The sequence below is a fragment of the Streptosporangium sp. NPDC050148 genome (assembly GCF_055586505.1).
The window spans coordinates 100,468-155,753 of record NZ_JBVJIA010000011.1 but is presented as its reverse complement, the minus strand read 5'-3'; the positions used below and the strand labels follow the sequence as shown (position 1 = coordinate 155,753).

The 55,286-nt window shown below is 73.1% G+C and carries 51 protein-coding genes (1 of these 51 running past the window's edge); 23 read left to right on the top strand and 28 right to left on the bottom strand.

Annotated elements, in window-relative coordinates; all coding sequences use genetic code 11:
- Positions 1-238 carry the 5' portion of a MerR family transcriptional regulator gene (locus ACZ6RT_RS15090; RefSeq protein ID WP_399189112.1) on the bottom strand. Its footprint begins 155 nt before the window's first position, so the window shows 238 of its 393 coding nt (coding positions 1-238); the start codon lies at positions 236-238; the stop codon falls past the left edge of the window.
- A 57-nt stretch (positions 239-295) separates the two neighbouring features.
- Between ACZ6RT_RS15090 and ACZ6RT_RS15085 the strand changes: the two genes are divergently transcribed.
- On the top strand, positions 296-1,678 hold the full coding sequence (locus ACZ6RT_RS15085; protein WP_470153968.1) for an MFS transporter: 1,383 nt from the start codon (positions 296-298) through the stop codon (positions 1,676-1,678).
- Positions 1,679-1,732: 54 nt separating this feature from the next.
- Here ACZ6RT_RS15085 and ACZ6RT_RS15080 read toward each other — a convergent pair whose 3' ends face one another.
- Positions 1,733-2,731 carry a zinc-dependent alcohol dehydrogenase family protein gene (locus ACZ6RT_RS15080; RefSeq protein ID WP_470153966.1) on the bottom strand — a complete coding sequence of 333 codons (999 nt, stop codon included), beginning with the start codon at positions 2,729-2,731 and terminating at the stop codon, positions 1,733-1,735.
- 101 nt (positions 2,732-2,832) lie between these two features.
- On the opposite strand from ACZ6RT_RS15080, the gene ACZ6RT_RS15075 reads away from it, so the two are divergent.
- Positions 2,833-3,753, top strand: a complete 921-nt coding sequence (locus tag ACZ6RT_RS15075) for an AraC family transcriptional regulator (RefSeq protein WP_399189118.1) — start codon at positions 2,833-2,835, stop codon at positions 3,751-3,753.
- A 130-nt stretch (positions 3,754-3,883) separates the two neighbouring features.
- Here ACZ6RT_RS15075 and ptsP read toward each other — a convergent pair whose 3' ends face one another.
- From ptsP to ACZ6RT_RS15025, 10 genes are all read right to left on the bottom strand, one after another.
- Positions 3,884-5,569 carry a phosphoenolpyruvate--protein phosphotransferase gene (gene ptsP / locus ACZ6RT_RS15070; RefSeq protein WP_470153964.1) on the bottom strand — a complete coding sequence of 562 codons (1,686 nt, stop codon included), beginning with the start codon at positions 5,567-5,569 and terminating at the stop codon, positions 3,884-3,886.
- Positions 5,562-5,882, bottom strand: a complete 321-nt coding sequence (locus tag ACZ6RT_RS15065; protein WP_470153962.1) for an HPr family phosphocarrier protein — start codon at positions 5,880-5,882, stop codon at positions 5,562-5,564. Before ACZ6RT_RS15065 ends, ptsP begins: the two co-directional genes overlap by 8 nt.
- Positions 5,883-5,961: 79 nt before the next feature.
- Positions 5,962-6,987: a zinc-dependent dehydrogenase gene (locus tag ACZ6RT_RS15060; RefSeq protein WP_399189125.1), complete on the bottom strand. Its 1,026-nt coding sequence runs from the start codon at positions 6,985-6,987 to the stop codon at positions 5,962-5,964.
- Positions 6,984-7,442, bottom strand: a complete 459-nt coding sequence (locus ACZ6RT_RS15055; RefSeq protein ID WP_399189127.1) for a PTS sugar transporter subunit IIA — start codon at positions 7,440-7,442, stop codon at positions 6,984-6,986. The genes ACZ6RT_RS15060 and ACZ6RT_RS15055 overlap by 4 nt, the downstream gene beginning before the upstream one ends.
- Positions 7,435-7,743 (bottom strand): PTS lactose transporter subunit IIB, encoded by a 309-nt coding sequence (locus tag ACZ6RT_RS15050; protein ID WP_399189129.1) that lies wholly within the window; start codon positions 7,741-7,743, stop codon positions 7,435-7,437. The genes ACZ6RT_RS15055 and ACZ6RT_RS15050 overlap by 8 nt, the downstream gene beginning before the upstream one ends.
- A 3-nt stretch (positions 7,744-7,746) precedes the next feature.
- Positions 7,747-8,880 carry a mannitol-specific PTS transporter subunit IIC gene (gene mtlA, locus ACZ6RT_RS15045; RefSeq protein ID WP_470153960.1) on the bottom strand — a complete coding sequence of 378 codons (1,134 nt, stop codon included), beginning with the start codon at positions 8,878-8,880 and terminating at the stop codon, positions 7,747-7,749.
- A gap of 62 nt (positions 8,881-8,942) precedes the next feature.
- Positions 8,943-9,884 carry a 1-phosphofructokinase gene (gene pfkB, locus ACZ6RT_RS15040; protein WP_399189134.1) on the bottom strand — a complete coding sequence of 314 codons (942 nt, stop codon included), beginning with the start codon at positions 9,882-9,884 and terminating at the stop codon, positions 8,943-8,945.
- Complete coding sequence (locus ACZ6RT_RS15035) at positions 9,881-10,642, bottom strand: DeoR/GlpR family DNA-binding transcription regulator (RefSeq protein WP_399189136.1); 762 nt, start codon at positions 10,640-10,642, stop codon at positions 9,881-9,883. Before ACZ6RT_RS15035 ends, pfkB begins: the two co-directional genes overlap by 4 nt.
- A gap of 259 nt (positions 10,643-10,901) precedes the next feature.
- Positions 10,902-11,954: a hypothetical protein gene (locus ACZ6RT_RS15030; RefSeq protein ID WP_470153957.1), complete on the bottom strand. Its 1,053-nt coding sequence runs from the start codon at positions 11,952-11,954 to the stop codon at positions 10,902-10,904.
- Positions 11,955-12,113: 159 nt separating this feature from the next.
- Positions 12,114-12,977, bottom strand: coding sequence for a DUF72 domain-containing protein (locus tag ACZ6RT_RS15025; RefSeq protein WP_470153955.1), 864 nt, complete (start codon positions 12,975-12,977; stop codon positions 12,114-12,116).
- 226 nt (positions 12,978-13,203) lie between these two features.
- On the opposite strand from ACZ6RT_RS15025, the gene ACZ6RT_RS15020 reads away from it, so the two are divergent.
- On the top strand, positions 13,204-13,983 hold the full coding sequence (locus ACZ6RT_RS15020) for an arylamine N-acetyltransferase family protein (RefSeq protein ID WP_470153954.1): 780 nt from the start codon (positions 13,204-13,206) through the stop codon (positions 13,981-13,983).
- Between the two features lie 147 nt (positions 13,984-14,130).
- Here the strand turns inward: ACZ6RT_RS15020 and ACZ6RT_RS15015 are convergent, their stop codons facing one another.
- Positions 14,131-15,480, bottom strand: a complete 1,350-nt coding sequence (locus tag ACZ6RT_RS15015) for a DUF6891 domain-containing protein (RefSeq protein ID WP_470153952.1) — start codon at positions 15,478-15,480, stop codon at positions 14,131-14,133.
- A 157-nt stretch (positions 15,481-15,637) separates the two neighbouring features.
- Here ACZ6RT_RS15015 and ACZ6RT_RS15010 point away from each other — a divergent pair, with 157 nt between their 5' ends.
- From ACZ6RT_RS15010 to ACZ6RT_RS14985, 6 genes are all read left to right on the top strand, one after another.
- Positions 15,638-16,357 carry an HAD-IA family hydrolase gene (locus ACZ6RT_RS15010; protein WP_470153951.1) on the top strand — a complete coding sequence of 240 codons (720 nt, stop codon included), beginning with the start codon at positions 15,638-15,640 and terminating at the stop codon, positions 16,355-16,357.
- 120 nt (positions 16,358-16,477) lie between these two features.
- The gene (locus ACZ6RT_RS15005; RefSeq protein ID WP_399189149.1) at positions 16,478-17,506 is read left to right on the top strand and encodes an alpha/beta fold hydrolase; all 1,029 of its coding nucleotides are present in this window, start codon (positions 16,478-16,480) and stop codon (positions 17,504-17,506) included.
- Positions 17,507-17,509: 3 nt separating this feature from the next.
- Complete coding sequence (locus tag ACZ6RT_RS15000) at positions 17,510-18,439, top strand: alpha/beta fold hydrolase (RefSeq protein WP_470153949.1); 930 nt, start codon at positions 17,510-17,512, stop codon at positions 18,437-18,439.
- A gap of 48 nt (positions 18,440-18,487) precedes the next feature.
- Positions 18,488-18,982 (top strand): hypothetical protein, encoded by a 495-nt coding sequence (locus ACZ6RT_RS14995; RefSeq protein ID WP_470153947.1) that lies wholly within the window; start codon positions 18,488-18,490, stop codon positions 18,980-18,982.
- Positions 18,982-20,940, top strand: a complete 1,959-nt coding sequence (locus ACZ6RT_RS14990) for a HEAT repeat domain-containing protein (protein ID WP_470153946.1) — start codon at positions 18,982-18,984, stop codon at positions 20,938-20,940. The genes ACZ6RT_RS14995 and ACZ6RT_RS14990 overlap by 1 nt, the downstream gene beginning before the upstream one ends.
- A gap of 386 nt (positions 20,941-21,326) precedes the next feature.
- On the top strand, positions 21,327-21,599 hold the full coding sequence (locus ACZ6RT_RS14985; protein ID WP_470153944.1) for a hypothetical protein: 273 nt from the start codon (positions 21,327-21,329) through the stop codon (positions 21,597-21,599).
- Between the two features lie 608 nt (positions 21,600-22,207).
- On the opposite strand, the gene ACZ6RT_RS14980 is transcribed toward ACZ6RT_RS14985, so the two are convergent.
- Together ACZ6RT_RS14980 and ACZ6RT_RS14975 are read right to left on the bottom strand one after the other, a co-directional pair.
- A complete protein-coding gene (locus ACZ6RT_RS14980; RefSeq protein ID WP_470153943.1) occupies positions 22,208-23,422 on the bottom strand; it encodes an acyl-CoA dehydrogenase family protein in 1,215 nt (404 codons plus the stop codon).
- A gap of 290 nt (positions 23,423-23,712) precedes the next feature.
- A complete protein-coding gene (locus ACZ6RT_RS14975) occupies positions 23,713-24,663 on the bottom strand; it encodes a glucosyl-3-phosphoglycerate synthase (protein ID WP_399189163.1) in 951 nt (316 codons plus the stop codon).
- Between the two features lie 131 nt (positions 24,664-24,794).
- On the opposite strand from ACZ6RT_RS14975, the gene ACZ6RT_RS14970 reads away from it, so the two are divergent.
- Positions 24,795-27,413 carry a hypothetical protein gene (locus ACZ6RT_RS14970; RefSeq protein WP_470153940.1) on the top strand — a complete coding sequence of 873 codons (2,619 nt, stop codon included), beginning with the start codon at positions 24,795-24,797 and terminating at the stop codon, positions 27,411-27,413.
- A 25-nt stretch (positions 27,414-27,438) separates the two neighbouring features.
- Here the strand turns inward: ACZ6RT_RS14970 and ACZ6RT_RS14965 are convergent, their stop codons facing one another.
- Positions 27,439-28,908, bottom strand: coding sequence for a helix-turn-helix domain-containing protein (locus tag ACZ6RT_RS14965; RefSeq protein WP_399189167.1), 1,470 nt, complete (start codon positions 28,906-28,908; stop codon positions 27,439-27,441).
- Between the two features lie 240 nt (positions 28,909-29,148).
- Between ACZ6RT_RS14965 and aceA the strand changes: the two genes are divergently transcribed.
- A complete protein-coding gene (gene aceA, locus ACZ6RT_RS14960) occupies positions 29,149-30,441 on the top strand; it encodes an isocitrate lyase (protein ID WP_399189169.1) in 1,293 nt (430 codons plus the stop codon).
- Between the two features lie 334 nt (positions 30,442-30,775).
- Here aceA and mihF read toward each other — a convergent pair whose 3' ends face one another.
- Positions 30,776-31,084 carry an integration host factor, actinobacterial type gene (mihF, locus tag ACZ6RT_RS14955; protein WP_344905794.1) on the bottom strand — a complete coding sequence of 103 codons (309 nt, stop codon included), beginning with the start codon at positions 31,082-31,084 and terminating at the stop codon, positions 30,776-30,778.
- Positions 31,085-31,247: 163 nt separating this feature from the next.
- On the opposite strand from mihF, the gene ACZ6RT_RS14950 reads away from it, so the two are divergent.
- Positions 31,248-31,421 carry a hypothetical protein gene (locus ACZ6RT_RS14950; protein WP_344905798.1) on the top strand — a complete coding sequence of 58 codons (174 nt, stop codon included), beginning with the start codon at positions 31,248-31,250 and terminating at the stop codon, positions 31,419-31,421.
- Between the two features lie 320 nt (positions 31,422-31,741).
- Positions 31,742-32,029 carry an HU family DNA-binding protein gene (locus tag ACZ6RT_RS14945; RefSeq protein ID WP_344905801.1) on the top strand — a complete coding sequence of 96 codons (288 nt, stop codon included), beginning with the start codon at positions 31,742-31,744 and terminating at the stop codon, positions 32,027-32,029.
- Positions 32,030-32,482: 453 nt separating this feature from the next.
- Here ACZ6RT_RS14945 and ACZ6RT_RS14940 read toward each other — a convergent pair whose 3' ends face one another.
- The 4 genes from ACZ6RT_RS14940 to ACZ6RT_RS14925 form a co-directional block, all read right to left on the bottom strand.
- Entirely contained in the window at positions 32,483-33,217 is a 735-nt protein-coding gene (locus tag ACZ6RT_RS14940; RefSeq protein WP_399189173.1) for a DUF7873 family protein, read from the bottom strand.
- A gap of 155 nt (positions 33,218-33,372) precedes the next feature.
- Positions 33,373-34,206 carry an ABC transporter ATP-binding protein gene (locus ACZ6RT_RS14935; RefSeq protein ID WP_470153935.1) on the bottom strand — a complete coding sequence of 278 codons (834 nt, stop codon included), beginning with the start codon at positions 34,204-34,206 and terminating at the stop codon, positions 33,373-33,375.
- Positions 34,207-34,286: 80 nt separating this feature from the next.
- The gene (locus tag ACZ6RT_RS14930; RefSeq protein ID WP_470153934.1) at positions 34,287-35,966 is read right to left on the bottom strand and encodes a protein kinase domain-containing protein; all 1,680 of its coding nucleotides are present in this window, start codon (positions 35,964-35,966) and stop codon (positions 34,287-34,289) included.
- 323 nt (positions 35,967-36,289) lie between these two features.
- Positions 36,290-37,405 (bottom strand): alpha/beta hydrolase, encoded by a 1,116-nt coding sequence (locus ACZ6RT_RS14925; RefSeq protein ID WP_470153933.1) that lies wholly within the window; start codon positions 37,403-37,405, stop codon positions 36,290-36,292.
- 193 nt (positions 37,406-37,598) lie between these two features.
- Here ACZ6RT_RS14925 and ACZ6RT_RS14920 point away from each other — a divergent pair, with 193 nt between their 5' ends.
- The 3 genes from ACZ6RT_RS14920 to ACZ6RT_RS14910 all read left to right on the top strand — a co-directional run bounded on the left by ACZ6RT_RS14920 (position 37,599) and on the right by ACZ6RT_RS14910 (position 40,079).
- A complete protein-coding gene (locus ACZ6RT_RS14920) occupies positions 37,599-38,372 on the top strand; it encodes an ABC transporter permease (RefSeq protein WP_399189178.1) in 774 nt (257 codons plus the stop codon).
- Between the two features lie 135 nt (positions 38,373-38,507).
- Entirely contained in the window at positions 38,508-39,296 is a 789-nt protein-coding gene (locus ACZ6RT_RS14915) for an ABC transporter permease (RefSeq protein WP_413224393.1), read from the top strand.
- Positions 39,297-39,299: 3 nt separating this feature from the next.
- Positions 39,300-40,079: an ABC transporter ATP-binding protein gene (locus tag ACZ6RT_RS14910; protein ID WP_470153929.1), complete on the top strand. Its 780-nt coding sequence runs from the start codon at positions 39,300-39,302 to the stop codon at positions 40,077-40,079.
- 118 nt (positions 40,080-40,197) lie between these two features.
- On the opposite strand, the gene ACZ6RT_RS14905 is transcribed toward ACZ6RT_RS14910, so the two are convergent.
- The gene (locus tag ACZ6RT_RS14905; protein WP_470153927.1) at positions 40,198-40,689 is read right to left on the bottom strand and encodes a hypothetical protein; all 492 of its coding nucleotides are present in this window, start codon (positions 40,687-40,689) and stop codon (positions 40,198-40,200) included.
- A 103-nt stretch (positions 40,690-40,792) separates the two neighbouring features.
- Here ACZ6RT_RS14905 and ACZ6RT_RS14900 point away from each other — a divergent pair, with 103 nt between their 5' ends.
- Positions 40,793-41,359, top strand: coding sequence for an MFS transporter (locus ACZ6RT_RS14900; protein WP_470153926.1), 567 nt, complete (start codon positions 40,793-40,795; stop codon positions 41,357-41,359).
- A gap of 70 nt (positions 41,360-41,429) precedes the next feature.
- A complete protein-coding gene (locus ACZ6RT_RS14895) occupies positions 41,430-42,188 on the top strand; it encodes a YcnI family protein (RefSeq protein WP_399189189.1) in 759 nt (252 codons plus the stop codon).
- Positions 42,189-42,209: 21 nt separating this feature from the next.
- Here the strand turns inward: ACZ6RT_RS14895 and ACZ6RT_RS14890 are convergent, their stop codons facing one another.
- From ACZ6RT_RS14890 to ACZ6RT_RS14880, 3 genes are read right to left on the bottom strand one after another with little or no spacing between them, the layout of a single operon-like run.
- Entirely contained in the window at positions 42,210-43,016 is an 807-nt protein-coding gene (locus ACZ6RT_RS14890) for an ABC transporter ATP-binding protein (RefSeq protein WP_470153924.1), read from the bottom strand.
- Positions 43,013-44,113 carry a FecCD family ABC transporter permease gene (locus ACZ6RT_RS14885; RefSeq protein WP_399189193.1) on the bottom strand — a complete coding sequence of 367 codons (1,101 nt, stop codon included), beginning with the start codon at positions 44,111-44,113 and terminating at the stop codon, positions 43,013-43,015. Before ACZ6RT_RS14885 ends, ACZ6RT_RS14890 begins: the two co-directional genes overlap by 4 nt.
- Positions 44,110-45,162: a FecCD family ABC transporter permease gene (locus ACZ6RT_RS14880; RefSeq protein WP_470153922.1), complete on the bottom strand. Its 1,053-nt coding sequence runs from the start codon at positions 45,160-45,162 to the stop codon at positions 44,110-44,112. The genes ACZ6RT_RS14885 and ACZ6RT_RS14880 overlap by 4 nt, the downstream gene beginning before the upstream one ends.
- A gap of 99 nt (positions 45,163-45,261) precedes the next feature.
- Here ACZ6RT_RS14880 and ACZ6RT_RS14875 point away from each other — a divergent pair, with 99 nt between their 5' ends.
- The gene (locus tag ACZ6RT_RS14875; RefSeq protein ID WP_470153920.1) at positions 45,262-46,278 is read left to right on the top strand and encodes an ABC transporter substrate-binding protein; all 1,017 of its coding nucleotides are present in this window, start codon (positions 45,262-45,264) and stop codon (positions 46,276-46,278) included.
- 56 nt (positions 46,279-46,334) lie between these two features.
- On the opposite strand, the gene ACZ6RT_RS14870 is transcribed toward ACZ6RT_RS14875, so the two are convergent.
- Positions 46,335-47,426: a LacI family DNA-binding transcriptional regulator gene (locus ACZ6RT_RS14870; protein WP_470153918.1), complete on the bottom strand. Its 1,092-nt coding sequence runs from the start codon at positions 47,424-47,426 to the stop codon at positions 46,335-46,337.
- Positions 47,427-47,821: 395 nt separating this feature from the next.
- Here ACZ6RT_RS14870 and ACZ6RT_RS14865 point away from each other — a divergent pair, with 395 nt between their 5' ends.
- From ACZ6RT_RS14865 to ACZ6RT_RS14850, 4 genes are read left to right on the top strand one after another with little or no spacing between them, the layout of a single operon-like run.
- Positions 47,822-48,646, top strand: a complete 825-nt coding sequence (locus ACZ6RT_RS14865) for a carbohydrate ABC transporter permease (protein WP_344908509.1) — start codon at positions 47,822-47,824, stop codon at positions 48,644-48,646.
- On the top strand, positions 48,643-49,479 hold the full coding sequence (locus tag ACZ6RT_RS14860) for a carbohydrate ABC transporter permease (RefSeq protein ID WP_470153915.1): 837 nt from the start codon (positions 48,643-48,645) through the stop codon (positions 49,477-49,479). Before ACZ6RT_RS14865 ends, ACZ6RT_RS14860 begins: the two co-directional genes overlap by 4 nt.
- Before the next feature lie 34 nt (positions 49,480-49,513).
- Positions 49,514-50,875 (top strand): ABC transporter substrate-binding protein, encoded by a 1,362-nt coding sequence (locus ACZ6RT_RS14855; RefSeq protein WP_399189203.1) that lies wholly within the window; start codon positions 49,514-49,516, stop codon positions 50,873-50,875.
- A 45-nt stretch (positions 50,876-50,920) separates the two neighbouring features.
- Complete coding sequence (locus ACZ6RT_RS14850) at positions 50,921-52,957, top strand: beta-galactosidase (protein ID WP_470153913.1); 2,037 nt, start codon at positions 50,921-50,923, stop codon at positions 52,955-52,957.
- Between the two features lie 119 nt (positions 52,958-53,076).
- Here the strand turns inward: ACZ6RT_RS14850 and ACZ6RT_RS14845 are convergent, their stop codons facing one another.
- Positions 53,077-53,943 (bottom strand): ABC transporter permease, encoded by an 867-nt coding sequence (locus ACZ6RT_RS14845; protein ID WP_399189207.1) that lies wholly within the window; start codon positions 53,941-53,943, stop codon positions 53,077-53,079.
- Entirely contained in the window at positions 53,930-54,967 is a 1,038-nt protein-coding gene (locus ACZ6RT_RS14840) for an ABC transporter ATP-binding protein (protein WP_399189209.1), read from the bottom strand. Before ACZ6RT_RS14840 ends, ACZ6RT_RS14845 begins: the two co-directional genes overlap by 14 nt.
- Between the last annotated feature and the right edge of the window lie 319 nt (positions 54,968-55,286).

The following is a 55,286-nucleotide window of genomic DNA, read 5'->3' as shown; positions in this document are numbered from 1 at the left end:
AGTCGGCGATCAGCCGCCCGCCCGCCGTGCCCATGCACGGCAGCAGGTCGGCGATGGTCGCGGTGGACAACCCCGCGGCGAGCAGGTTGCGGATGTTGGCGACCGTGGCGACGTCGGTCTCGTCGTACTGGCGGTACCCGCTGGACAGGCGACGCGGGCGCAGCAGCCCCTGGTCCTCGTAGTAGCGCAGCAGCCGCTGGCTGACGCCCGTCCTGCGTTCCAGCTCCCCGATGCGCACGCCGCCTCCCGGTCCGCCCTTGACCCTGACATACATGTGAGACTTTAGCGTTCGATCATGTCCGAGAGAACGGTTGATCTGTCCGCAGGACCCCGCGAATGGCTCGGCCTCGCGGTGCTCGTCCTGCCCACGCTGCTGCTGTCCATGGACGTCACGGTGCTCTACCTGGCGATCCCCAGCCTCACCGCGGATCTGCGGCCGAGCCCCGGCGAACTGCTGTGGATCGCCGACGCGTACGGGTTCCTGATCGCGGGGTTCCTGGTGACGATGGGCACGCTGGGCGACCGTGTCGGCCGGCGCCGGCTGCTGCTGATCGGTGCCGCGGCCTTCCTGGTCGCCTCGGTGGTGGCCGCCTACGCGCCGACCGCGCAGCTGCTCATCCTGGCGCGCGGGCTGCTCGGCATCGCCGGGGCGACCCTGATGCCCTCCACCCTCGCGTTGATCGGCGGCATGTTCCGCGACGCGCGGCAGCGCGGAGTCGCCATCGGCGTCTGGGGCGCCGGCCTGTCCGGGGGCGTGGCGCTCGGGCCGGTGGCCGGCGGGATCCTGCTGGAGCGCTACTGGTGGGGGTCGGCGTTCCTGCTCGCCGTACCGGTGATGGCCCTGCTGCTGGTCGCGGGGCCGGTGCTGCTGCCCGAGCACCGCGACGCCGGGGCCGGGCGGCCGGACCTGGTGAGCGTGCTGCTGTCGCTGGCGGGGATCCTGCCGGTGGTGTACGGGATCAAGCGCCTCGCCGAGGGCGGCCACCCCACGCTCGCGCTGCTCGCCGTCGGCGCGGGCCTGGTGGCGGTCACCGTGTTCCTGCGGCGGCAGCGCACGCTCGCCTCCCCGCTCGTCGACGTACGGCTGTTCGCCGACCGCCCGTTCCGGGTGGCGCTGACGGTGCTGCTGGTCAGCCTGGCGTGCGTCGCCGGCATGTACCTGTTCGTCACGCTCTACCTGCAGCGGGTCGTCGGCCTGTCGCCGCTCGGCGCCGGGTTGTGGCTGCTCCCTTCGGCACTTGCGATGATCCTCACCTCCGTGGTGGCGCCGATGCTGGTACGCCGGATCCCGCTCCCCCGCCTCCTCGCGCTCTCACTGACGGTGTCGGCCTCGGGGTTCCTGCTCCTCACCCGGCTGGACGGCGGACCCGGGGTCGGGACGCTGGTCGCCGGCATGGTCCTCGTCTACCTCGGGTCGGGACCGATCATGGCGCTGGGCACCGAAACGGTCCTGAACGCCGCACCGGCCGAACGGGCCGGATCGGCCTCCGCCCTGTCGGAGACGAGTGTGGAGCTCGGGCTCGCCCTCGGCGTCGCCGTGCTGGGCAGCATCGGCACGTTCCTGCAGCGCGAGCACTCCTTCACCACCGGAGTGACCGCCGTCGCCTGGATCGGAGTCGCGCTCCTGACGGCGCTGGCCGCCCTGACGGTGATCGCCCTGAGCCGCCGGACCCGGTGACCGCTCCGGTGGCCGCCGGCCGTCACCCGGTCCGCCGTACGCCGGGATCGGCCGTCAGTGCCGTACGGTGACGACGATCTTGCCGAACCGGGTGTTCGACTCCAGGTGGCGGTGGGCCTCGACGATGTCGGCCAGGTCGAACGTGCGGTCGACGACGGGGGCCAGCGTCCCGGCGCGCAGGCCCGCCTCGATGAAGGCCCTGGCGCGCGCCAGGCGCCCGGGGTCGGCGGTGACGAGGTCCACGGTGAAGCCGTGCACGGTCAGCGGCCAGTTCAGGGGCAGGGGGGCCGGTCGCGGGTCCAGCCAGCCGTACACGATCAGCAGCCCGTCCGGCGCCACCGCGAGCGCGGTCTCGCTCAGGCCCGGACCGGCGACCGCGTCGAGGACGATGCGCGCACCCCGGCCACCGGTGACCTCCCGCACCCGGCCGGGGAGGTCGCCGCCCTCCCCCTCGACGAGCACGTGGGCCGCCCCCGCCTCCAGCAGCCGGGCGGCCTTGCCCGCGCTCCGGGTGACCGCGACGGGCACGGCCCCCAGCTGCCCTGCGACCTGGATCGCCGCCAGCCCGACCCCGCTGGACGCGGCGTTGATCATCACCGCGTCGCCCGCCCTGAGCCGTCCCACCTCGACCAGCGCGCCGTAGGCGGTCAGGTACGTGGTCCACACGGCCGCGCCGGTGACGGCGTCGATCGTGCCGGGACGGTGCAGGAGCAGGCGTGCCGCGACGTTCACCCGCTCGGCGTACACGCCGTGCCGTGACATCTCCTCGTCGCTGACGACGCACACCGCGTCGCCCGGCGCGAACCCCGTCGTGCCCGGCCCGACCTCCTCGACCGTCCCCGCCGCCTCGAAACCGATCCGGGAGCCGGGCAGCGTGGGTGAGTAGTAGTAGCCACCGGAACGGAACATCGCCTCGGCCCGGTTGATCCCGATGGCCTCGATCCGGACCCTGACCTCGCCCGGCCCGGGCCCGGGGAGCTCGACCTCCTCGATCCTCAGCACGTCGGGACCACCGAGTTCGTCGAAGCGCACGGTGCGCGCGTATGTCGTCATGCCACGACGCTACGAGACCTCACCGGAGACGCTCCATGCCGCAGGATCTGTCGTTCTTGTCCGTGCGTCTCGTCCGATGGACGAAGGGCTAGGCTCCCGTCATGGACGTGCTGAGCGACGCGATCATGGCCATGCGCACCGGTGTGCCGCACTCCTCGCGCACCTGCCTGCCCGCCCCGTGGGGCCTGCGCTTCGCCCCCTCCGGCGGGGCGGGCTTCCACGTCGTGCTGCAGGGGTCGTGCTGGCTGCTGATGCCGGAGCGGGAGGCGATCCGGCTCACCGTCGGCGACGTGGTGTTCCTGGCCCACGGCCGCGGCCACGTCATCGCCGACGACCCCGCGACACCGCCGGTGGACGTCGTCCAGGACGAGAGCGGGGAGTGGGTGCTGACCGAGGAGGCGCCACCGGGCCCGGGACCGGCCTCCGTGCTGCTGTGCGGCGCCTACCGGCTGAGCCGCGCGCGGGCGCACCCGCTGCTGTCGGGACTGCCCGACCTGGTGCACCTGCCGGCCAGGATCGGCGCGCACCCGGCGCTGCGCGCCACCGTCGACCTGCTGGGCGCCGAACTCGACCAGCCCGGCCCCGGCTCCGGAGCGCTGGTGCCCGCGCTGCTCGACGCGATGCTGCTCTACATCCTGCGGGCCTGGCTGCACGAACACGCCGGACAGGCCGTCACCGGCTGGGCGGCGGCGCTGGCCGACCCGGCGATCGCCGGCGCGCTGCACGCCCTGCACCGCGACCCCGCCCACGCGTGGACCGTGCAGGCGCTCGGCGCCCGGGCCGGGCTGTCGCGGGCGGCCTTCGCCAGGCGGTTCGCGGCCGTCGTGGGGCAGCCGCCGCTGGCGTACCTGACGTGGTGGCGGATGACCGTGGCCGGAAGGCTCCTCGCCACGGGCGAGGCGCCGCTGCGGGTGGTCGCGGAGAGCAGCGGGTACTCCTCGGAGTTCGCCTTCGCCAGGGCGTTCAAGCGGGAGTTCGGCATGTCACCCGGACGGTACCGGCGCACGCGGTCACGGCCGTGACCCGCCTTTCCTTTTGCGAGGGCGACCTCTTACGACAGCGGCCTCTCGCGGGACCCGGCCTCTCACCGGGGCCGGCCGGGCGCCTGGGGCCGATCCCCGGTCACCGTCGAGGGACCCGGCCGGGCCGCGCTCACCGGTCCCCGGCGACCAGCCTTCTGGCCTGGGCCGGGTCGTCGGCGTCCAGGGCGATCCTGGCGTGTTCGCGGCACCGCGCCAGGGAGTGTGCGGCGAGGCTCTCCCGCACCGCGGGCACGGCGGACGCGGACATCGACAGGCTGGTGACGCCCAGCCCGGCCAGGACGGTCGCCAGGAGCGGGTCCGCGGCGGCCTCCCCGCACACCCCCACGGGTCTGCCCGCCTCCCGCCCGGCCGCCGCGCAGTCCGCGACCAGCCGCAGCAGCGCCGCCTGCCAAGGGTCGAGCAGGTCGGCGAGCTCGCCGTGCTGCCGGTCGGAGGCGAAGGCGTACTGGCTCAGGTCGTTGGTGCCGACGCTCAGGAAGTCCAGCTCGTCCAGCAGGCGCCCGGCGCGCAGCGCGGCGGCGGGGACCTCCACCATCGCCCCGACCCGCGCGATCCCCCGGGCGCGGGCCCGGCCGGCGAAGTCGGCCGCCTCCCCCACCGTCGTCACCATGGGCGCCATCACCCACGGCTCGATCCCGGTCGTCCGGGCGGCCTCGGCGATGGCGTCGAGCTGGGCGTCGAGCACCTCGGGCCTGACCCGCGACACCCGCAGTCCCCGTACGCCCAGGGCCGGGTTGGTCTCCTCGGCCAGGCCCAGGAACGGCAGTGGTTTGTCCGTGCCCGCGTCCAGGGTGCGGATCACGACGTGACCGCCCGGCGCGGCCCGGAGGACCGCCGCGTACGCGGCCACCTGCTCCTCGTGTCCCGGAGCCTCGCGCCGGTCCAGGAAGAGGAACTCGGTGCGGAACAGCCCCACCCCCTCGGCGTCCACCTGCCCGGTTCCCCGCGCCGCGGAGGCGTGGCCCGCGCCCGGTGGTGCGAGGTCGGCGGCCGAGCCGATGTTGAGCAGGAGCCCGACCGGGTGGCCGTCGGCGGTCCGGCCGGGACCGCTGCTCGCGGACGGGCGGCGCCGGGCGTCCTCGGCCCGGCGCTGGATCGCGGCCGCGGCCTCCTCGCCGATCCCGGTCTCCACCTCGCCGCGCAGGCCGTCGACCGACACCCACGTCCCGTCGGGGATCTCGCCCGCGCCCCGGCAGGCCACCACGGCGGGCAGGCCCCGGGCGCGGGCCAGGATGGCGGTGTGGCTGGTCGGGCCCCCTGCGGAGGTGACGAGCGCCAGGACGGAGGCGGGGTCCAGGTTCACCGTGTCGGCCGGGGAAAGGTCCTCGGCGAGCAGGACGAACGGGTGGCCGGGGTCGGGCACTCCGGGGACGGGCAGGCCCAGCACCGTCGCGACGGCCCGGTTGCGAATGTCGTCGAGGTCGGCGGCGCGCTCGGCGAAGTGACCGCCCGCCGCCAGCAGCTCGCCCCGGTGGTGGGCGCAGGCCTCGTCGATGGCGTGCGCCGCGTCCGCCCCCGCCCCGACGGCCGTCTCGACGGACGCGTGCAGGCCGGGGTCGTCGGCGATGAAGGACTGCGCCTCCAGGATGGCCTTCGCCTCGGCACCGGAGGCCTTCTCCGCGCGCGCCGCCAGCTCGGCGGCCGTGGCCCGCAGGGCCCCCAGGGCCCGTTCGAGCTCGGCCCCGGGGTCGGCGACCGGGACGCGGCCCGGCAGCGCGGGCGGACCGGCCATCCGGCACGTCCGCCCGGCAGCCCGCCCGGGGCTCACCCCCAGGCCGGTCAGCGTCTCAGCCATGGACGTTCCCACCGGCGCCCCCACCGGCGCTCTTACCGGGGCTCTCGTCGGCGTCGAGGTCGCGGGCGAGCACCTCGGCCAGCGCGTCGAGCGCCTCGTCGGCGCCCGGCCCCTCCGCGTCGAGCGTGACCGCTGTGCCGTGCGTCGCGCCCAGCGCCAGCACGCCGAGCATGCTGTTGGCCGGTACGGGCGTGCCGTCCCCGACGCGGATCCGCACGGGCGTCCCCTGCCTGGCCGCGGCCTGCACGAAGATCTTCGCGGGCCGGGCGTGCAGACCCGAGCTCGACGCGATGACCACTGTCCTCTCCGGCATCTCCGGTTCTCCTTCTGCGCGTTCTGGAAGCGGTACGTGCGAGTGCGCCGCTCAGGGCTCGACGATCACGGCCCGGTGGTCACGGCTCGATGGTCACCTTGATGGCCTCGCCCCTGCCGACGACGGCGATCCCCTCCAGGACCTCCGCCAGCGGCAGCCGGTGCGTGATCAGGTCGGTGACCGGCACCGAGCCGTCGGCGATCAGTCCCAGGGCCCGCGCGTTGTGCGCGGGGCTGGACCCGTTGGCGCCGACGATCGTCAGTTCCCGGTAGTGGACCAGGTTGGAGTCACAGCGGATGATCGGGTCGTCCTTGGGCAGGCCGCCGAAGAAGCTGATCCGCCCCTGCCGGGCCGCCATCCGCAGCGCCTGCTCCTGCGCGGCGCCCGAGGCCGCTGCCGTGATGACGACGTCGGCCCCCCTGCCCTCGGTCAGCTTGAGCACCTGCTCCACCACGTCCTCGCCGTGCACGGCCGCGTCCGGGTGGACCAGGCCGGCGGCCATCTCCAGCCGCCCGGCGTTGATGTCGACGAGGACGACGCGCGCGGCGCCCCGCGAGCGCGCCAGCCGTACGTGCAGGCAGCCGATCGGGCCCGAGCCCATGACCACCACGTCGTCGCCCTCGCCCACCCGGGCCAGCTCCTGGCCGTTGAGCACGCAGGCCAGCGGTTCGGCCACGGACGCCTCGGCGAAACCGACCCCGTCCGGGATGCGGTTGACGCCGTCGACCGCGAGGACCTTCGCCGGGACGGCCATGTACTCGGCGAAACCGCCGTCGTAGTGGTAGCCCATCGACTCCTGGTTCGGGCAGACGGTCATCCGGCCCCGGCGGCACTCCCGGCACTCACCGCACGGGATGGCGGCGATCACCTGCACCCGGTCCCCCGGCTCCCACGGGCCGGTGCCCTCGACCACCTCACCGGCGATCTCGTGCCCCATCACCCTGGGCGGCCTGATGTGGTGGTGACCGTGCCGGTAGATCTTCGCGTCGGTGCCGCAGGTCGAGCAGTTGCGCACGCGTATCGTGATCTCACCTGGCCCGGCGACCGGTTCCGGCGCCTCCTCGACGCGGATGTCACCGGGGGTGTGGAAACGGGCGACCTTCACAGTGCTTCGTCCTCTTCACTCGGTTGCAGCAGCCGGACCACCTCGGCGACCTCCGTCGCCTCGCGCAGGGCCCGCGCGCGGTCGGGGTCCATCAGGATCCGGGCGAGCTCGGCGAGCAGCCGTACGTGGCCGTCGCCCCTGGCGGCGATGCCGACGCAGACCGTCACCCGCTCGCCGTCCCAGTCCACCCCGCCGGGAAAGCGCAGGACGCTGACGGCGTCGTGCCGGACGGCGTCCTTGGCCGCCGCGGTGCCGTGCGGGATCGCGACCCCCTCGCCGACGTAGGTGGAGATCGAGCGCTCTCGTTCGAGCATGGTGTCGATGTAGGAGCCGTCCACCGCGCCGACCGCGAGCAGTGCCCGCCCGCACTGGCGGATCGCGTCCTCACGGCCGGTGGCCGATGCCGTCAGGTGGACGGCGCGCGGGTCCAGCGGCAGCGGCGCCGTCTCAGGCATCGACGGTGCCGCCGCTCTTGATCGTGCTGACCAGCCTGGTCACCGCCGGGTCCCCGATGAAGACCTGGAAGGGGATCAGCACGGTGTCCGGGACGCTGGCCCTGGCGCGGTTCGCCAGGCCCGCGTGGCAGACCACCACGTCGGCGTCGGCGGGGATCGCGTTGACCGGGGCGTGCTCCACCTGCACGTTGTGGTCCTTGAGCTGCTTGCGGAGCTGGGTGGCGAGCATGACGCTGCTGCCCATGCCCGCGTCGCAGGCTACGACGATCTTGTGGATGTCCTTGCTCTCGATGCTGGCCATCGGTCAGGCCTCCTTGACGACGGGTGCGGTTTCGGGCTCTGCGCGGGTCTGTCCGGGGCTCTCGCCGGGGTTCTCCCCGACCTCGTCCCTCTCGCCCCGGCCGAAGCCGAGGAGCGCCGACGCCACGGCGAAGGAGACGAGGGTCGCGGCCAGGACGCCGGCGAGGACGCCGACCCACCCGCCCCTGGGCGTCACCGCGAGGTAGGCGAAGATGCTGCCGGGCGCCGGCGTGGCCACCAGCCCGGACCCGGTAAGGATGAAGATCATGACGCCGGTGGCGCCGCCCGCGATGACCGCGAGGATCAGGCGGGGCTTCATGAGCACGTACGGGAAGTAGATCTCGTGGATGCCGCCGAAGAACTGGATGATGATCGCGGCCGGGGTGCTGGGGCGGAGCTGGCGGGGGCCGAAGAACAGGTAGGCCAGGAGCAGGCCGAGCCCGGGTCCGGGGTTGGACTCCAGCATGAACAGGATCGACTTGCCCTGCTCGGCCGCCTGCGCCACGCCCAGCGGCCCGAGCACGCCGTGGTTGATGGCGTTGTTGAGGAACAGGACCTTGGCGGGTTCGATCAGTATCGAGGCCAGTGGCAGCAGGTTGTGGCCGATCAGCCAGGCGACCGCGGTGCTCGCGGCGCCGGTGATCTCGGTGACCACCGGGCCGATGGCCTTGAGGCCCAGCAGGGCCATGGCGCCGCCGACGATGCCGGCGGTGAAGTTGTCCACCAGCATCTCGAACCCGGCCCTGGTCCGCTCGACGGTGAAGCCGTCGACCAGCTTGAGGACGAAGGCCGCCAGCGGGCCCATGACCATCGCGCCGAGGAACATCGGCATCTCGGCCCCGACGACCACGCCCATGGTCGCGACGGCGCCCACCACGGCGCCGCGCTGGCCGTGCACCATCCGGCCGCCGGTGTAGCCGATCAGGATGGGCAGCAGCGACTTGATGATCGGGTCGACCAGGGTGGCGAACTCCTTGTTGGGCAGCCAGCCGGTGGGGATGAACAGTGCGGTGATCAGGCCCCAGGCGATGAACGCGCCGATGTTCGGCATGATCATTCCGGCCAGGTACCCGCCGAACCGCTGGATGGTCGCCTTCATCCCCGTCCCTGTGACGGTCGGGGTGTAGTCGGTGCTCATTGTGCTGCTCCTTCCGGGGTGGCCGGGGCTGAGCCGGCCTGGGAGGTGGTACCGCGCCGCCGTCAGCCCCCGGACCGCAGCGGCAGGGCGGGGTCGGCTCTGGTGACGCGGACCTCGTCGCGTCGTATGTGGTGCGGTGACGGCATCCGGCTCCCCGGCAGCCCGACCGCGGCGGTCGCCCAGGCCAGCGCCTCGACCAGGGCGGCCTCGCCCCGTGCCCCGGCGGCCAGGAACCCGGCGAGCATGGCGTCGCCGGCCCCCACGGTGCTGCGCGGCTCGGCGACCGGGCACTCGCCGTACCAGACCTGGTCGTCCTGCAGGAGGATCGCGCCGTCGGCGCCGAGGCTGGCCAGGACGGTGCCCGCCCCGCGCGCCCGCAGGTTCCGGGCGGCGGCGACGGCGTCGCCCAGGGAGGCGATCACCATCCCGGTGGCCTCTCCCAGCTCCTCCCGGTTCGGCTTGACCAGCGCCGGTGCCCCGGCGAGCGCCGAGACGAGCGCGGGGCCGCTGGTGTCGACCGCGACGTTGATGCCCGCGCCGGCGAAGCGGTGGCACAGGCGCGCGTAGACGTCGCTGGGCACCTGGGGCGGGAGGCTGCCGGAGGCGACCACCCAGTCCGCGGAGCTGGCCGCGCCGAGCACGGCCTCGGCGATGGTGTCGAGCTCGGCCGGGGACAGGGCGGTACCCGGCTCGTTGATCTTGGTGACCGTGCCGTCGGGCTCGGCCAGGGAGACGTTGGAGCGGGTGGACCCGGAGACCGGCACGGTGATCATGTCGATGCCCTCGATCGAGAGCAGGCTCACCAGCCTCCGCCCCTCGTCGCCGCCGAACGGGACCACCGCGCAGGAACGGATCCGGTTGGCCAGCAGCGCCCGCGAGACGTTGACGCCCTTGCCGCCCGGGTCCAGGTGGGCGGCGGCGGCACGGATGACGGCCCCGCGGGTCAGCGAGCCGATCTCGATCGTACGGTCCAGGCTGGGGTTGAGGGTGAGGGTGACGATCACGCCCGGACCACCTCCGCCCCGGCCGCGGCCAGCTCGGCCGCGATCCCGGTGTCCAGGCCCGTGTCGCTGATCACCACGTCGATCTCCTGGATCGCGGCGAAGCGCGCCAGGTAGGTGTTGGCGAACTTGGTGTGGTCGGCGAGCAGCACGCAGCGCTGCGCGGCGCGGATCATCGCCCGCTTGATGGCGGCCTCGGCCGGGTCGGGCGTGGTCAGGCCCTTGGCCACCGAGCACCCGTTGGCCGCCATGAAGGCCACGTCCACGTGCAGGTCGGCCAGGGGCCGCAGCGCCCAGTCGTCGACGGTGGCCAGGGTCCGGCCGCGCACCCGCCCGCCCAGCATGATCACTGTCAGGTTGGCGCGGGTGGCCAGCACCGTGGCCAGCGGCGGGGAGTTCACGATCACGGTCAGCTCCCGGTCGATCGGCAGCGCCTGGACCAGCCTGCCGGTCGTCGACCCGGCGTCGATGATGATCGCGCCGTCCTCGGGGAGCTCGGCCAGGGCGGCCTTGGCGATGCGCTCCTTCTCGCCGGTCATCACCTCGTCGCGGGCGGCCAGCTCGGGCTCGAACCCCAGCCGCTCGACCGGTATCGCACCGCCGTGCACGCGCCGCAGCACCCCGGAGCGCTCCAGCGCGGTCAGGTCGCGGCGGATGGTCTCGGTGGTGACGGCGAACTCCTCCGCCAGCGTCACCACGTCCACCCGGCCGACCGTCCGCGCCCGGCGCAGGATCTCCTGCTGCCGTTCCTCGGCGTACATGCTGTTGATTCACCGCCGTTTCCGTGTTGTTTCAGCTTTATCTACACCCGTATGTGTTGGAAGGTCAATGGGTTGATATCGCCGCAAAGCCGGTATAGAACCAAAAAACCCCAGGTCCTTACCCGGGGTTGGAAGAGTGTGGGGGATGTGGACGCCCGGCAGACCGAGATTTTGGAACGCGTTGGAAATCCGTCGCCCACCGGGACCTCCGGGCCGGTACGGCGCGTGATCACGCGCCGCCCGTCCGCCGCCCGTCCGGTCAGTCCTCCTCGGGGCCGAACGGGTCCCAGTCGGTGGCGTAGCGCAGCAGCGAGGCCGCGAGATCCCGGTGCCGGCCGGCCCACACGTCGTCGAAGACGAACCACTGCTGGTGGCCGAAGTGACCGTCCAGGTGGATGGACATCTGCGCCAGGTGCGCGCCGCACTCCAGCAGCGTCCTGGAGGGGTCGCGGCCGCGGCCGAGGTCGCCGCCGGACGCGCTCTCCTCCAGCCGGCCGAGCGCGAACGCGTGGGCCTCCGCGTGCTCGCCGAGCAGCTCGGGCGGAAGCTCCCCGTCGTACGACGGCCAGTGGTTGCACCGGCGCAGCGCCGGCCCGAGGTCGTCGTCCTCGGGCGCCACCAGCGCCCGCAGGACGAGCAGCTCGTGCGGCCACTCCTCGAGGTCCTCGGTCGTGGCGCGCAGGTGCGCCGCCAGCGCGGGCAGCCTGACGCCCGGGAAGGAGAACGGGGGCTGCCAGCAGATGCTCTCGCTGTCGTAGAAGGTCAGCAGGACCGCGTGGGTGGCGACCGCGTCCGGCCCGTGCGAGGCGCCCGCGCCGGATCCACCGGCGGTGCCCGCGTCCGGCTCGCGGGTGGTGCCCGCGCCCGTTCCGCCCTCGCGGGTGTCGTCGGGCAGCGGCCAGCCGTCGTGCAGCAGGTAGGCCACCCGCTCCGGGTGCCGGGCGGCGAGGGTGTCGTCGAAGAAGAAGTAGGGCAGTTCCACCTCGTCGTCGTCGGTATGGACCCGCACGCTGTGCTCGTCGACCAGCAGGTCGCCCTCGTGGTACAGGTGCTCGGGCAGCATGCCGGCGAGGTCGCGCCAGGAACGCGGGGCCGGGAGGTGGTGCTCGCGGGCGTCCTCGAAGATCGTGGGGAGGCCGTAGACGTCGCCTCCCAGCTCGGCGGCGACCCAGGCGCGGGCGTCCCCGGCGGGGTCGTCCACGACGGTACGCCAGCCCCGGCGGAACCAGTCGAGCACCGTGGCGTCGGGGAGACGACGGACGCGCTTGCCGAGCGGGCCCTCGTAGTGGGTGCGGTAGACGAAGTGAGTCACGGGGCACCACCATGCCGGACGCCACCGACAGGACACCGGCGGGGTGGATACACGGACGGCCGCCCGTACACGGCCCGCACGCTGCCGGGCACCGCGCCGCACCCCCGCCGGGGCCTGCAGGGTCCCATGAGGAACCACCGGGAGCGGCGGGCCCGCCGGTCAGAAGAGGGTCAGCGGCTCGTCCGGCAACGGCTCGGACAGCGGTTCGGGCAGCGGCTCCAGCTCCGGCAGGCGGGCCCTCACCTCGTCGTGGAAACGGCGGGCGAGCGTGAGGGCGTCGGCGTTGCCGGGAGTGTGGACGAACATCGTCGGCGAACGGCCCTCGCGCAGCCACCCGGCGACCGTGTCGACCCAGCCCTGCCAGCCCTCGACCGTGCTCTCCGTGTCGTCCCGGCCGAGGTAGCGGACGATCGGCCGGTCGGTGAGCGCGCGGGAGCGGCGGGGCATGCGCGGTTTCCTCGCCCACGCCTCCCGCTCGGCGTCGCTCGCCGGCGGGTTCCGGAACAGCACGGTGGTGTCGAACGGGACCCACTCGGCCCCGGCCCCGGAGAGCACCCTCTCCAGAAGCCCTTCGGCCCTGGCGTCCTCGAAGAACGCGGGATGACGTACCTCGACGGCGTACCGGTACGAGCCGGGAAGCCCGCGGAGGAAGGCCGCGAGGACGCCGAGATCGGCCGGGCCGAAGGAGCCCGGAAGCTGCACCCACAGGGCGTGGGCCCGCGGCCCGAGCGGCTCGATCGCCTCCAGGAACGACCGGAGCTCCTCCTCGGCCCCGGTGAGACGGCGCCCGTGCGTGATCGTCTTGGGCAGCTTGGCCACGAGCCGGAAGTCAGGATCGGTCTGCCGCGCCCACGACTCCACCGTGCTCCTGGACGGGGTCGCGTAGAAGGTCGTGTTGCCCTCCACCGCGTTGCACCAGGTCGCGTAGGCGCGCAGGCGCTCCTCCGGGGGAAGCGGATGGGGCAGGAGGCGTCCCTGCCAGGGTTTGTGCGTCCACATCGCGCACCCCACATGAAGCCGCATGCGCTCGACGCTATCGGACGCCGGAGGGAGCCGCCGCCGGGCCGTCCGACGAACGGGCCCGGCGAACGGGCCCGGCGAACGGGCCCGGCGAACGGCGGCCCATGACCGAGGGCCGGGCTCCGGGGGCCGGGGATCGGCGGACCGGTACGGTACGCCGGGAGGAGGCCGCCCGTCCGGCAGGGGTTCGACGGGCACCGGCCCGCGCGGTGCGTGGTTTGCTTGCCTCATGGACGAGTCGCACATCACCCGCTATCTGGAGAGAATCGGCGCGACCCGGCCCGCGGAGCCGGACGCCCAGGGCCTGCGTGCCCTGCAGCTCGCGCACCTGAGGACGGTGCCGTTCGAGAACCTGAGCATCCATCTCGGCGAGCCGGTCCCGCTCGAGTCCGGCGCGCTGTTCGACAAGATCGTCGATCGTCGTCGCGGTGGCTTCTGTTATGAGCTGAACGGGTTGCTCGCCGAGTTGCTGACCGCGCTCGGCTACCGGGTGACGCTGCTGGCCGCCAGGGTCTTCAACGGCCGCACGCCGGGTCCGCTGTTCGATCATCTGGCGCTCCGCGTCGATCTCGACGAACCGTGGCTCGTCGACGTCGGTTTCGGTGATTTCGCCGACGAGCCGCTGCGGCTCGACGAGCGCGCCGAGCAGGAGGACGGCGGCGGGACGTTCCGGATCGCGCCCGCGCCCGGGGCCGCCGGTGAGCACGGTGACCTCGACGTCACGCACCGGGGCGAGCAGGGCTACCGGCTGACCGCGCGGCCGTACGAGCTGGTGGACTTCGTGCCGACCTGCTGGTGGCAGACGACCTCTCCGGAGTCGCACTTCACCCGGTCACCGGTCTGCTCGATCCGTACCGCCGAGGGCCGGACCACGATCAGCGGCCGCAAGTTGATCCGCACCGCGCACGACGAGCGCGCCGAACGCATCCTCGAGGAGGGCGAGCTCCTTCCCGCCTACCTGGAGCACTTCGGGATCACGCTCGACCGGGTCCCGTCCACCGGGACATGACCCCCATGGAGCGCCTGCCCCGAAGGTCCCCGGTCAGGTCGCCGGGCCGGAGCCGGGCCGGAGCCGGGCCGTGACGAGGATACGGGCGAGCGGGCGTCACCGGCACGGCACCCCGCCGGCCGTCCGTGACCACCGTCACGACCAGCGTCACGACCACCGTACGGTCTCCAGCCCGCCCAGCTCCTCCAGCCCGGACCGGCCCTCCCGCGCCAGGATCGTGATCATCTCTCCTGCCTCGGCCAGGGAGACGAACCGTCCCCGCGAGCACCGCGTGGCCACGTCCGGGGACTCCGCCCACAGCCGTGGCCCCTCCTCCCAGGCGAACTGGACGATCACCCCCGAGCGGGCCTTGAAGACGGCGAAGTTCTCGGTGCGAGGCGGCAGCCGTACCAGCAGGTCGCGGCACTCCTCGACCGTCATCGGCACCGGCGCCTCGTCGTCACGGCCGCCGTGGCGGTGGAAGGTGACCTCCAGGTCCACGGCCTCCACGGCCTCCACGACCTCCACGACCTCCTCGGCCACGGGGTCGGCGGGGTCGGCGGGGTCGGCGGGGTCGGCGGGGTCGGCGGCCGGCCGCTCCCCCGCCGGAAACACAGGAAACGCCGGAAACACAGGAAACGCAGCCAGGGCCGTCAGGGCTCGCGACGCCCGTTCCCGGGGAACGTCGACGGCCGTCACCGTGCCGTCGGCGGTGCGCAGGACCCCCCGGAGCCGGTCCCAGTCCCGGTGCAGCGTCAGCTCGTTCCCGTGATCGTCCGACAGCAGCAGCCGTACCCCTGTCGGCAGCCAGGGCAACTCGAAGCGGGCCAGCGGCAGGAGCGCGACCTCGGCCGGTTCTCCGGTCATCGGGTACGGCCCGCCGGGCCACGCGTCCAGCGGCCGCACCCTCACGCGCGTGTCAGGGGAGGAGGACCCGCCGAGGTGTGCGGCCAGGCGGCCCCGGCGACGGCGCCGCCAGACGATCGGGAGGCGGATCCGCTTCCCGGCGTCGCCGCTCCAGTCGGCCTCCAGGCCGTGACGGCGCAGGACGGCGACGGCGTCGTGCCCGACCGTCGTGGTGCCGACCGCGTCGGTGCCGCCGAAGGCCAGGAACAGATCGCCTCCCCGTGCGGCGTGCTCGGCGTCCTGCCGGTGGTAGAAGACGTAGCCGCGGGCGCCCTCCTGGGCGCGCACCTCCGCCCCGATCTCCGCCACCCCGCAGGTCTGGCAGCAGGTGTGGTCCTCCCGTGCCACGATCCCGGTCAGGTCGAGGTCACGGAACGCGGCGGCCAGCCGGTCGCAGTCGGTGACGGCGGGCCAGGTCCGCTGCTCCCGCAGGTGGCGGGCGAGCTCCTCGTCGGCGAACCGGCCGGCGAGCTCGGCGACGGCGTGCGGGTCCTCTTCCTCCTCCCGGTTCTCCAGGGCCTCGGCGACCATCCCCCGGTGGTCGAGGGTGCCGAGCGCGACGGCCACCCGGATCCACCCGGCGAGTTCGGCCCGCACGTCCTCATCGATCATCCGCCGATTATCGTCGACGGACGAACCGGTCCTCACCGGGACGACACCATCGGCCGCGGGAGGCTCCGGTGATCGCGTACGGGCACGCGCTCCCCGCCGCGCCCCGGCGTGCCGACGAACCGGATGAACAAGACGAACGAGATGAACGGGAGGATCGGTGGAACCGTCCTACGACGCGGTGCTGTGCGACTTCGACGGCGTGATCCGTCACCACGACACCGGTGCGGTGAACGACCTCGAACGTGCCTGCGGCCTGGCCGAGGGCACCACGCTGGGGATCGCGCTGGCGCCCGGGCTGCTGGATCCCGTGAGCCGGGGGAAGATCACCGTCGACGAGTGGACGGCCTCGATCGTCACCGAGCTGGAGCGCCTGCTCGGTGACGGCGAGCGGGCCGCGGCGCTGGGACGGGCGTTCACCGAGGCCGGCGCCCACCTCGACGAGGAGATCCTCGGCCTGCTGCGCCGGGTCCAGGCACGGGTGCCGGTGGTGCTGGTGACCAACGCGACGGTCCAGCTGGAGGAGGACCTCCGGGCACTGGGCCTGGCGTACGCCTTCGACGAGGTCGTCAGCAGTGCCCGGGTCGGGGCGGTCAAGCCCGAGCGGCGGATCTACGAGATCGCGGCGGAGCGGGCGGGTGCGGCCGCCGCGCGGTGCCTGTTCGTGGACGACCGCCGGGAGAACGTCGAGGCCGCCCGCGCGCTCGGCATGACCGGCGTGCTCTATCGCGAGGTCGCGGACCTGCGCGAGGCGCTGGCCCCGCTGCTGGACGGGGAACACGGTCGCACGATGGACGGGGAACGCAGTCTCGCGGCGGACGGGGACCACGGTCTCGCGGCCGAAGGGCACCGCGCCGGTCCTTCGCCGTCCACGACATGATCGTCGGGGAAGGCGGCACCGTTCCCGCCGCCGGATGCCCTTCCGACCGACATATGTTCGGTGGAAAAGGTGGCGTCCGGTCACATTGCCCGGTGAAACGCACCTGCCAGGATGCCTTGCATGAAACTCACCGCGCGTGGCCTCCGGCAGAACCTGCTGGTCCGCGGACCGATCGACGGCCCGCCCGTGTTGCTCGTCCACGGCAACTGCTCCTCGGGGGCGTTCTGGGAGCCGCTGGTACGGCTGCTGCCCGAGCACTGGCGCATCGTCGCCCCGGACCTGCGCGGATACGGCGAGACCGAGACGGCCCCCGTCGACGCCACCCGGGGGCTGCGCGACTTCTCCGACGACCTGATCGCGCTGCTGGACGCCGAGGAGGTCTTCCCCGCGGGCACGCGCCCGGTGGTGGTCGGGCACTCGATGGGGTGCGGCGTGGCGATGCACCTGCTGATCGACGCCCCAGAGCGGGTCGCGGCGCTGGTGCTGGAGGCGCCGCTGTCACCGTACGGCCTGGGTGTGGGCGGGGCGGGCGCGGCGAACCCCGACTTCGTGGCACGCCTGGCGGCCGGTGACCGTACCGCCGACGCCCCGGCCAGCCCCCGGACGATCCTGCGGACGTGCTACGTGGCCGACCCGGCGAGCCTCGGCGCGGACGAGGAGATGCTGCTGGACACCGTGCTGTCCACCGCGACCGGCGAGGGCAACTACCCCGGTGACGCGGTCGCCTCCGAGGAGTGGCCCGGCGCCGCCCCCGGCAGGCGCGGCGTGCTCAACGCCATGGCCCCGCGCTGGTTCAACGTCGCCGACGACCTGGTCGCAGTCCCGGCCAAACCCGCGGTGACCTGGGTGCGCGGCGACGGCGACGTGATCGTCTCGGACGCGTCGCTGTTCGACCTGGCCAACCTCGGCAGCCTCGGCCTGGTGCCCGGCTGGCCGGGTGAGGAGCGCTGCCCGCCGCAGCCGATGATCGCCCAGACCCGGGAGGTCCTGGAGCGGTACGCCGAGGCCGGAGGCTCCTACGAGGAGATCGTCTACACCGGGGTGGGACACAGCCCGCACATCGAACGCGCCTCCGACTTCGCCGGCGTGCTGCGCCGCGTCGTGGAGGGCGTCCAGAGCGGCGCCGCGAGCGGCACGGCGGGACGGTAGCCGGTGCCGGACCACGGACAGGAGCCGGGCCACCGGCGAGAGGACGTCCCCGTCCGGGGCGGCCATCTCCGGGTCGGCGTGTGGGGGGAGCGGGGACCCCTGGTCGTGGCCGCCCACGGCATCACCTCCTCGCACCTGGCCTGGACGCTGATCGGCCCGGATCTGGGACGCGACCACCGCTTCGTCGCGGTGGACCTGCGCGGCCGGGGAGGCAGCAGGGACCTGCCCGCGCCGTACGGCATGGCGGCGCACGCCGAGGACCTGGCCCGGGTGATCGTCCACTACGGGGGCGGGCCCGCCGTGCTGGCCGGGCACTCGATGGGCGGGTTCGTGGTGGCCGAGGTCGCCCGGCGCCACCCGGGACTGGTCGAGCGGCTGGTCCTGGTGGACGGCGGCGCGCCCCTGCCCCTGCCTCCCGGCGCGGGCGACGTGCCCGAGGCGATCGAGCGCACCACGGGACCGGTGCTGGCGCGCCTGCGGCGGACCTTCGCGAGCCGCGCCGAGTACCGTGACCTGTGGCGCGCGCACCCGGCGTTCGCCGACTGGACCGAGGCGTGCGCGGCCTACGCCGACTACGACCTGGTCGAGGTGACGGACGCCTCCCCGCCCGGCCGTGACGCGGCGGGTACGGGAGGGCGGTTCGTGGCGGCGTGCCGCATCGAGGCCGCGCTCGCCGACGCCCCCGAGGTGTACGCGCTGCCCGGCGTGCGCCCGCGGCCCCTTCCGGTGCCCGCGGTGTTCCTGCGCGCGGCCCGGGGCATGCTCGACGAACCCGGCACCCCCCTGTACTCCCCTGGCAGGGCCGCCGAGTGGCTGCCCGGCACCACCGAGACCACGGTGGAGGGCGTCAACCACTACACGATCACGCTCGGCCCCGCCGGTGCCGCGGCGGTCGCCGACGCCGTCCGGCGGACCCGCGTGCCCGCGCCCTGACCTCCCCGATTCAAGCGGCCGTCAAGTCCCGGCCCCTAGGCTCCCTGCATGATCACGCCTACCTGCACCGGGTCGACGCGACCGTGCGCGATCGACGACCTCGGCCTGCGGCTGCAGGTGCTCCTCGACGGCCACGCCGGGCGGCACCTGCTCGGGGACCTGCGCGAGTCGGCGCGGATCTGCTGCGAGACGCACAGCGTCCCGCTCCCGCAACCGGGGCGCGGCCTCTTCCGCAGGCCGGCACCCGCGCCGATGGCGGTGGAGAACCGGGCCGCCGCGGTGGTCACCGACACGTTCGTGGTGATCGTGCTGGTCCGGGTGGACGGCGAGTCGGTACGCCTGGGCGGGCGCCTGGCCGACACCGTCCTCGAGGTGCCCGCTCCCGGGGTGTTCGGCGGCGAGACCGGCGTGTTCGTCCACGCCCGCTGGCTGGGGCACGGCGAGGCGAGCTCGTACCTGCTGCCCCTGGACTCCGGCCCGGACGGGCAGGCGTTCCTGGCCCGCCTGCGCGACCTCACCGCGGCCGCCCGTACCCGGCCGTGATGGAGGGCATCGACCAGATCCCGTGGCACGACCTGCGGCACAACGAGGGGACCGCCTCCGACGTGCCCGCCCTGCTGCGCGCCCTCACCCGGGCGCACGAGGCGTCCGAGGCCCTGGAGGACCTGAGCAGTCTGCTGTTCCACACGGGTGACCGGATCTGCACGGCCTCGGCGGCGGCCACACCGTTCCTCGTCGGCCTGGCCACGGACCCGGACGTCACGGTACGGGCTCGGATCGTCGTGAGCCTGGCGGAGAACGCGTGCGAGGCCGAGCTCTGCGGCGGCCGGCACCTCCTCGATCCGGCCTGGTCCCCGGCGTGGGCGGCGGCCGTCCTCGAACTCGTCCGGCTGCTCGACGACGAGGACGTCGAGGTACGGCGGGCGACCGCGTACGCCTTGGCCTACGCGGGCCCGCGCGCCGATGCGGTGCTTCCCGCGCTTCTCACCCGTTTTCCCGCCGAAACGGATCCGGCGACGCGCCGGAACCTGGTGCTCACGGTGGCCCGGCTGACCGCGTACGAACCGTCCGGATGGCTCGCCGCGCTGCGGGACGACCCGGACCCCCGGATACGGCTGGCCGCGACGTTCAGCGGCGGCTGGACGGTCTCCGACCCCGGCACCGTCATCGACGCCATCGCTCTGGAGGACGTCTCCTCCTGGGAGTGCAGCCCCTGGGTTCAGGCCGCACCCGACTCGACGATCTGCTGGGTGGACCGCGAACTCGCCGACGACGTCATGGCGCGTGTCCGGTTCGCCTTCACGATGCTCGCCCACCCCGACCCGGAGTACCGGACAGGGGGCATCAAGGCCGCCGCCCGCGTCGTGAGCGGCCGGCGGTCCGCCCTGACGGAGATCGGCCCGCTGCTGGCCGGGTACATGGACGACCCTTCCGAGGTCGTCCGTGCCTTCGCCGTCCATCTGGTCGTGGCCGGTGGATCGGCGCCCGCGCACCTCGACCGGCTGGCCGGCCTCCTCGGCCACCCGGCACCGCCGCCGTCCGGCCGGATGGACCAGTACGTCGGCGACCTGGCGTTGTGGGGCCTGTCCTGGGCGGGTGACCGGCGCGCCCAGGCCGGCCTGCTCGACCGGCTCACCGGCTCGTGGCCGAGGTGGCCGACGGACGGCGTCCGCTACGACGAGTCCTCGTACGGGATCGACCCTCCGGGCCTCGACGAGCTGCTCATCCCGCTGGACGGATGGTCCCAGGAACTGCTCCCCGCCATTCGCGCCATCCTGTCGAAGACCTGGTCCAGCGAGGTGCAGATCCCCCTGATGCGGACGCTGGCCCGATGGGGTCCCGCCGCGACTCCGGCCGTACCGGAGTTGATCCGCGTGCTGCGGATCGGCGCCCGCCGATGGGCCGCGACCGCGCTCGGCGCCATCGGCCCGGACGCCGCCCCGGCCGTGGATCCTCTGCTCGACCTCCTCCGGCACGACGGATCAGGTCCCGGTGGGCGCCCGCTGTGGAACGACGAACGCGTCGAGATCGCCTGGGCGCTGTGGCGCATCACCGGCGACACCGGTCCCGTACTGGACGTGTTCGGCCAGGTGCCGTGGGCGAGGCTGGACCACCGGGCGATACGGCGGATCGCCGACCTCGGCCCTCCGGCCGCCCGCCATCAGGACGCCCTCCACGAGACATCGGTCTCCACCGACGACCGCAAGCGGGTGGAGGCCGTCCACGCCCTCTGGCGGATCACCGGGGACGAGCGTGACGCGGTCCGGGTGCTGACCCGGGTCGTCGAGCCGCTCGCCGAGGGCAGGGCCCTGCCGGTCATGCGGACCGCGACCCGCTACCTCGCCGAGATCGGCCCGCCCGCCGCCGCGGCGATCCCGGTCCTGCGGGCGGCACTGGCCCTCGACCGGCGGCTCACCGACCACGGCGGCTGGCGCGCCTTCGACGAGGACCGGCGCCAGCGCGACCTCGCACGAGACGCCCTCCGGCGCATCTGCCCGTAGGAGACCCGCCGGCCACGGATCCGAGGACCACCGTGCCGGACGAGGCCCGCGATGCCGCCGTACGGGCATCGAGGTAGGTACCACGGCTCGACCGTACCGAGCCCGGCGGAGTCGATCACGTTGCCGAACCAGGGCGGCCCGAAGGGGGACCACGGACTCCACGCGCCGCGACTTCTGGACCATGACAGTGCCGTGGAGGCCGTTCTTCTCGATCGACTCGGCGAGCACGTCCACGTCGCCGCGGTGCGGGCCGTCCGGGTGCGGCTCCAGGTCGACCCCTCCGACCATGCGGTAGGCCTGGGGGACGATGATGGCACGGGACGTCCGGATGTGATGCGGGTGGAAGATGTGGATCGGCGCCGCAGGACGGCATGATCGGAGGCGGGATGAACGACGACGCGAACCGGCAACCGGACTGGGAGAAAATCAGTCGGCAGTTCGAGGAGGGGATGGCCCAGTTCGCCAAGGCGTCAGCGCAGGCCGGCCATGTCCTCGCGGTCCAAGGTGCGATGGGGTGGGCCTACCGGGGGGACCTGGAAAAGACCCGTGAGGTCCTGGCGGAGATGAGCCCCGAGCAGGTCGCCGAGGTGTCCGCCGCGGCCGCGTTACTCGGCTCGGTCTGCGACGAGGAGCTGTTGCGCAGAGGACGCGAGGAGTGAGCCCCGATCCGCTCCTGGTGTCGGCAGCGGCGACAAGCGGCCGCGCGAGTCGACCGCTGGAGGCCTCTGCATACCCGACGTCGACCGCCTCCTGCGAGAGACGGTGAACGAAGCCGTACGAGCGCCGATCGATTCGGCGATCACGCGACGGACCCGCCTGCGGAACACCGGTCGGCCACCGGCACGGCGATCCAGGCACACTGCGTATCGAGGACCCATCTGTTCCTGATGATTTTACGAGGGTTCCTCCTCGTTCAAGGTGCCCGGGCGAGCCGCGCCCGCAGTTCGTCACGAGCCTTCGGGATAGAGGGCACCGGATCGACTCCGCCGGATGCAGCCTTCGATCGTCGCCAAGTTCACGAAGTCGTACACGCCTCGCGGCCGCCCCGGCCCAGGACACGCGCCGAGTGACGTCGCGCTCATTGCCGGATCGTCACCGGCTCCGGCCCGGCTGAGCAGCATCCACCTTCACCGTCACAGGAGACAAGGGCATCCCCGAACGGCACGACACCCTCGGGCCACACGGTCCGAGGGCACTCTGTCAGTCAGGGGAGGCGTGGCACGACGACCGCTCAGTGGCCACGGCATCCCGTATGAACTGCGGACCATCACCGCACCGGCAGCCCCGTGACCGCGCGGCCGATGATCAGGCGCTGGATCTCGGACGTCCCCTCGAAGATGGTGTAGATCTTGGCGTCGCGGTGGAAGCGTTCGACCGGGTGCTCGCGGGTGTAGCCGGCGCCGCCGAGGATCTGGATGGCGCGGTCGGTGACCCAGACCGCGGTCTCGCCCGCGACCAGCTTGGACATCGACCCCTCGGCCTGGCCGAAGGCGCGGTCGTTGCGGGCCATCCAGGCGGCGCGCCAGGTCATCAGGCGGGCGATGTCCACCCGGGTGGCCATGTCGGCCAGCATGAAGGCGATGGCCTGGTTCTCGCCGATCTTGCGGCCGAACTGCTCGCGCTCGCGCGCGTAGTCGCGGGCGTACTCGTACGCGGCGCGGGCGATGCCGACGGCCATGGCCGCCACCGAGGGGCGGGTGGTCTCGAAGGTCCGCAGCGCGCCCTGCTCCCCGGCCCGCTCACCGGCGCGGACGCGGGCGAGCCTGGCCTCCAGCTTCTCCTCGCCGCCGAGCAGGCACGAGGACGGCAGGCGGACGTCGTCCAGGACCACCTCGGCGGTGTGCGAGGCGCGGATGCCGTGCTTCTTGAACTTCTGCCCCATCGACAGGCCGGGGGTGTCGGGCGGCACGACGAAGGACGCCTGGCCGCGGGTGCCCAGCGCGGGGTCGACGGAGGCGACGATGACGTGGACGTCGGCGATGCCGCCGTTGGTGGCCCAGGTCTTCACGCCGTTCAGGACCCAGTCGCCGCCCGAGCGGACGGCCCGGGTGCGGATGGCGCCGATGTCGGAGCCGGCATCGGGCTCGGAGGCGCAGAACGCCCCCAGCTTGACGTCACCGGGGGTGCCGAACATCTGCGGGAGCCACTCCCCCAGCTGCTCGGGGGTGCCGTTGGCCGACAGGGCGGCGGCGGCCAGGCCGGTTCCGGTGATGGACAGGCCGATGCCCGCGTCCCCCCAGAAGAGCTCCTCGAAGGCGACGGCCAGGCCGAGCCCGCTCGGCTCGAACCACTGCTGGGCGAAGAAGTCGAGGGAGTAGAGCCCGATCCGCGCGGCCTCCTCGATGACGGGCCAGGGGGTCTCCTCGCGCTCGTCCCACTCGGCACCGGCCGGACGGACGACCGAACGGGCGAAGTCGTGCACCCAGTCGCGTACCTCGCGCACGTCGTCGCTCAGCTCCGGGCAGAAGCCGCTCTCGCTCATCGTCCGCTCCTCCTCGACGTGCGTTACCACCGGTAACACCGGTACTTTACCGACGCCCGAGGCGTCCCGTATGCCTGGAAGGGGATATCTTGTCCGGTTTTCCGGGTGGTCCACCGGTGCCGGACGGGGTGGTCCTCCGCGGGGACGGCCGGGCCGACAGGACAGGCGGGCCAGTGGGTCAGCGGGACGGCCGGGCCGACAGGACGGGCGGGCCAGCGGGAGGCCGGGCCCCGGCAGGACGGCCGGGCGGACAAGACAGGCGGGACGGCAGGACAGGCGGAACGAGCGGGTCAGCGGGACGGCCGGTAGCCGGGGATCGTGATCATGGGCGGGCGCTCGGCGACCGCCACGTCCCGGACGTTCACCTGGTGGCCGTGCGCGCTCCGGCGGAACTGGACCAGGCCGGTCGAGAGCCGGTGCAGGGAGATCATCATGTTCTGGCGTTCCAGGCGCGACCAGGAGGTCTGCAGGATCTGGGCGGCCATCCCGCCGAGCGCCTCGGTCGACTGGTGGGAGTGCACCCGGCGGCCCAGATCGACCTGGGCGAGGGCGTCCAGCCCGGCCAGGTCCAGCAGGTCGATCAGCAGGGCGAGCTCCACCCCGTACCCGGTGACGAACGGCACCGCCTCCAGCACGGACCTGCGCCCGGCGTACTCCCCCGCCAGCGGTTGCACGAACCCGGCCAGCAGCGGCCAGTGCAGGTTGATCAGCGGGCGGGCGACCAGCTCGGTGACCCGGCCGCCCCCGCTCTGCACGTTCTGCAGGGGCCGGTCGTAGCAGCCCTTGACGTAGACGACCGAGGGGTCGGTGAGCAGCGGGCCGAGCAGGCCGGTCACGAAGGAGGTCCGGAACTCCAGCAGGTCGGCGTCGACGAAGACCAGCAGGTCCCCGGAGGTGGCGGCGAGGGACTTCCACAGGGCCTCGCCCTTGCCGTCCAGCGGCTTGAGATCGGGCAGGATCTCGTCCTGGGCGATCACCCTGGCGCCGGCCCGCGCGGCCCGTCCTGCGGTGTCGTCGACGGAACGGGAGTCGATGACCACCAACTCGTCGACGAGCGGGGCGGCCTCCATGAGGTCGCGCCGGATCGCGGCGACGATCCCCCCGACCGTCTCCTCCTCGTCGCGGGCGGGCAGCACCACGCTGACGGTCGTCCCCCCCTTGGCCTCCAGCAGCTCCGGGAGCGACCGATCACCCGAGGATGAGGTGCGCCCGCGTAGCCATGCCTCGACCTCAGGCAGCACGACCGATCCTTCCCATCACCTCGACTCCTAGGGGTATCACCCTATGTGGCTCGATTCGGCGGAGGTACCGGGCTCCCACCCCCGCCGCACAGGTGGGAAGATCGGTCCAGTCCGGAACGAGGGGGGACGGCATGAACCCGGTGGTCGTGATGCGGGCGGCGCGTACCGTCCGTGACGAGCTCGACAGCCTGATGGGCGGTGCCGCCGGTGGGCTCCGCGAGCGGCTGGATCCGCTGCTGGCCGAGGCGGGGAGCCGGCCTCCCGAGCGGCTGGCCGACGCGGTCATCCTGCTGGTCGCCGAGTACGGCCCGGCCTGGGACCGGTTCACCGCGCTGCTGAGCCTGGACCGGGGCCTCACCGCCGAGCAGGTGATCCCCCTGCTCTCCCGTCCGGCCGGAACCGGGTCCGGTACGGGTTTCGCGCCGCCGTCCTGGGGTGCGGCGGAGACCGGGCCGCCCGCGCCGGGGGGCCCGGATCCCTCCGGTCCCTCCGGTGCCGTCCCGCGCGGATCGGACGCGCTCGACGCGCCCTCGACCGCCTCCTACACCCCGGACTGGCTGCTCCCCGGTTCCGGCGACACGGGTTCCAGCGGCGCGGGTTCCGGCGGTACGGGTTCCGGCGGTACGGGTTCCGGTGGCGCGGGCTTCGGTGACACGGGCTCGGGGACGGGTCCCGGTGGTGAGAACGGCGCGGGTACCGGGACGGGCTCCGGCGGGTACGGGCTCCCGGAGCAGGGCGAGGCCGCCGGAGGGAACCGGGCCGGGCAGGGCGGCGGGGACGGCATGCCCTCCACCGGCGCGATGAGCTTCGACTGGATGCGTCCCGGCCCGGTGGACCGTCCGGTGGACCCCCCGTTCCCGCAGGCGGCCCCGCCCGCGGAGGCCTCCTCGCCCTGGGCGTCGCCGCCCCTTCCCGGTCAGGCGCCGTACGCGCCGCCGCCCCAGGAAGGGGCCTCGTTCCCGATGCCGCCGGCGGGCCGGGAGCCGCAGGGACCGCAGGGGCCCGGGGCACCGTCGTCACCGGTGCCGGGCACGCCGTTCGGCACGCCCGCGCCGCCCGGCCCGCACGACCCGTCCGGTGCGCACGACCCGTCCGGTGCGCACGACCTGCACGGTCCGTACGGCTCGCACGCCCCGTCCGGCCCGTCCGGCCCGTCCGGTCCGCACGATCTGCACCGTCCGCACGACCCGTACGGTCCGCACCCGTCGCCCGTGCCCTTCGAGGCGCCCGTGCCGTCAGGCGACCCGCACGATCCGCGCGCGTCGTCCGCTTCCCCCGTTCCGTTCGCATCGTCCGCCCAAGGACCCGCGCAAGGACTCCCGCAGGGACCCCCGCAGGGACCGCAGCAAGGGCCGGCCGCCCCTTCCCGGGAACCGGCCGGGGACCGGGGCCCCTCGGTGCTGGACCGGCTGGCCGGGGCGTTCCGCAGGCGGCGCAAGGAGGCGCCCGCCGGATCGCCGGGACCGGCGTGGGAGGCGGTCCCGCTGATCGAGGCGCCCGCCGAGGCGGTGGCCGGCTGGGGCGTCGAGGTGTCGGTCGGCGTCGCCCCGGGCCAGGGGGCGGCCGGTGACACGGCACCGGGTGAGCCCGTGGAGCTGGAGGTCCAGATCGTCGCCGAGGGGTTCGACGCGCCCGGCGGATGGCGGGTGCGGCTGCGCGCCGACAAGGCGTCACCGTACCCCCGGGCGACGGTCGGCCTGGTCGCGCCGGCCCAGGAGGAACCCGAGGTCGCCCGGCAGATCCAGGCCGTCTACTCGGTGGGCGGCCAGGTGGCCGGGTTCGGCGTGCGCGCGGTCACGGTCCACGACTCGCCCGGCCGGCTCGGCGGCCAGGAGGCTCCCGGGCCGGTCGCGGGCACCCGGATCCGCCCGGCCCTGCTGGGAGAGGCCGCGGACGTCACGGCGGTCATCGTGCACGGCGACGAGCCGGGCCGGCTCTGGTGGACCTACCGGTCGCCGCACTTCATCACCCCCGACCGGGCCGATCCCTGCGACCTCGGCGTGCGGGCCTCGGAGTTCGGCCGGCGGCTGACCGGGCGGGGGCACCTCTCGGAGGAGGCGGGGAGGGAGGTCGGCTCGCGCGTGCCGTGGGGGTTCTGGGAGCTGCTGGACGCGGTGGCCGCCCGGGTGGCGCCGCGGCGTCCCAGCGTGCTGATCCTCTCCCAGGAACCGCACGTGCCCTGGGAGCTCGCCGTGCTGGACCGCCCCTACGACCCTTCGGTCCCGTCCTTTCTCGGCTGCCAGACGGTGACCGGACGCTGGCCGCTCGGCGGCAGGCGTCCCGAACCGGTTCCGGCCACGGGCGCCCGCGCCGACCGCGTCGCGGTGGTGGGCGCCGAGAGCGCGACGCATCCGCTGGTCATCGAGTACGGTGCCACGCCGGTCTCGCCCGCGCTGGGGGACGTCCTGGGCGTGCTCGACCAGGGGGCCGACATCGTCCACTTCGCGGCCGGAGGCTCCGCGCCGGAGGTGCTGGGACGCGACCTGCCCGGCGCGCCGTTCGTCTTCCTGGAGGAGCCGGGGGACGCGCAGTCCTTCCTGCTCGCGGGGGCCTGTGCCGTCGTGGCCCCGCTCTGGCCGGCCGGCGGTGACGGCGTGGCGCGCGAGTTCTACCGGCGCTGCTTCGCCGGTGAGCCCGTCGCCGAGGTGCTGCGGTCGATGCGCGGCCGGTCGCCCGACGACGCGGGCGCCTACCGGTTCCACGGCCACCCGGCGCTGAGACTGCACCGGACGGCCCCGCCCGCGGGCTGAGAGCGGACAGTGCCCGTCCTCGTGCTCAGCCCGCGGCGTGGCGCTCCAGGAAGGTGTACACGTCGGCCTCGTCGACGCCGGGGAAGGAGCCCGGCGGCAGCGCGGCCAGGACGTGGGAGTTGCCGCGGGCCGAGGGCCAGGCGTACCCCTCCCAGCGCTGGGCCAGCTCGGCGGGCGGGCGGCGGCAGCAGTCCCCGCTGGGGCAGTCCGACCTGGTCCGGTTGGTGGTCTCGCGCCCGCGGAACCAGCGCGACTCCCGGTACGGCACGCCGAGGGTGATGGCGAAGTCGCGCTCGCGCGACGGGTCCACGTGGGCGACGCAGAAGTAGGTGCCGGTGGGCGAGTCGGAGTACTGGTAGTGCACGGAGAAGCGGTCGGGCAGCGCGAAGACCTGGCGCCCGGACCAGTGCAGGCACATGCGCTGCCCCTCGATCGCGCCCTGCTCGTCTGCGGGGAAGACGATGCCGTCGTTCTCGTACGCCTTGTAGATGATCCCGCCCGCGTTGTTGCGGACGAAGTGGCAGGTCAGGTCGAGGAAGTGGGTGGCCAGGTTGGTGAAGCGGTGCGCGGCCATCTCGTAGGAGACGGCGAAGACGTCGCGCAGGTCCTCCACGCTCAGCGCGCGGTCCTTCTTGGCCTCGCGCAGGTACGGGACGGCGGCGGCCTCGGGCACCAGGACGGCGGCGGCGAAGTAGTTGGCCTCGGTCCGCTGGCGCAGGAAGTCGGCGAAGTCGCGCGGCTTGTGGTGCCCCAGGGAGAGGTGGCCGAGGGTCTGCAGCAGGATCGTGCGCGGGGTGTGCATGCCGACCTGCTCGTGCTTGACGTAGATGCGCCGGTTGCGCAGGTCCGAGATGGAGCGCACGGTACGCGGCAGATCCTGGACCGTCTGCACGGTGTAGCCGAAGTGGCCGACCAGCGCCTGGACGGTGCTCTGCGAGAGCGCTCCGGAGCGGTAGCCGACCGCGGCCAGCGCCTCGGCCGCGGCCTGCTCGATCTCGGCGAAGTAGTTGCCCTGCTCGCGCTGCTTGCGGCGGAGCTCGGCGTTGGCGGCGCGCGCCTCCTCGGGGGTGGCGGTCCCCCTGGCCTGGCGTGAGCGCAGCTCCTCGTACAGGCCCAGGATGTGTTCGAGCACGTCGTTGGGGACGCGCGCGGAGAGCTTGAGCCTGCCCAGGCCGAGTCCGGCGTACAGCGGGTCGCGCTGCGCCTCCTCCAGGGCCATCTCCAGCTGGGCCCGCCGGTTGGGGGCCTGCCTGCGCAGCAACTCCTCGACCGGCACGTTGAGCGCGGTGGCCAGCGACTTCAGCAGCGAGAGCTTGGGCTCGCGCTTGCCGTTCTCCAGCAGCGAGAGCTGACTGGGCGCGCGGTTCACCCGTTCGCCCAGGTCGGCGAGGGTGAGACCGCGCTGCTTGCGCAGGTGTCTCAACCGCTGGCCGAAGGCGATGAGATCGAGCTCCTGCGTCAAGGACAGCGGTTCTTCACCCACCAAAGATGCCATGTCCCGATGCTAAACGAAATTTCCCCGGAAATTTCCCACCTTCGTACCCGCCGTCCGGGTACCCCCTCAGGATTGGTCTAGTCCATAGCGAAAACTCCGACTTTCTTCTCACCCGAATACCAGTCGGTATTGATACGGATAGAAAAATATCGATTTTTTCGGACATATCCACCTGTTCACGCGTTCGAACGGAGCACACACTCGGAGTAAGGCACCCAGGGGACGAAAAGGAGTTCACCGATGAATGATCGCCTCAAGGGAGCCGCAGACGAGCTGCGGCGCGAGTGGGAGACCGACCCTCGCTGGAAGGGCACCGAGCGCACCTACACGGCCGAGGACGTGATCCGGCTACGGGGTTCGGTCCAGGAGGAGCACACCCTGGCCCGGCTCGGCGCCGAGCGGCTGTGGCACCTGCTGAACACCGAGGACTACGTGCACGCGCTGGGCGCGCTGACCGGCAACCAGGCCGTGCAGCAGGTCAAGGCCGGGCTCAAGGCCATCTACCTGTCCGGCTGGCAGGTCGCCGCCGACGCCAACCTGGGCGGGCAGACCTACCCCGACCAGAGCCTGTACCCGGCCAACTCGGTCCCGGCCGTGGTGCGCCGCATCAACAACGCGCTGCTGCGCGCCGACCAGATCACCTGGTCGGAGGGGGACGCGGACGCGCCGCACTGGCTCGCGCCGATCGTGGCCGACGCCGAGGCGGGCTTCGGCGGCGTGCTGAACGCCTTCGAGCTGATGAAGGGGATGATCGTCGCCGGTGCGGCCGGGGTGCACTGGGAGGACCAGCTCGCCTCCGAGAAGAAGTGCGGCCACCTGGGCGGCAAGGTGCTCGTCCCCACCTCCCAGCACATCAAGACCCTCAGCGCCGCGCGGCTCGCCGCGGACGTGCTGGGCGTGCCGACCCTGGTCATCGCGCGGACCGACGCTCAGGCCGCGACGCTGCTGACCACCGACGTCGACCCCCGCGACCGGGCCTTCACCACCGGCGACCGTACCGCCGAGGGCTTCTACCGGGTGCGCAACGGCGTGGACGCCTGCATCGCCCGCGGGCTGGCCTACGCGCCCCACGCCGACCTGCTGTGGATGGAGACCTCGACCCCGGACCTGGACGTGGCCCGCGAGTTCGCCGAGGCCGTCAAGGCGGAGTACCCCGACCAGATGCTCTCCTACAACTGCTCGCCCTCGTTCAACTGGAAGAAGCACCTGGACGACTCCACCATCGCCAAGTTCCAGCGCGAGCTCGGCCACATGGGGTACAAGTTCCAGTTCATCACGCTGGCGGGTTTCCACTCGCTGAACCACTCGATGTTCACCCTCGCCCGCGGCTACGCCGAGGACGGCATGACCTCCTACGTCGAGCTGCAGGAGGCCGAGTTCGCCTCCGAGGCGCGCGGCTACACCGCCACCCGTCACCAGCGCGAGGTGGGAACCGGATACTTCGACCTGGTCAGTACGGCCATCGCGCCGGATTCCTCCACCACGGCCCTGAAGGGGTCGACGGAGGAGGAGCAGTTCGCAGAGGCTCACTGACTCTCGGACCGGGCTCGCCAGGACGGATTCCAGGGCATGGGACGGTTCCCCGGGGGAGCCTGACGACCAGGTCGTCGAAAGGCCCCGTCGCGCGGACGTCCCCCCGGTCCGTGTGGCGGGGCTCGGCCGTTCCCGGACCGTCAGGCCGTTCGCGGCCCGCGTGTCCGGTGCGGTTCCCGGACCGTCAGGCCGTTCCCGGCCTCGTGCCCGACGTGGTTCCCGGGCCGCCACGTCGTGCGCGGCCCGCGTGTCCGGTGGTCTCCGGGCCGTCCGCCCGCGGCTCCGCTCCCGGCCTGGTGGCGGGAGCGGGGCCGCGGGCACGGCGGACGGCATCTCAGCGGCTGACGGCCTCGATGAGCTTACGACGCTGCTGGGCGCCGAGGCCGCCCAGACGACGCGCCTCGTCCACGTCGGCCTGCGCCATCAGCTGCGCGGCCTTGACCGTGCCGACGCCGGGCAGGGCGCGCAGCGCCTGCGACACCTTGATGCGCTTGGCGATGTCGTCCTCGCGGCCGAGAAGCTGCTCCAGGCTGAGCGAGCCGGCTTTGACCTCGGCGAGCAGCTTGGCGCGGGCCGTTCGGGTCTCGGCGGCCTTGACCAGGGCGGCCTGACGCTGTTCGGGGGTGAGCTTGGGCAAAGCCATGGTGTTATCTCCCTGATGATGGTAATTCCAGCGTCCTGTTACCCATGGCGACTGGATTAATCATCAACCGGCCCTCGGGATAGATCTCTGGCCTCGCACTGTGCATCACGATATGCCCGTTTGGTTACCTTGCCCTTACCCCCGGCTCCGTAGCCTCGAGCTCATGGGTATATGGCGAAGCCCCCAGGGCATCGAGGTCGAGGCCATCGTCGCCTCCGGCGGTCCCTGCCTGCTCGTCACCCGCCGCATCGACGGGCGGCGGGTTCTGGTGGCGTACTGCATGAACATCCGCGAGGTGGGAGAGCTCGTCGACCTGGCCGAACTGGTTCCCGCGTAGGCCACCGTGCACGCGGGCGACCGCATCCCGGCGATCAAGTTTGCGTCACGGCCGGGTCTTGTCCGGTGCGCGTGTCAACTTCCGTGACAGCCGGGGCGTCCGTGTATCAGGGAGGCTCGATGGATGTCCTGATCGGCCTCGTCGACGAGGAGCTCCGCCTGGAGCTCATCCTCGTCGAGGCACTGCACACCGAAGCGGAACGGCTGGCCGCCCAGTCCGGACGCTGAGCCTGGGCGGGCGCCCGTCACCTGATCGAGGCCGGCGGACGCCCGCCCTCGCCCCTGTACCGGGCGGGGGCCCGATGGCGTTAACTGTCCCCTATGAACAAGCGCGAGCTGATCGAGAAGGCCGCCGCCGAGGCCGGGCTGACCCGGCGGCAGACGGCCGCGGCTCTCGATGCGATCCTGGAGACGATCCAGATGGCCGTGGCGGCCGAGGAGAAGGTGGCGATCCCGGGTTTCGGGGCCTTCGAGATCGTGCACAAGCCCGCCCGCACCGGGCGCAACCCGCAGACCGGCGAGCCGCTGGAGATCGCGGAGACCTGGACGGCGAAGTTCAAGCCCAGCCCGGGGTTCATGGGCCTGATCCGCCAGCGCAAGAAGGACTGACCCGCGGACGGCCCACGAGCGGCGGACGGGCGCGGGTTCGCGGACGGCGCGTGGGCCGGCAACAGCGGCGGCCCCCGGGGAAGTATCCATTCCCCGAGGGCCTGGAGTGCCGCCATGTCGCGGCACCGGCGCGTTTAAGGGCGCGGGTCATTCATGATGATGTCGCACTCTGCCATTAAGTTATGGACGCATGGAGAGCATCCAGCGGGACTCGAACCCGCACTCGACCATCTTCGCCCGCCCCCGGTCGATCCGGCGCCCGGCGGCGAATACTGAATCTGGAGCGAGAGCCTGAGCTTGAGCGGGTGCCTCTGCCGATTGGGCCATCCCGGCGCGATGGTGCCGGGAGGGGGAATCGAACCCCCACTGGAAACCGCGTGTCAGTCTGACGTTTCAGTTTCAGTTTTTCGCGCTCTCACGCGTCCCCGCGCTCAAACGGGGAGTTCTTGGAGTCTACCCGAGCAGGTAGCCCAGCACCTTCTCACCGACGCGCTGATAGGTGATCTCGGTGCCGTTGGCCTCCTCGCGGGCGAACTTCACGGCGTTCTGCAGCCTGCCGATCCGCTCCAGGAGCTCGTTGACCCGCTTCTGCGGCACGGCCCCGGAGAAGGTGACCTTCGTCCAGAAGCCCACCACGACGTCCTCGTGGTAGACCTCGACCTGGGCCGGGTGCTTGTCGGTGGCCTCGGCCTTGACGTGGTTGCGGGGCACCTTCTTGGTACGGGTCGTCTTGACCGGCTCGGTCCGCCAGCAGTCGGTGGACTGGTCCAGCGTCCAGGTCTCGGCCGCGTCCAGGACGGGCAGCCTGGCGACGAACGTCTGCAGGTCGACCAGCTGCTTCTCCAGGAAGAGCAGGTAGGTGACGGGCACGTCCTCCAGGAGGGTGGAGCCGTCGACCTTCACGTCGGCCCGCGCCGAGCAGTTGGCCCAGTCCTTGGTGGCCGTGACGTCGAACAGCCGGACCAGCGCGGCACCGACCTGCTTGAGCAGGTCCTCCCCCTGCACCTGCACCCGGGTCGACTCCGGGGGCAGCCGTTCGCCCTCGTCGTCGATGGGCTGGTAGGTCCGCGAGATGCCCGACAGCAGGGCGTTCTTCTGGATCGTGTGGTACGCGTCGGTCACCTTGCGCTGGGTGTCGGACTTGACGCCCTTCTCCACGGCGAGGATCTGGTTCAGCTTGGTCGCCATGCGTGCCACCGTACCGGGAAGATCACCGGTATTCACACTGCTTTTGTGGCTTTGATGGGAATTCGCGCGATCACGACGCGTACGATCCGGCAGCGTGAGGCCGGGTGACGCCCCGGCTCCTCACCCCCCATACCCCGGCACCGGCGGCGCGGGCGTCAGCCCCCCGCGGGGTGAGCGGTACGGACGGCGCGGGCGGACCAGCGGCCGTCGAGGTGGTCGACGCGCAGCGCCCGGCCGAAGCACTCCGACAGGTTCTCCGCGGTCAGCACCTCCCCCACCGGGCCGGCCGCCTGGACGCGGGCGTCGCGCAGCAGCAGGGCGTGGGTGGTGGTGGCGGGGACCTCCTCCAGGTGGTGTGTGACGGTGACCGTGGTCAGCGCCGGGCGGGTCGCCGCCAGGTCCTCCACGGCGGTGATCAGATCCTCGCGGGCGGGCAGGTCGAGCCCGGCGAACGGCTCGTCCAGCAGCAGGATCACCGGATCGGCCATCAGCGCCCTGGCGACGCGGACGCGGGCCCGCTCCCCCTGGGAGCAGACGCGGAAGGGACGGTCGGCCAGGTCCTTGCAGCCCATGTCGGCCAGCAGCCGGTGGGCGCGTTCGTGCTCGGCGGGACCGTAGCGGTCCCACAGCGGGACGCTGGTCCCGGTGTGACCGGTCAGCACGACGGTGTGCGCGGTGGCGCCCTCCTCCTCCAGCAGCTCCTCGTCGACGAGTCGCTGGCTGGCCGCGACGAGGCCGAGGTGGCGGCGCAGCTCCCGCACGTCGACCCGGCCCAGCCGCTGGCCCAGCACGGTGACGGTCCCCTCGGTGGGATGCCGCACGGCCGCGGCCAGCGAGAGCAGGGTGGTCTTGCCCGCCCCGTTGGGACCCAGCACCACCCAGTGCTCCCCGTACGCGACCCGCCAGCCGATGCCGTCCAACAGGGTCCGGCCGACCACCCGGACACCGACGTCGGCCAGCTCCACCGCGCCCGGCATGGGCTCGCCCATCGGTACCCCCTCCGCCTCGGTTCGCGGCGCTCACTTTAACCGATGTGGGGCACCTGTCCGCTCATCACCGGATCGGGCGTTCAGCCCATCTGCAGCGAGGGGCCGGGGCTGGGGACGGGGGTGATGGTCGTCCCCGAAGGTGCGGGGGCGGTGGGCGTCGGGGACGGGCTCTCCCCGTCACCGGTCTGCGGGATCTGGGTGAACGAGGGCCGGGGACCGTTCGAGGCCGTCGGGCAGCCGCCTCTCCCTCCCCTGCGCTTGGCGGTGGCGTCCGCGCAGTCCGACGGCGGGTCCCCGTCGCCGCGCGAGCCACCGGGGTCGCGCGGACGCTCCGGCGCGCGTTCCCCGCCGTCGCCGCCGTCGCCGCCGTCGCCCTCCACGTCGGGCGGCGGGACGGTCCGGGTCGCGGTGACCTGCGCCGTGGAGGGGGTGACCGGGGAGGGCGTGCGCACCCTGCCGACCGGCGGCCGGGCACGGTCGCGGAAGACCGAGGCGGAGGGCGTGTCCGCGGGGACGACCACCGGCACCCGCTCGGGAACCCCGAAGTCGCCGAAGGAGCTCGTCCCGCCACCCCCACCGGCCGCCAGCGCCACGGTCACCGCCGCCATGGAGATCGTGGCCAGTGCCGCGAACCCGGCCTGCGGGAGGTACGCGCCCCGGCTCGACGCGGCCCGACGGGACCGCCGGGCGATCCCCGCCGGGACCGAGGGCTCGTCATGGAGCGAGGACACGGGCGACGCCGACGGTACCGCCGACGCCGGCGACGCCGGCGACGGGACCGGAGAGAACCGCGAGGCCGCCGACGGCACCGGCGGATCGGCGGGCGCCGGAGGCATGGCCGCGAGCCGTACCCTGCCCGCCCCGGGCGTGTGCGGCACCGGCGTCCAGATCTCCGCCAGCACCTCGGCGACCGCCTCGCGCAGGTCCCACGGGTCGCCCACCCCGCCCGCGGCGAGCAGCGCGCCCAGCAGGTCGGCGGCCGCGGGACGGTCGGCCGGGTCCTTGGCCAGGGACGCCTCCACGGCCGGGCGCAGCAGCGCGGGGACCGAGGCCGTCCTGGGGGGCTCGACCAGGATGCGCCGGGTCAGCACGTCCGTCTCTCCGGCGCCGAAGGGATGATGGCCGGTGGCCGCGTACGCGATCAGGCATCCCCAGGCGAAGACGTCGGAGGCGGGCAGCGCGAGCCCTCCGGTGAGCCGTTCCGGCGCGACCCAGCCGGGGCTCCCCATGACCTGCCCGGCCTGGGTGTGCGCGCCGAGGACGTCGACGTCCCTGGCGATACCGAAGTCGATCACCCGGGGGCCGGTGTGCGACAGCAGCACGTTGGCCGGTTTCAGGTCGCGGTGGACCAGTCCGGCCTCGTGCACCGCCACCAGCGCGCCCGCCACCCCCAGGGCGACGCCGTAGGCCAGGTCGGGGGTGAGCGGGCCGTGCGTGGAGACCACCTGCGAGAGCGCGGGCCCGGGCACGTACTCCGAGACCAGGTAGGGGCGGTCACGGTCGGTGCCGTCCTCGACCACCGCCGCGGTGCAGAAGGGCACCACCCGCCGGGAGAATCTCACTTCCTCGGCGAACCGGGCGCGGAGCGTGGCATCGTTGAGATGCACCGGGTGCGGCGTCTTGAGCGCCACCACCCCGCCCTGCGGGTGTTCGGCCAGGTAGACGACGCCCATGCCGCCCGCGCCCAGGCGGCCGAGCAGAAGGTAGCGGCCGATGATGACCGGGTCCCCGACGGTCAGCGGCCGCACACCGGGCGGCATGCCGTTCACGGGACCTGTTCCCCCACGTGCCATCCTCGTTGAGCCTCTCGTGCGCGGGCCACTGCAAGCACACTGTGGCGGGATCACGGTGCCGTTCGCTCCCGACCGGCCGGAAGGGATATGACAGGTAAGGCGAATGATCCCTCCGGGTAAGGCACCCCCGGGGCGGAGGATGTCCCTGGGACGGGACGGAACGCCGTGACCGGCGGGAAGAGGGCACCGGGGCCCGGACGGGAACCCGGGCGAGGGTTCCCCGTGAAGGCTCTGGGCGGAGGGCCTCGACCCGGGCGAGGACTTTCCGTGAAGGCTCCGGGCGGAGGGCCTCAGGCGGCGGAGTCGCGCCGGACGGGGGACGCCGGGTCGGGAGCCTCACGGACGGAGGACTCACGAAGCACGGGCTCGCAAAGCACGGGCTCTCGAAGCACGGGCTCTCGAAGCACGGGCTCGCGAAGCACGGGCTCTCGGACGGAGGACTCACGGACCGCCGACAGGTTCTGGGCGGCCACGACGAACCGGGCGATGTGCGGGTAGACCTCGCGGGCCTCGGGGACGACGTCGGCCAGGATCGCGAAGACGTGCGGCATGCGCGGCCACTCCTCGTACGTGACCGGCACCCCGGCCGCGCGGGCCCGCTCGACCACCCGGCGGCCCTCGTCGCGCAGGACCTCGGTGGAGCCGGTGACGACCATCAGCGGGGGCAGGCCGGTGTAGTCGCCGAGCACCGGGGAGAGCAGGGGGTCCCGGGGGTCGAGGCCGGAGGTCCAGCGGCGGGCGAGCCAGGCGACCCGGCCGGCCGAGATCATCGGGTCCAGCAGGCGGTTGACCGTACGGGGGTCGCCGGTGAGGTCGGCCCACGGCGACAGGCACACGGCGGCGGCCGGCAGCGGCAGCCCGCGGTCGCGGAGCGCCAGGAGCGTGGCCAGGGTGAGGTGGCCGCCCGCGGAGTCCCCGGCGAAGACCACGTCGCGGGGCCGGTGGCCGTGCTCCAGCAGGCACAGGTAGGCGGCGGTCGCGTCCTGGAGCGCCTCGGCGGGCCGGTGCACCGGGCCCTGGCGGTAGTCGACGGCCAGTACCGGACGCCGGGTCGCGGCCGACAGCCGCCAGGTGATCGGCCGGTGGGTCGCCGGGGAGCAGGAGAAGTAGCCGCCGCCGTGGAAGTAGAGCAGGACCCTGTCCTCGTCGAGGTCCTCACCGGCCCGTACCCACTCCCCCGGGCAGGAGCCCGCCGCGGCGGGCGTCACCCGGACGCCGGTGGGCAGCCGGAGCGGGACCCTGCCCGCCAGCGAGACGATCCTGGAGGCCGCGACGAACCCCAGGTCGGTCCTGAGCAACAGGCCGGACATGGGCTTGAAGGTGCCGCGCATCACCGCGTTGAGGGCCGCGGCCTGCCAGCTGAAGGGGTAGGCCGGATTGACGTCCACATCGATCTCGTCGCGCATGGGACCTCCTTGAGGAGATATTCCCCGTCGCGCCCTTTTCTACCGGCGAGTAGGTATGCCGGGACGGTGACCGTCGCGTACCGCGCACCACCCTGACCCGCGGGTCGTGAAAATCCGTTGCCCGCCGTACGGGCACTCAGGAAGATAGGAGGGTTGCCCTCATTCCCGTCGGGAGGCAGTCTTCCTGCTCTACATGCGCATCGCCGGGTACGGTTTCCGCCGCCACTCCGCCTACCGCGCCGCGGCCGTCGCCGGAGCCTTCACCAACACGGTCTTCGGCATCCTCCGCGCCTACGTCCTCATCGCCCTCTGGGAGGCCCGGCCCGGCCTCGCCGGGTACGACGTCCTCGACGCCGTCACCTTCTGCTTCCTCAGCCAGGCGTTCATCGGTCCCATGCAGGTGTTCGGGGGCGGCCTGGAGCTGTCCGAACGCGTGCGCAACGGTGACGTCGCCCTCGACCTGGTCCGTCCCGCGTCCCTGCAGCTGTGGAGCCTCGCCGACGACCTCGGCCGGGCCGCCTACCTGTTGCTGCTGCGCAGCCTGCCCCCCACGTTCGTCGGCGCCGCGCTGTTCGGGTTCGTCGTCCCGGCCGACCCGGTGACCTGGCTGTCCTTCGCGGCCGGGTTCCTGCTGGGGGTGATCGTCAGCTTCGCCCTGCGCTACCTGATCGCGCTGTCGTCCTGCTGGGTGCTCGACGACCGGGGCGTGCAGTCGCTCTCGCTGGTGCTGACGCTCTTCTTCAGCGGCATGATCCTGCCGTTGAACCTCTTCCCCGGCTGGCTCGGCACTCTGGCCTCGGCCCTTCCCTGGTCGGCCATGGTGCAGGTCCCCGCCGACCTCTACCTGGGCAAGCGGGACGTCCTCGAGGCGCTGGGATTCCAGGCCGCCTGGGCGGTGGCCCTGCTGGCCCTGGGAGCCCTGGCCACCGCCGCGGCCCGCAGGAAGGTGGTGATCCAGGGTGGCTGACCACGACACCCCCGGCCCTCCCGGCACCCCAGGCGCCCCCGACCTTCCCGACCTTCCCTGCACCCCCGGCACCCCCGGCACCCCCGGTGCTCACCGCTCCGCCGATCGCGTCCGGCCGTCCGCCGGGAGCACGCGATGACGAGGACCTATCTCCTGCTGGCCTGGACCTGGCTGAGGGCCTCGGCACAGTACCCGGGGCCGCTGGTCATGATGATCCTCGGCTCGCTCGTGGTCAACGCGCTCGACGTGGTGGCGATCTGGGTGATCTTCGAGCACACCGACTCGCTGGGCGGCTTCGGCCTGTCCGAGGTGATGTTCCTGTACGGCACCGCGGGCCTGTCCTTCGCCCTGGCCGACATGCTCTTCGGCAACGTCGACCGGCTCAGCCGGCACATCAGGACCGGCGGTTTCGACACCATGCTGATCCGCCCGGCGAGCGCGTTCGTGCAGATGGCCGTCGACCGCTTCGGCGTGCACCGCTTCGGCAGGACGCTCCAGGCCGCCGTCGTCCTGGGCCTGGCCCTGTCCGCGCTCGCCCCGCCCTGGGACAGGGCTTGGATGATCCCGGTGATGGTCGTGTGCGGGACCGTCATCTTCACCGCGATCTTCACCCTCGGCGGGGCGGTGCAGTTCCTGCTGACCGACGCCCCCGAGGTGGCCAACGCCTTCACCTACGGCGGAAGCACGCTGACCCAGTATCCCCTGAGCGTGTACGGCTCCGAGCTCGTCAGGGGCGTCACCTTCGTGGTGCCGCTGGCGTTCGTGAACTGGCAGCCCGCGCTGTTCGTGCTCGACCGCGACGACCCCTTCGGCCTGCCCCACTGGCTCCGCTTCGCCTCTCCCCTGGCGGCCGTCGCGCTGGCCGCCGTCGCCGCGCTCGCCTGGCGGGCGGGCATCCGCCGCTACCGCTCGACGGGAAGTTGACACATGATCGAACTCGACCGGGTCGGCCGCTCGTTCACCGTGGGCCGCCGCAGGAACAGAAAGACCGTGCACGCCGTACGGGATCTGTCGTTCACCGTAGGAGCCGGGGAGTTCGTCGGCTACCTCGGCCCCAACGGCGCGGGCAAGTCCACGACGATCAAGATGCTCACCGGGATCCTGGCGCCCACCGCCGGCAGCATCCGGGTCGCGGGGCTCGACCCGGCGCACCGGCGGGTCGCGCTGGCCCGCAGGATCGGGGTGGTGTTCGGTCAGCGGACCACCCTGTGGTGGGACCTGCCGCTACGAGACAGTTTTTACCTGATCCGTCACCTTTACAAAGTAGATCAACAGGATTTCCGACGCAGGCTGGCCGAGCTGACCGAGTTGCTCGGGCTCGGCGAGTTCCTGTCCACCCCGGTCCGCCAGCTCAGCCTGGGACAGCGGATGCGCGGCGACATCACCGCCGCACTGCTGCACGACCCCGCCGTGCTGGTGCTCGACGAACCCACGATCGGGCTGGACGTGGTCAGCAAGGTCGCCCTGCGCGACTTCCTCCGCCGCCTCAACGCCGAGCGCGGCACCACCGTCCTGCTCACCACGCATGACCTGGGCGACATCGAGAAGCTCTGCCGCCGGGTGATGCTGATCGACCACGGCACGCTGGCCTTCGACGGCACCCTCGACGCCCTGCGCGCCACCGCCCCCGAGGAGGGGTCCATCGAGGACGTGGTCGCCCGGCTCTACGCAGGCTCCGCCCCGCCGTCCTCCGCGGAAGGCGGGTGAGCGCCCCGGACGACCGGTGACCGGTGGACCGGTGACCGGTCGTCCGGGGGCGGGGGTCCGGGTGAGGGGACGGATCGGCGAGCGGCGGGGGGACGACAGGGCGGGACCTCGACCGTGGTCAGTACACCCGGTCGTCGGGATCGGCGTACTTCTCCTCGTCCCGGGGACGGGACGTCCAGCGGGAGGGCATCAGCGCCGGCAGGAAGAGCAGGACGCCGAGCAGGGTGTAGATCCCGGTGGTCAGCAGCAGGCCCATCCCGCGCCCGGCCTGCAGGAGCGCCTCGGGAGAGGCCGGGTCGTGGGGGGCGAGGGCCAGTGCGCGCCTGGCGTCCAGGGCGTAGACCATGCTCCAGGCGAGCAGGACCATCGAGGGGACGAAGGTGGCCAGCGGTGAGACGCGACCGGCGACCACCAGGCCGACCACCAGCCCGATCCCGGCCATCGCCGCCAGGGCGACCCAGGTCGACGGCCCGCTCTCCGGCCAGGCCACGGACGGATCGGCGTCCGGGAGGAAGAGGGTCGCGCCCGCCTTGCGGGTCGCCCAGCCGGCTCCCAGGAGCAGCACCGCGGTCACGACCAGCCCGGTGAGGAGTCCAAGGACGTGCCGCATGCCTACCACCCCGGTCCACAGGACGAGTCGCGGTCGCCGCCACGATATCCGTAAAAACCGGCCGGTGGCAGGGGCGTCCGGGCGTGAGAACATATGGGTCACCATGCGCGCACGGCTACCGTTACGGCTCGTGCGGGCGGCCGCCTTCTCGGCCGTCTGCGTGACGCTCGCCGTCCTCGGCCACGTGGCCGCGGGAGGGCCGGGACCGGCCCCCTGGGCGATGGCCGCGGGAGGGTCGGCGGTCATGGCCGCGGCCGTGCTGCTCGCCGGGCGCGAGCGGTCCGCGTCGACGATCAGCGTCGGCCTGTCGGCGCTGCAGCTCTCGCTGCACGAGCTGTTCGCCCTGGGCGACGTCACGGGGGTGCCGTCCTGGCACCCGCACGGCAGGGGGCTGGGCGAGGGCCTGGGCATGCTCGTCGCGCACCTCACCGCGACACTGATCACCGGGTGGTGGCTGGCCCGCGGCGAGACCGTGCTGTGGGCGCTGCTCCGCTCGGCGCACCGGCGCCTCGGCGCGCTGTTCCGGCTCGCGGCGTCCCTGCTGCTCCGTCCCGCGGCGGAGGCCGGGATCCCGCCGCACCGGGTGACCCCCCGGGCCGTTCCCCGTCCCGGGCGCACCGTCCTGCGGCACTCCGTCAGCCGGCGTGGTCCTCCACTGCCCGTCGGCTGATCCGATCCGGAAATTTCCTTTCATCACCGGCTGTGTCCGGTTTTTTGAGCCGTCGAAGTGGAGATGCACCATGTCGTTTTCCCGTGCCTGCCGCCGCCTGGCCGCCCTCACCGCGGGGGTCACCGCCCTGACCCTGGGGCTCGCCCTGCCCGCCCTGGCGCACGTCACGATCAACCCCTCCAGCGCCCAGCAGGGCGGTTTCACCAAGGTCGCCTTCCGGGTCCCGAACGAGCGCGACGACGCCTCGACGACCAGGCTGGAGGTGACCTTCCCCGTCGACCACCCGCTGGCGTTCGTCTCGGTCAAGCCGGTCCCCGGCTGGGACGTCAAGGTGGTCGAGGGCAAGCTGCCCAAGCCGGTCACCACCGAGTACGGCGAGGTCACCGAGGCGGTCACCAAGGTCACCTGGTCGGGAGGGAAGATCGAGCCCGGCCAGTTCCAGGAGTTCGAGGTCTCGATGGGCGCGCTGCCCACCGACGTCGACCGGCTGATCTTCCCGGCCGTGCAGACCTACAGCGGCGGCGAGGTCGTCCGCTGGGACGACGAGCCCAAGGCGGACGGCTCCGAGCCCGAGCACCCGGCTCCGGTGCTCACCCTCACCCCCGCCGCCGCCGAGGGCGCCGGTACCGGGACGTCCGCCTCGGCGGCCCCCGCGTCGACGTCCCCGGCGACGCCCTCGGCCGCCGGGGCCACCCGGCCGACGGCCACCGCCGTGGTCTCCGGGGCCTCGGACGGCACCGCCCGCCTGCTCGGCGGGGCCGGGCTGGTGCTCGGGCTCGCCGGGCTCGTGCTCGGCGCGCTCGCCCTGCGCCGGGGCCGTACGGCCTGACCCCCGCCGGACGGACGCGTCCTACCCCTCCCGGCGGGCCCGGCCCGGGGAGAGGGTGGCGACGGGGATCACCAGCGGGGTGCCGGTCACCGGGTCCTCGATGACCCTGGCCTCCAGCTCGAACACCTCGGCCAGCAGGTTCTCGGTGAGGACCTCGGCCGGGGTGCCCGCGGCGACGATCCCGCCGTCGCGCATGGCCACCAGGCGGTCGGCGTGGCGGGCGGCGAGGTTGAGGTCGTGCAGGACCATCACCACGGTGCGGCCCAGCTCGCGGTGGAGCCTGCGCACCAGTTCCAGCACCTCGATCTGGTGGGCCAGGTCCAGGAAGGTCGTCGGCTCGTCGAGCAGCAGCAGGTCGGTGCCCTGCGCGAGGGCCATGGAGATCCAGGCCCGCTGGCGCTGCCCGCCGGACAGCTCGTCCAGCGGGCGGTCGCCCAGCTCCAGCAGGCCGGTCATGGCGAGGGCCTCGCCGATCGCGGACTCGTCGTCGGACGACCACTGCCGGTACCAGGTCTGGTGGGGATGGCGCCCCCTGGCCACGAGGTCGGCGACGGTCAGCCCCTCGGGTGCCGACGGCGCCTGCGGCAGCACGCCCAGGATCCTGGCGACCTCCCTGCCGGGCATCCGGTCGATGCGCTTGCCGTCCAGCAGCACCTCGCCGCCCGAGGGCCGCAGCAGCCGGCCCAGGGCACGCAGCAGGGTGGACTTGCCGCACCCGTTGGGCCCGATGACCGCGGTCACCGTCCCGTCCTCGATCCCGAGGTCGAGGCCGTCGACGACCACGCGGTCGCCGTACCCCAGCCTGACGTCGACGGCTCGCAGTCTCACGTACGGCCCCTTCTGCGCACACGGACGAGGAGATAGATCAGGTAGGGGGCGCCGAGGACGGCGGTGACCACGCCCACCGGCAGCTCGACGGGGCTGAAGGCGGTGCGGGAGACCAGGTCGGCGCCGCTGGTGAGGACCGCGCCGGTCAGGGCCGACACGACCAGCGGGGGCTGTGCCACCCCGGCCAGGCGGAGCGCGATCTGCGGGGCGGCCAGGGCGACGAACGAGATCGGCCCGGCCGAGGCCGTCGCCGTGGCGGCCAGCAGCACGGCGGCGAGGATCATCAGGCTCCTGGCCAGGTTCATCCGGACGCCCAGGCCGGTCACGGTGTCGTCGCCGAAGCGCAGCGCGCCGAGCGAGCGGGTGCCGATCAGCGTCGGCGGGACGAGCACGGCGAGGGCGAGCGCGACCGGCAGCACGTGTTCCCAGCCCCGGCCGTGCAGCGAGCCGCTGATCCAGACCATGGCCCGGCCGGTGTCGTTGACGTCGCCGACGGTCAGCAGCCAGTACTTGAGGTTGACGCAGACCGCCGAGACGCCGATGCCGATCAGGACGAGCCGGTAGCCGTCCAGGCCCCGGCGCCAGGCCAGCAGGTAGACGGTCAGCGCGCCGGCGAGGCCGCCCGCCAGCGCCGTGACCGGGACGCCCACCCCGGCGAGGACGCCGCTCGTGCCGCCCCAGGTGTTCCCGGCCGCCACGATGACCGCCACCACGGTGACGCTGGCGCCTCCGGTGACGCCCAGGATGTCGGGGCTGGCCAGCGGGTTGCGGGCGACGGCCTGGGTGATCGCCCCGGCCAGGGCGAACGCCGCGCCGACGAGGGCGCCGGTCAGCGCGCGGGGAAGCCGGAGCTCCATGACGACGAAGTGATCGGGACCGTCACCGGTGATCGCGGCGAGGACGTCCAGGACGCCCATCGGGATGTCGCCGAGGCGCATGCCGAGCGCCATGAACAGCAGCGTGAGCGCCAGCAGGGCCAGCGTCGCGGTGACGGAACGCGGCCGCAGGACCCAGGAGACGGGACCGGCGCGCAGTGCCCGGCCGCCCGGCGGGGTCCCCGCCTTCCGGGGTGTCCCCGGGGACACGGTGCGGATCACAGCCGCACCGGCTTCCTGCGCCGTACCAGGACGATGAAGAACGGGGCGCCGGCGAGCGCGAGGACCACGCCGACCTCCAGCTCGCCGGGGTGGGCGACCACGCGGCCGATCACGTCGGCCAGGAGCAGGATCGTGGCCCCGGCGAGGCCGGAGTACGGCAGCAGCCAGCGGTGGTCGGGCCCGGAGAGCGGCCGGGCCAGGTGCGGGACGATCAGGCCGATGAAGGCCAGTGACCCGCAGACCGCCACCGAGGCCCCGGTGAGCAGGGTGATCGCGGTGATGCCCACGGCGCGGGTCAGCGTGACGTTCCGGCCGAGCGAGCGGGCCACGTCCTCGCCCAGCGAGAGCGCGTTCAGGCCGGGCGCGTTGACCAGCGCCACGACGAGACCGGCGACGATGAAGGGGAGCACCTGCCAGGCCACGTCCGGCCCCTTGGCGGCGATGGAGCCCGCCTGCCAGAAGCGGAAGATGTCCATGGTCTGCTCGTCCAGGAGCACCAGGGCCGAGGTGAGCGCGTACAGGAAGGCGCTGACGGCGGTGCCGGCCAGGGCGAGGGTCACCGGTGTGGGACCGCCCCGGCCGCCGGCCATGCCGAGGGCGAACACGCCCGCGCTGGCCAGCAGGGCTCCGGCGAGGCCGAACCAGATGTAGCCGTACGGGCCGGTGACGCCCAGGGCCAGGATGGCGAGGACCATGGCGAACGCCGCGCCCTGGGTGACGCCGAGCAGGCCGGGATCGGCCAGCAGGTTGCGGGTGTGGCCCTGCATGAGGGCGCCCGCGACGCCGAGGGCGACACCGGCCATGACGCCGATGGCGGTCCTGGGCAGGCGCAGGGACCGGACGACGATGTCGTTCTCGGTGCCGATGGGGGCGGTGAGCGCGTGCCAGACGTCGGCCGGGGGAACCGGTCTGGCGCCGACGGCGACGCTCAGCACGGCCGCCACCGCCAGCGCGGCCGACAGCCCGCCGAGCACGAGGAGCCGTCGGCGACGGACGTTCCGGCCGGCCGGAACCGGCGCGCGGCCGGGAGCCGCCGTCGTCGCGATCACCTGAGCTCCCCTTTTGTTGCCGGACCCGGACGAGTATGCCACCTTAGGTAAAGCTAAGCTAAATAAGGCTTACCTAATCTTTACGAGGAGACCGACCAGATGAGAGCACTGCGCGTCCTGGCCGTCGGAGTGGCGGGAGCGGTGCTGTCCGCCGGTCTCGCCGCCTGCGGTTCGAGCACCTCCGGCACCGCGGCGGGCACCCCCGGCTCCTCCGGCTCCCCCGCCCCGGCGGCGAGTTCCACGACGGCCTTCCCCCGTACGGTCGAGCACGCCATGGGCAAGGCCGAGATCCCGGCGCGGCCCAGGCGGGTCGTCGCCCTCGACCAGAGCTTCGTCGACGCGGTGCTGACCCTGGAGACCGACGTGGTCGGCTACACCACCTACCGGTCGATCGAGGAGAAGCTCCCCGAGTACCTGACGCCGGTCCTCGGCCACGCCAAGGAGGCCACGTCGGTCGGCACCCTGGAACAGCCCAGCCTGGAGCGGATCGTCGCGCTCAAGCCCGACCTGATCGTCTCGGCCAAGGTCCGTCACGAGGCGCTGTACGAGAAGCTTTCGCAGATCGCGCCGACCGTGTTCAGCGAGACCACCGGCGCCCTCTGGAAGGACAACCTCACGCTCATGGGCCGGGCCCTGGGCAAGGAGGAGCTCGCCACGCGGAAGATCAAGGAGTACGGGGACCGCGCCGCCGCCATCGGTGAGTCGATCAAGGCCAGGGACGGCGAGCTGCCCACCGTCTCCGTGGTCCGCTTCGCGGGTGAGCCGACCGTCCGCCTGTACGTGGAGAACTCCTACTCGGGCCTGGTGCTGAAGGACGTCGGCTTCCCGCGCCCGGAGGACCAGCCGACCGTCACCGACACCATCATCGTGCCGATCAGCCAGGAGAACATCTCCCAGCTCGACGCCGACCACATCTTCGTCGCGGCCTATCCCGACCCGGCGGTCGGGGCGGTCAAGGAGAAGTTCGAGTCCAACCCGCTCTGGGGCAAGCTCAAGGGGACCCGGCACGACGTCGACGACACCGTCTGGATGAGCGCCGTCGGCATGCAGGGCGCGCACGCCCTGCTGGACGACGTCGCCGAGATCTTCAAGGTCGACCCGGCGAAGACCTCCTGACCCACCTGGCCCTCCCGGTCCCCCGCTCACGCGGGCTCACGAAAACTCACTGGGACTCACTGGGACTCACTGGGACTCACTGCGCGTTCCTCTCGGGCGGGACGGCCGTGCCAGGGGCCCGAGCTGCCGCGCACGACCAGCTCCACCGGCACCAGGTGGGTCTCGCCCGGGGCCTCGGTCCGGGTGCGGATCTGCTCCAGCAGGATGTCGACGCAGAGCTGGCCGTTGCGGTCGAAGTCCTGGCGGATCGAGGTGAGGCCGGGCCAGAAGTAGGCCGACTCCGGCATGTCGTCGAAGCCGACCACGCTGACGTCGCCGGGGACCGCGCGGCCCGCCTCGTGCAGCGCGCGGATCACGCCCAGGGCCATCTGGTCGTTGGCGGCGAAGACGGCGCTCACCTCGGGGCGTCCGGCCAGGTAGGCGCCGATCAGGTGGCCCGACCCCGCGGTCCAGTCGCCGAAGAGCACCCGGGGGACCTCCCGCCCGGCCCGCTCCAGGGTCCGCCGCCAGGAGGCGTGGCGGTGCCGGGCGGAGTTGGAGTCCTGCGGCCCGGCCACGTGCCAGACGGTCGGATGGCCGAGGTCGAGCAGGTGCTCGGTGGCCAGGCGCGCGCCGGCCGCCTGGTCGGAGTCGACCACGGGATAGCTGTGGCCGCCGTAGCCGTCGGAGAGCACGACGGGAACGCCGGGCGGCAGGCGCAGCGTCCGCATGTCGAGCACCTCGGACTCGATGATCACCACTCCGTCGACCGCCTGGGTGCTGAGCCTGGTGAAGGCGTCCCGGAACTCCTGGTGGGTCGGGGCGGTGATGCCGACGAGGTTGATGGAGAAGCCGGCCGCGCGGGCCGCGGTGGCGATGCCGTCCAGGGTGCGCACGTTCCCGTACCGGCTGAGCGTGAAGCTGATCACCCCGATGGTGCCGAACCTGCCGGTGGCCAGCGCGCGGGCCGCGCTGTTGGGCTGGTACCCCAGCGCCCGCATCGCGCTCAGCACCCGTTCCCGGGTGGCGTCCTCGACGTTGGTGCGGTTGTTGGCCACCCGGGAGACCGTCTGGGGCGACACGCCGGCCAGCCGGGCCACGTCCGCCATGGACGGAGCGCCGTGGCCGCGTCCCCTGCCGGCCCGTGATCCGTCGTCGACCGCCGTCACCCGATCTCCCCTCTCCCCGCAGAAATGGTGCCACGTCGCCGCGGTTCCCGGTCCCCTCGTGGCAGCGCTAACACCCTAGCGCCCCGCAGTTCAGAGGCGGAGGGCGCGCGTTACGGAAATGTTTCCTGCTCACGTCGGCAATCTATTGACGTCGTCGAGGGCGCGCTGTGATGCTCATGCCGTGCGGCCATGGCAGCGCTAACATGGACAAGGAGGGCAGACGTCATATGACAGACACGCCCGTCGGCGCGAGGGTGGCACGACCCCCCACATCCCCGGCCTCCGTGGCCTCCCCGCCTCCCCCGGGCTCCCCGGGGTCCCCTGGAAGCCCGGGGAGCCCGGGGAGCCCGCCGTCCAGGAAGCGCCCGCGCACCGGCTCGGCACGGCGGCCCTGGGTGGGCTGGGCCTTCGCCGCCCCGTTCTGCGTCGTCTTCCTGTTCGCGATCGTGACGCCCCTGGCCTACGCGCTCTACCTGAGCCTCTTCCAGGACCGGCTGGTCGGCGGCAACGTCTTCGTCGGCCTGGCGAACTACGCCGCCGCCTTCCAGGACCGGCTGTTCCACACCGGTCTGCTGCGGGTGGGGCTCTTCCTGGCGGTGCAGGTCCCGGTCATGCTCGCGCTCGCCCTGCTGGTGGCGCTCGTACTGGACAGCGGGTGGCTCCGCTTCGCCGGCGCCTACCGTCTCGGTGTCTTCGTGCCGTACGCGGTCCCGAGCGTGGTCGCCGCCTTGATGTGGGGCTACCTCTACGGCGACGAGTTCGGCCTGCTGGGCGGCCAGGCGCTGTCCGGCTCGTGGATCCTGGCCTCGATCGGCAACATCGTCACCTGGGAGTGGACCGGCTACAACGTGCTGATCCTCTACGCCGCGCTGCGGGCGGTCCCCGGCGAGCTGTACGAGGCGGCGGCGATCGACGGCGCCGGTGAGATCCGCAAGGCCGTCAGCATCAAGCTGCCCGCGCTGCGCCCGGCCCTGCTGCTCGCCGCGATCTTCTCCATCATCGGCAGCTTCCAGCTCTTCAACGAGCCCAACGTGCTGACCACGCTGGCCCCGGCGGAGATCACCACGTACTACACGCCCAACATGTACGCCTACAACCTCGCCTTCAACGGCCAGCAGTACAACTACTCCGCCGCGGTCGCCGTGGTGCTCGGCGGCGTGACCATCGTCGTGGCCTACGCCGTGCAGCTGGTCACCGCCCGAAGGGAGCGCCTGTCGTGAAGCGCGCCGTGCTCACGGTCCCGATGCTGGCCATGCTGCTGTACTGCCTGCTCCCGCTGGTCTGGCTGTTCTTCAGCGCGACCAAGACCAACGCCGGGCTGTTCGACAGCTTCGGCCTGTGGTTCGCCGACGACTTCGCCCTCCTCGACAACGTCCGCCAGGTCTTCACCTACCAGGACGGCGTCTACGGCCGCTGGTTCCTCAACACCGTGCTCTACGCGGTCGCCGGGGCGGGCGGCGCCACCGTGATCGCGGCCCTGGGCGGCTACGCCCTGGCCAAGTACGACTTCCCCGGCTCGCGGGTGCTGTTCGCGGTCGTGCTGGGCGCGATCACGGTGCCCACCACCGCGCTCGCCGTGCCGACGTTCCTGCTGTTCACCCGGCTCGGCCTGGTGAACACGCCGTGGGCGGTGCTGATCCCGGCGCTGGCCAGCCCGTTCGGTCTCTACCTGATGCGCGTCTACGCCGCCGACGCGGTGCCGACCTCGATGATGGAGGCGGCCCGCCTGGACGGGGCCGGGGAGCTGCGCATCTTCCTGGCCATCTCGCTGCGCCTGCTGCGGCCGGGCCTGGTGACCGTGCTGCTGTTCACCCTCGTCGCCACCTGGAACAACTACTTCCTGCCGCTGATCGTGCTGAGCGACCCGGCCTGGTATCCGCTGACCGTCGGGCTGAACCAGTGGAACAGCCAGGCGGGCAGCGCCGCGGGCGGCCAGGCCGTCTACAACCTGGTGCTCACCGGGTCGCTCGTCGCGATCGTCCCGCTCGTCGTCTCCTTCCTCCTCCTCCAGCGTTACTGGCAGTCCGGCCTGTCGGCCGGTGCCGTCAAGTAGCACCCCCCACCACCGTCCCCGGAGGTTTCTCACCATGCGTCCTGCCACGCGGGCGGCCTCGGCCGCCGCGCTCTGCCTCTCCCTGCTCACGCTGGCCGCCTGCGGCGGCTCGCCCGTTCCCCCCTCCGGCGCGCCGGCCGCCGGGGCGAGCGCCGGGGCCGCCGACATCGACAAGGCCCTGCAGACCGACACCACGCTGACGTTCTGGTCGTGGGTGCCCAACATCGACAAGACGGTGGCGCTGTTCCAGCAGAAGTACCCCAAGGTCAAGATCAACCTGGTCAACGCCGGGCAGTCCGCCGCCCACTACACCAAGCTCCAGTCCGCGGTGAAGGCCGGCAGCGGGGCGCCGGACGTGGCGCAGCTGGAGTACTTCGCGCTGCCGCAGTTCGCGCTCTCCAAGGCCGTGGTCGACCTCAACGCCTACGGCGCGGCCGAGCTCAAGGAGAAGTTCAGCCCCTCGGCGTGGGACCAGGTCAACGTCAACGGCGGCGTCTACGCGGTCCCGCAGGACACCGGCCCGATGACGATGTTCTACCGCACGGACGTCTTCGAGCGGCTGAAGCTGGAGCCGCCCAAGACCTGGGACGAGTTCGTCACGGTCGCCGAGAAGATCAAGAAGGACGACCCCGGGAACTTCATCACCAGCCTCGACCCCGGTGACGCGGGCGGCGTCGACAGCCTGATCTGGCAGGCGGGCGGGCGGCCGTTCGCCATCGAGAACGCCACCACCACCCGGATCGACTTCCTGGACGAGGGCGGCAGGCGCTGGGCCGAGATGTGGTCGAGGCTGACCAGGGACAAGCTCGTCGACCCGGTGGCGGGCTGGAACGACTCCTGGTGGAAGGACATGGCGAGCGGCAAGTACGCGATGTGGATGGCGGGGGCCTGGGCGCCCGGCGCCATCGAGAGCACGATCCCGCAGAGCAAGGGCAAGTGGCGCGCCGCGCCCATGCCCGCCTGGGACGCCTCCGCACCGTCCAACGCCGAGAACGGCGGCTCGGGCGTGTCCGTGCTCGCGCAGAGCAAGAACCCGCTCGCGGCCGTGGGCTTCGCCCGCTGGCTGAACACCGACCCCGAGGCGATCAGGTCGCTGAACACCGCCTCCGGCCTGTTCCCCGCGACCAGGGAACTGCTGGAGAGCCCGGAGTTCCTCGACGCGAAGATCCCGGTGCTGGGCGACCAGCAGGCCAACAGGGTGTTCGCCGAGGGAGCCGCCCAGGTGGGCAAGGGCTGGCAGTACCTGCCGTTCCAGGTCTACGCCAACAGCGTCTTCAAGGACACCGTGGGCCAGGCGATCGCCTCCGGCACCGACCTGGGCGCGGCCCTGACCGCCTGGCAGCAGCAGATCGCCGGCTACGCCCGGCAGCAGGGCTTCACGGTCTCCGGCTCCTGACCCCCGCTCCCGCCCCCGCTCATCACCGGAAATATCACCAGAAGGATGGACATGCCGCAGCGCTGGATCCGCTGGCCCCGGCCCACCGGCCTGGCCTACGGCGCCGACTACAACCCCGAGCAGTGGCCCGAGGAGGTCTGGCACGAGGACGTCCGGCTGATGCGCGAGGCCGGGGTCAACCTGGTCAGCGTGGGGATCTTCTCCTGGGCCCGGCTCCAGCCGGCACCGGACCGCTGGGACTTCGGCTGGCTGGACCGGGTCCTGGACCTGCTCCACGAGGGCGGTGTCGCCGTCGACCTGGCGACCGCCACCGCCTCTCCCCCGCCGTGGCTGACCCACGCCCACCCGGAGATCCTCCCGGTGGACCACGAGGGCCGGCGCCTGCACCACGGCGGGCGCCAGGCCTGGTGTCCCAGCTCCCCGGTCTACCGCGAGCACGCGCTGCGGCTGACCGAGGAGATGGCCGTCCGCTACGGGGGCCACCCCGCCCTGGCCCTGTGGCACGTCTCCAACGAGCTGGGCTGCCACAACGCCCGCTGCCACTGCGACGTCTCCGCGGCGGCGTTCCGGGTCTGGCTGCGTGAGCGGCACAAGACCCTGGACGGTCTCAACGCCGCCTGGAGCACCGACTTCTGGAGTCAGGTCTACTCCGACTGGGAGGAGATCCTGCCCCCGCGGCTGGCCGCGTCGTACGTCAACCCGACCCAGCAGCTCGACTTCGCCCGGTTCTGCTCGGACGCGCTGCGCGACCAGCTCCGCGCCGAGCGCGACGTGCTGCGCCGCGTCACCCCGGACGTCCCGGTGACCACCAACTTCATGATCATGGGTGAGACCAGGAACATGGACTACGCCTCGTGGGCGGGTGAGGTGGACCTGGTCTCCAACGACCACTACCCCGACGGGGCCAGGGCGCGGCCCGAGATCGAGCTCGCCTTCTCGGCCGACCTGACCCGGGGCGTGGCGGGCGGCGCGCCGTGGCTGCTGATGGAGCACGCGACCGGCGCGGTGAACTGGCAGCCGGTGAACGTCGCCAGGCCGGCCGGGGCGATGCGGCTGGGCAGCCTGGCGCACGTGGCGCGCGGCGCGGACGGCACCTGCTTCTTCCAGTGGCGGGCCTCCCGCGCGGGCGCGGAGAAGTACCACTCGGGCATGGTCCCGCACGCCGGCACCCGGTCCAAGATCTGGCGCGAGGTGGTGGGGCTCGGCCGCGACCTGGGCGCGCTCGCCGAGATCGCCGGTTCCCGGGTGGTCAGCGAGGTGGCCATGGTCTTCGACTGGGAGGCGTGGTGGGCGGCCGAGCTGGACTCCCACCCCAGCGACCGGATCCGCTACCGCGAGCTCGCCCTGGGCTGGTACGAGGCCCTGTGGCGGGCGGGCGTGTCCGTCGACGTGGTCCCGCCCGGCACCGTCCTGGACGGCTACCGCCTGGTGCTGGCCCCGACCCTGCACCTGACCACCGACGAGACCAACCGCCGCCTGGCCGACCACGTCGAGGCGGGCGGCCACCTGCTCACGACGTACTTCTCCGGGATCGTCGACGAGAACGACCACGTCCGGCTCGGCGGCTACCCCGGCGCCTTCCGCGACCTGCTGGGCGTGCGAGTGGAGGAGTTCTTCCCGCTGCTGCCCGGCGCCACGGCCACCGTGCACACCGAGGTCGCCGGGCCCGCGTGGACGGCCACCGAGTGGACCGAGCTCCTGGAGACCTCGACCGCCACGGCCGTGGCCCGATACGCCGACGGCCCGCTCGCCGGCGTCCCGGCGGTCACGGTCAACTCCCACGGCGCGGGCCGGGCCTGGTACGTCGCCACCCGGCTCGACCCGGGGGCCGTCGCCGCGCTGCTCGCCCGCGTCCTGGCCGAGGCCGGTGCGGGCCCGGTGGCCGAGGCCACCCCCGGCCTGGAGGTGGTACGGCGCCGCGGCCCCGAGTCCGACTTCCTGTTCGCCCTCAACCACTCCGCCGCCCCGGCGTGGCTGCGCGCGGGCGGCACCGACCTGCTCACCGGCACCGAGCACGCTCCCGGCGGCCGGATCGAGGTGCCCGCGACCGACCTGGTGGTGCTGCGCGTCCCCCGCCCGTGACGCGGTCCGCGCGGGAGGGCCCCCGGGCCGCGTTCCGGTGCGACGCGACCGTCACCCCGGCGGGCGGCGCGTCGGCCGGGGTACCGCGGTCCACCCGGGACGCCGCGCGGGGCCGGGGATCAGGCGGTGACGTCCTTGCCGGTGAAGCGGGCCCAGGCGACGGAGCCGAACACGACGGCGTAGACGGCGAAGACCAGCAGTCCCCGCCCGAGGTCGCCGGTGGCCACCGGGTCGCGCAGCACCGCGTCGAAGCCGTCCCACCAGTCGGTGAGCAGGTACGGCCGGATCACGGCGAGCTGCGGGAGGCTCCCCAGCACCTGGGCCACGATGACGATGACCACGGTCCCGGCGATGGCCCCGATGGAGACCTCGGTCAGGGTCGACAGGGCCAGCGCCACGGCGGCCAGGGCCGCCATGCCCGCGGCGACGTACAGCACGACGACGCCGATCCGCAGCAGGCCGTCCAGGAAGGGGATCGTCCCTCCCGACAGCAGCGTGACCGGCCCCACCGGGAACAGCACCAGGCCGCTGAGCAGGGCGGCCAGCGCCACCACGCCGACCGCGGCCAGGCAGAAGACGGCCACGCCGGTGTACTTGACGGCCAGCAGCCTGCTCCGGCCCGCGGGCGCGGTGAGCAGGTAGCGCAGCGTGCCGATGCCCGCCTCCCCGGCGATCGCGTCGCCGGCGACGATCGCGACGACGACCGGCAGGAGCAGCTGCACCAGCAGGAAGAGCGAGGCGAAGGCGAGGAACATCCCGTTCCCGGTGACCTGCCCGAAGATCCCCGGCCCCTCGCCCTCCCCGGGGCCGCCGAACGTCCGCAGCGCCACCCCGAACAGCACCGGGATCACGGCGAGCACCGCGAGCATGGCGAGGTTCCTCGGCCGCCGGAAGATCAGGCCGAGCTCGGAGCCGAGCAGCCGCAGCCACGCCCGGGGGGCGCCCACCGCCCTGACGACGCCCGTGCCCGCGTCAACCGTCGACATCGAATCCCTCCCCGGTCAGGCCCACGAACACGTCCTCCAGGCTCGGCCGCTGGACGACCAGGCCGCGTACGGCGACGCCGTCGGCGACCAGGGCGGCGCACACCCGTTCGGGCGCGGCGGTCCCCAGCACCGCGCCGACCTCCTCGTCCCCGGAGTGGACCTCCGTCAGCCCGAGCCCGGCCAGCACGGCCGCGGCCCGGACGGTGTCGGGGGTCCGCACCCGGATCCGCATCGTCTCCCCGCCCAGCAGCTCGGTGATGGTCCCCTGGACGATCAGCCGTCCCGCCCGCATGATCGCGGCGTGGGAGCAGACCTGCTCCACCTCGGCCAGCAGGTGGGAGGAGACGAACACGGTCGTCCCCTCGGCGGCGATCTCCCTGACCAGGGCCCGTACCTCCCGGGTGCCCTGCGGGTCCAGGCCGTTGGTCGGCTCGTCGAGGACGAGCAGCTCCCTCGGCCCGAGCAGCGCGGCGGCGATGGCCAGCCGCTGGCGCATGCCGAGCGAGTACGCCCGGTAGCGCTTCCCGGCCGCGGAGGCCAGGCCCACCCGCTCCAGCGCGAGCCCGATCCTGGCCGAGACGGTACGCGGGTCGGCCGAGGGGTCGGCGGCGTCGTAGCGGCGCAGGTTGGCCTCGCCCGACAGGTAGGGGTAGAAGGCCGGCCCCTCGACCAGCGCCCCCACCCTGGGCAGCACGCCGTTCATCCCCCCGGGCATCGGCGTGCCCAGCAGCCGCCAGCTTCCGGCCGTCGGCGTCACCAGGCCGAGCAGCATGCGGATGGTGGTGGTCTTGCCCGAGCCGTTGGGACCCAGGAAACCGAAGACCGATCCGGTGGGCACCGCGAGGTCGAGGGAGTCCACCGCGACCTGGCCGCTCCTGAACCGCTTGGTCAGCCCGGCGGTGACGATGGAGAACCCCTCGCCGTCGTCCGGGCCCCGCACGGCGTCCCCGAGGCCCCCGGCGTCCTTGGCGTCCTCGGCGTTCCCGGTGGCCCTCGCGCCCTGCGCGTCCGTCACGGCGGTCACGGCGCCCCCGTTCCCGTGTCCGTGTCCGTCCGGATGCCGGTGCGAACGCCCTTTCCCGGGCCCGTCCGCGCCCCCGTGCGCGGCCGCGGCCTCGCCGGGTCGTCGTCCCGGGCCCGGCCGGTCCCGGCGTTCTGCGTGATCGGCACTTCTCCCCCATCGCTCGTCGTGCCCGTCGGTCGTCCCGGCGAGGCCGGGCCCCCGGTCCCGGGGGGGGGGGGGGGGGGGGGGGGGGGGGGGGGGGGGGGGGAGGGGGGGGGGGGGGGTGGGGTGGGGGGGGGGGGGGTGGTGGGAGGGGGGGGGGGGGGGGGGGGGTAGGGGG

Excerpts from the sequence above, each read along its gene's own strand:
- ACZ6RT_RS15085 (WP_470153968.1), top strand. The coding sequence starts at position 296 with ATGTCCGAGAGAACGGTTGATCTGTCCGCAGGACCCCGCGAATGGCTC.
- ACZ6RT_RS15080 (WP_470153966.1), bottom strand. The coding sequence starts at position 2,731 with ATGACGACATACGCGCGCACCGTGCGCTTCGACGAACTCGGTGGTCCC.
- ACZ6RT_RS15075 (WP_399189118.1), top strand. The coding sequence starts at position 2,833 with ATGGACGTGCTGAGCGACGCGATCATGGCCATGCGCACCGGTGTGCCG.
- ptsP (WP_470153964.1), bottom strand. The coding sequence starts at position 5,569 with ATGGCTGAGACGCTGACCGGCCTGGGGGTGAGCCCCGGGCGGGCTGCC.
- ACZ6RT_RS15065 (WP_470153962.1), bottom strand. The coding sequence starts at position 5,882 with ATGCCGGAGAGGACAGTGGTCATCGCGTCGAGCTCGGGTCTGCACGCC.
- ACZ6RT_RS15055 (WP_399189127.1), bottom strand. The coding sequence starts at position 7,442 with ATGCCTGAGACGGCGCCGCTGCCGCTGGACCCGCGCGCCGTCCACCTG.
- ACZ6RT_RS15050 (WP_399189129.1), bottom strand. The coding sequence starts at position 7,743 with ATGGCCAGCATCGAGAGCAAGGACATCCACAAGATCGTCGTAGCCTGC.
- mtlA (WP_470153960.1), bottom strand. The coding sequence starts at position 8,880 with ATGAGCACCGACTACACCCCGACCGTCACAGGGACGGGGATGAAGGCG.
- ACZ6RT_RS15035 (WP_399189136.1), bottom strand. The coding sequence starts at position 10,642 with ATGTACGCCGAGGAACGGCAGCAGGAGATCCTGCGCCGGGCGCGGACG.
- ACZ6RT_RS15025 (WP_470153955.1), bottom strand. The coding sequence starts at position 12,977 with ATGCGGCTTCATGTGGGGTGCGCGATGTGGACGCACAAACCCTGGCAG.
- ACZ6RT_RS15020 (WP_470153954.1), top strand. The coding sequence starts at position 13,204 with ATGGACGAGTCGCACATCACCCGCTATCTGGAGAGAATCGGCGCGACC.
- ACZ6RT_RS15015 (WP_470153952.1), bottom strand. The coding sequence starts at position 15,480 with ATGATCGATGAGGACGTGCGGGCCGAACTCGCCGGGTGGATCCGGGTG.
- ACZ6RT_RS15005 (WP_399189149.1), top strand. The coding sequence starts at position 16,478 with ATGAAACTCACCGCGCGTGGCCTCCGGCAGAACCTGCTGGTCCGCGGA.
- ACZ6RT_RS14995 (WP_470153947.1), top strand. The coding sequence starts at position 18,488 with ATGATCACGCCTACCTGCACCGGGTCGACGCGACCGTGCGCGATCGAC.
- ACZ6RT_RS14990 (WP_470153946.1), top strand. The coding sequence starts at position 18,982 with ATGGAGGGCATCGACCAGATCCCGTGGCACGACCTGCGGCACAACGAG.
- ACZ6RT_RS14985 (WP_470153944.1), top strand. The coding sequence starts at position 21,327 with ATGAACGACGACGCGAACCGGCAACCGGACTGGGAGAAAATCAGTCGG.
- ACZ6RT_RS14980 (WP_470153943.1), bottom strand. The coding sequence starts at position 23,422 with ATGAGCGAGAGCGGCTTCTGCCCGGAGCTGAGCGACGACGTGCGCGAG.
- ACZ6RT_RS14970 (WP_470153940.1), top strand. The coding sequence starts at position 24,795 with ATGAACCCGGTGGTCGTGATGCGGGCGGCGCGTACCGTCCGTGACGAG.
- ACZ6RT_RS14965 (WP_399189167.1), bottom strand. The coding sequence starts at position 28,908 with ATGGCATCTTTGGTGGGTGAAGAACCGCTGTCCTTGACGCAGGAGCTC.
- aceA (WP_399189169.1), top strand. The coding sequence starts at position 29,149 with ATGAATGATCGCCTCAAGGGAGCCGCAGACGAGCTGCGGCGCGAGTGG.
- mihF (WP_344905794.1), bottom strand. The coding sequence starts at position 31,084 with ATGGCTTTGCCCAAGCTCACCCCCGAACAGCGTCAGGCCGCCCTGGTC.
- ACZ6RT_RS14950 (WP_344905798.1), top strand. The coding sequence starts at position 31,248 with ATGGGTATATGGCGAAGCCCCCAGGGCATCGAGGTCGAGGCCATCGTC.
- ACZ6RT_RS14945 (WP_344905801.1), top strand. The coding sequence starts at position 31,742 with ATGAACAAGCGCGAGCTGATCGAGAAGGCCGCCGCCGAGGCCGGGCTG.
- ACZ6RT_RS14940 (WP_399189173.1), bottom strand. The coding sequence starts at position 33,217 with ATGGCGACCAAGCTGAACCAGATCCTCGCCGTGGAGAAGGGCGTCAAG.
- ACZ6RT_RS14935 (WP_470153935.1), bottom strand. The coding sequence starts at position 34,206 with ATGGGCGAGCCCATGCCGGGCGCGGTGGAGCTGGCCGACGTCGGTGTC.
- ACZ6RT_RS14930 (WP_470153934.1), bottom strand. The coding sequence starts at position 35,966 with ATGCCGCCCGGTGTGCGGCCGCTGACCGTCGGGGACCCGGTCATCATC.
- ACZ6RT_RS14925 (WP_470153933.1), bottom strand. The coding sequence starts at position 37,405 with ATGCGCGACGAGATCGATGTGGACGTCAATCCGGCCTACCCCTTCAGC.
- ACZ6RT_RS14920 (WP_399189178.1), top strand. The coding sequence starts at position 37,599 with ATGCGCATCGCCGGGTACGGTTTCCGCCGCCACTCCGCCTACCGCGCC.
- ACZ6RT_RS14915 (WP_413224393.1), top strand. The coding sequence starts at position 38,508 with ATGACGAGGACCTATCTCCTGCTGGCCTGGACCTGGCTGAGGGCCTCG.
- ACZ6RT_RS14910 (WP_470153929.1), top strand. The coding sequence starts at position 39,300 with ATGATCGAACTCGACCGGGTCGGCCGCTCGTTCACCGTGGGCCGCCGC.
- ACZ6RT_RS14905 (WP_470153927.1), bottom strand. The coding sequence starts at position 40,689 with ATGCGGCACGTCCTTGGACTCCTCACCGGGCTGGTCGTGACCGCGGTG.
- ACZ6RT_RS14900 (WP_470153926.1), top strand. The coding sequence starts at position 40,793 with ATGCGCGCACGGCTACCGTTACGGCTCGTGCGGGCGGCCGCCTTCTCG.
- ACZ6RT_RS14895 (WP_399189189.1), top strand. The coding sequence starts at position 41,430 with ATGTCGTTTTCCCGTGCCTGCCGCCGCCTGGCCGCCCTCACCGCGGGG.
- ACZ6RT_RS14875 (WP_470153920.1), top strand. The coding sequence starts at position 45,262 with ATGAGAGCACTGCGCGTCCTGGCCGTCGGAGTGGCGGGAGCGGTGCTG.
- ACZ6RT_RS14855 (WP_399189203.1), top strand. The coding sequence starts at position 49,514 with ATGCGTCCTGCCACGCGGGCGGCCTCGGCCGCCGCGCTCTGCCTCTCC.
- ACZ6RT_RS14850 (WP_470153913.1), top strand. The coding sequence starts at position 50,921 with ATGGACATGCCGCAGCGCTGGATCCGCTGGCCCCGGCCCACCGGCCTG.
- ACZ6RT_RS14845 (WP_399189207.1), bottom strand. The coding sequence starts at position 53,943 with ATGTCGACGGTTGACGCGGGCACGGGCGTCGTCAGGGCGGTGGGCGCC.